Consider the following 50015-nt stretch of genomic DNA (forward strand, 5'->3'; position numbering starts at 1 on the left):
CGACCGCGGCGCGGAAGGTGTCGCGCACGATCGGGCCGGTGACGCGGGCGTGCGCGGTCACCGACAGGGCGTAGCGGGAGTGGTCGTCCAGCCAGGACAGGATCTCGGTGTCGGTGCCGTCGGCGAGCCGGTAGTGCGTGAAGTCGGCCTGCCAGGTCTCGTTCGGCAGCGCTGCTTGGAAGCGGATGTAGGACGAGCGGGGCCGCTTCTTGGGTTCGGGCACCACCAGGCCATGCCGCATCAGGTAGCGGCTGACCGTGGCCCGCGACACCGTCCGCCCATGATGCTGGTGCAGGTGCCAGGCGATGGTGTCCGGGCCGGCGTCCAACCCCTGCTCGGCCAGTTCCTTGCGGAGCCGCACGATCAAGTCGACCGTGTCGGCGTCGACCGCGTTCGGCGAGGTCTTAGGTCGCCGGGATCGGGGCTCGAACGCCGCATCGCCCTCAGCCCGATAACGCGCGACGAGCCTGGACACCCAGCCCTTGGAGACTCCGTAGGCGCGGGCGACCTCTGCCTGGGACCGGCCCTCGACGACAACAGCGGAGATGACAACTCTGGCCTTGGACACACCGCCCACGCTGTTGATCGCGGCAGTTGCTTATGTCCTGAGACACACCCTGTTGAAGTTTCCTATGTCCTGCGACATGGGTTTCCTATGTCCTGAACCAGCACACTGCAGGGGGCACACAGAACAAGGGAACGCCTTCAAGATCGCCGATGCTCCCTCGGGAGGGTCGGCGATTGCGTTTGTGAGGGCCGTCAGAGCGGGCATGTTGTCCTCCTTGATGGTGATCGTGATCAACACCTCATGAGCAACGTGGCGGTAGCGCACCTCCAGATGGAAGGCATCGAACAGCCGCCGCTGCAGATCCTCACCAACGGATGCCAGAGCGGTGCCAAGCGTCGGCAGCCGATCCAGAAGGCTCCGGTCGGCCTCAGGCTCAGATGCGTGCGCGAGGGTCTCGAGGTGTTCGGTCCTGGCTTTGCGGGCGCGGACAAGCTCCGTGTAGCGGCGCTGAAGCCGCTCGCGAAACTCTCGATCGATCCGCCCGAGCAGGTCGCCGACAAGGTCGTCCTGATCGACCCCGACGACCCACACCCGCGCCCCCTCTCTCAACGTGCTGGGCGGTGCCGACATCGGGATCGACCTGGACATGAACACCGAGAATCTCGTCGCCATCTTCCACAAGCTCTACGCCGACCACTGGGGCCCCAGGACCGAGGACATCCTGCGAGGCTGCTGCCTGACCCTGGCCCGGCACGGCGGCACTCTCGCCGACATCCCACAGCTCTTGACCAATGCCGACTATCGCCGCCGGGTCACCGCCGCCGTCGGCGACCCGCTCCTGGCCTCGTTCTGGACCTGGTACAACCCCCTATCTCCACAGCATCAGCCACATGTCACCGGTCCGATCACGAACCAGCTCCGCGCCGTGTTACTGCGCCCCTTCGTCCACAATGTGGTGGGGTCCACGCGCTCTACCTTCAGTCTCCGCTCGATCCTGGACGGCGGGATCCTGCTAATCCGCCTGCCCAAAGGCGTGCTCGGTGACGACACCGCCCGCCTACTCGGCTCCATGGTGCTGGCCCAGGTACGGCAGGCCGCCACCCGACGCGCAAACTCGGCCACGCCCGCTCCCCCAGCGCGCTCTATGTGGACGAAGCCCACAACTTCCTCACACTGCCGCACGCTCTGTCCGACATGCTGGCTGAGGCCCGGGCCTACCGCCGGTCGCTGGTCCTTGCCCACCAGCACCTGGCGCAACTGCCAGCCATGCTCCGGCAAGCGATCTCCGCCGACGCCCGCAACAAACCAGCGGAATCACCACCCCTGTGCTGTTCTGGGTGGCCAACGAACGGCGAGAAGCCAATCTGCGTCACCGCCTCGTCCGTGAGCCCTCTCGCATGATGGTCACAGCCGCCACCGGCTGCCGTTCCTCACTGGGCGGCGCCATCGACGGCGGACCAGCCGGCGAAGTTTGGCTACCCATTGACGCCGACAACCTCGCCATCGCCTCGCAAATCTGGCGCTGGCCTGGCCCGACCTGGAGAAACGCGCCGAGTTCACGCCCGGAAGGCACCGGCGCCCCAGCTCTTCCTAACCCTTATCGACAACAAACGAAACTGTGATGCTCTCGATCTCTGGCACTAGCGCGAACGGCATGCTCACGGGTATCGGTGCCGCCGTCATCGCCGCGGGTGCCGTCCTGGTCACCACCATCGCAAGCATCGGCGCCATCGCCGCCCTGTTCATCGGACCAGCCGCCGCATCGACCGCGAGCCGAGACTTCGGCAATGCCCTGCGCTGCCGCACGCGCCAGCATCAGGGTTGATCAACCAGGTCACGGCTCGTCATAAGGGGTCGGTGCGGCGGCACAACGACTCAGGCGCGACGGCGGGACCGCATGACATGCGTACCGGCTCATGTCTCATCAGGCGAGCGTGTCGAGAGTCGCCCTTTCGCTGTCAGGCGAGCAGTTTGTCGGGAGTGATGGGCAAGGTTCTGATGCGTTTGCCTGTGGCGTTGTAGACGGCGTTGGCGAAGGCAGCCGCAGCTCCGACCGTGCCGAGCTCGCCGATCCCGCGGGCGCCTGTGGGGCTGATCCTGGTGTCGGGGTGGTCGAGGAAGTGCACGTCGATCTCCGTGGTGTCGGCGTTGACCGGTAGCAGGTAGTCGGCGAGGTTGGCGTTGGAGATCCGGCCGGTTGCGCCTTCGACCTTGCCCTCTTCGAACATGGCCGCCGCGAGCCCGAACAGCACTCCCCCGGTGATCTGGTTGCGTGCGGTTTTCGCGTTGAGGATCGCCCCCGCATCCACCACGGTCGTGAAGCGGGCCAGGCGCGGGTCCCCGGTCCACCGGTTGACCCTGACCTCGCAGAAGTGCGCGGCATAGGAGGCATAGGCGTGGCTTTCGTCCAGGGCCGCACTGGTGCCCTGGGCTCCGACCTCGGCGGTCCTGGTCAGGGTGAGCAGCTCACCGAACCCGACTGACGTGCCCGCACCGACGAGACGGCCTCCGTCGTAGCGCACGTCGCCGACTCCGAGCAGCGGTGAGCCCGCGGCCGTGGTGGCGTGCTCGACCAGCTTTCCGATCGCCTCCTTCGCGGCCACCAGGATCGCGGGCGTCACGGTTGAGGTGGCGGCCGAGCCGACCGCGCCGTAGATGTCGTTGTTGCCAGCGACGGGCAGTCCTGAGTCGCCGAGTGCGGGCCTGATGCGGTCGACGGGCACCTCCAGAGCGCGGGCCCCGGTCATGGCCATGATCGTCCACATCCCGGTCCCCGCGTCGGACGTGGCGCAGCCCACGGTGGCGGTGCCGTTCGGGCGGAAGGTCACCCGCACTGTCGTGGACGCTCGGCCCGAGTCCAGGATGGCAGTGGACATGCCGAGTCCAACCTGCCAGTCACCGTCGGTGACCGCGGCCGGCTGGGTGCTGCGGCGCGACCAGCCGAACCGCTCGGCGCCTACCCGGTAACACGCGTCGAGATGCTTGCTGGAGTACGGCTTCGCCTCGATCAGGGTCGACTCCAGGTAGTTCTTCATGCGGAGCTCGATGGGGTCCATGCCGAGCCGCACGGCCAGCTCGTCCATGGCGCTCTCCAGGGCGAAGGATCCGGCCTCGTCGCCGGGGGCGCGCATGATGGTGGCGGTGGGCAGGTTCATGTCGGGGGTGACCATCAGCCTGATGTCGACGTTCGGGGCGAGGTAGTACTTCGGCGTGGTGCGGTAGCCGGGATCCTCCACGATGCTCTGGCTGGTCGTGTGGTGCTTGATCGCGTTGAGCCGCCCGTCCCTGTGCGTGCCGAGTCCGAACGTTTGCGAGGAGGCTGCCCGGTGGCCGGTAACGGTGAAGAGTTGCTCGCGGCTGGTCACGACCTTGACGGGGCGGGCGAGCGCGAGGGCGGCGGCCGCGGCCAGCAGGGCGGGCGCCCAGGTGAACGCCTTGCCGCCGAAGGCGCCGCCCACGTACGGGCTGATGACGTGCACGTCGGCCGGCTGAACGCCGAGCACGGTGGCCAACTCCAGCGCGTGCGCCGCCGGTCCCTGCGTGCCGCTGTAGATCGTCAGTTTCCCGTCCTGCCAGGCGGCCACGGCCGCGTGCGGCTCCATCATGTTGTGGTGCCTGGGCGGGATGTCGTAGGTCTCTTCGACCCTGACCTGGCTGGCGGCCAGCGCGGTCTCGATGTCGACGTCCTGGGGTTTCTTGATCGGTTGCCCGAGCGGCAGCCCGGTGACGGGTGGGTCCGCGGGGTTCTGCTTGGCGTCCTCGAAGGAGGATTTCGGGGGCAGTGCCGTGTACGTCACTTTGATGAGCGCCGCGGCGTCGCGGGCTTGCTCGATGGTCTCGGCCACGACCATCGCGACGATCTGGCCGTAGTAGTGGATCTCGCTGTCTGCGAGCGGGTGGCGGGCCTCCGCGAAGACGGGCGCGAGCGGGGGCGGCAGCGTGCCACGAAAGGCCGGCCGGTTGCCGGGAGTGTAAATCTCGATCACGCCCCCGGCGACGCGGGCCGCGCTCAGGTCCATCGAGACGATCCGGCCGTTGCCGATCGTGCTGGTCACCATGTGCCCGTAGACCATCGCGGGCAGGTTGTGGTCGGAGGCGTACTTGGCCGCGCCGGTGACCTTGGCGCGGGCGTCGATCCGGTCCATCGTGGGTTGTGCCATATCAGCCTGCCAGGTGGACGAGTGCGCGGACGATGGTGCGGCGCAGCAGCGCCGGTTTGAAGGCGTTGCGGGACAGCAGGCGCGAGCCGTCGGCGGCGTGCACCACCGCCGCCTGGAACGTCTCCAGTCGCATCGGCTTGCCCTTCAGCGCCTGCTCGACGGCGGGCAGCCGCCATGGCCTGGTGCCCACGCCGCCGGCCGCGACGCGGGCCTCGCCGATCACGCCACCCCTCACGTTCACCGCGACGGCCGCGGAGCAGAGCGCGAAATCATACGACTGCCGGTCGCGTACCTTCACGTACGTGGACCTGCGCGCCCACGGCAGCGGGGGCACGGCAACGCCGGTGATCAGCTCACCCGGCCGTAACTCGTTCTCCTGATGCGGTGTGCTGCCCGGCAGCCGGTAGAAGTCGGCCAACCGCAGCGAGCGCTCACCGCCGGCGCCGCGCAGCGACAGACGGGCGTCGAGCGCGATGAGCGCGACGGCCAGATCGCTGGGGTGGGTGGCGACGCAGGCGTCGCTGGTGCCCAGGACGGCATGTGAGCGGTTGTGACCGTCGACGGCCGAGCAACCCGAGCCGGGCGAGCGCTTGTTGCACGGGGTGGCCGGATCGCGGAAATACCCGCAGCGGGTGCGCTGCAGCAGGTTGCCGCCGATGGTGGCCATGTTCCTGATCTGCGGTGAGGCGCTCTGCCGCAGCGCCTCGGCCAACATCGGGTACGGGCCCGCGACCAGCTCGTGCCCGGCCACGTCGGCCATGCGCTCCATGGCCCCGATGGACAGGCCCTTGGCGCCGGCCCTGATGCCGCGCAGCGGCACGGCCGTGATGTCCACGACGTGCGCGGGGCTGATGACCTCCAGCTTCATGAGGTCGACCAGCGTCGTCCCGCCCGCCAGATAGGCGGATCCGTCGCGTGCCTGCTCCAACGCCTCGCCCACGCTGCGCGCGGCGGCGAACGTGTAAGGCCGCATCACGCCCCCTCCTTCGCCATCCGCACCGCTTGCACGATCTGCTGGTACGCGCCACAACGACAGATGTTTCCCGACATGTGCTCCCGGATCTCGGCCTCCGATCCCGCGTACCCCTCCTCGATCAGCGCGACGGCGGACATGACCTGCCCCGGCGTGCAGAACCCGCACTGCAATCCGTCGCACTCCACGAACGCCCGCTGGACCGGATGCAGCCGGTCCCCGTCGGCCAGTCCTTCGATGGTGATCACGGCCTTGCCGCTGACGCCGGCCGCGAGCGTGAGACACGACAGCACCCGGCGACCGTCCACGTGCACGGTGCACGCGCCGCACTGGCCGCGGTCGCAGCCCTTCTTGGTGCCGGTGAGGTCCAGTCGCTCGCGCAACGCGTCCAGCAGTGTGACGCGCGGGTCGAGGCTGAGTGTGCGCTCCTTTCCGTTCACCTTCAGCGCGACCTCCACGACCGCGGCCGCGGCGCCCGCGGCGGTGGCGGTGGCGGCGGTGGCGGCCACAGCCGGCCGCGGGTGCTCCGCGATGGCGGTGAGCCCCGCCGCTGCGGCCGAGGTCAGCAGGAATCCGCGGCGCGACACCTCGTCGTCGCGTGACTGCTCTTCCATGTATCAGTCTCCATTTCCTCTGGGCGGCAGCCCGGCCACCCGGTAGATGTCGTCGATCAGGCCCATCGTGACGACGGCGTCCTGGGCGCCGGTGAGCACTGGGGCGCCCCTAGTGACCGCCGCGTGGAAGGCCCGAAGCTGGCTCGTGTCCGGGGGCCGCCCGCCGATCCTCTCGACGCGGATGTCCTCCGGGCCTCGTACCTTCAGCCGGTGATAGACGTGCGGGGCGAGAAAGTTGAGCACGCTCAGTTCGCCGCGCTCGCCCGTCACGCAGGCGGCGATCGACGGGGGCGGCCAGCCCCACAGTGACACGCGCACCTCGGCCCTGCCGTGGAACACCAGCTCCGCACGCATCACCCGGTCGATCAGCGGTCTGGACCGCAAGGTCTGCACCCGCGCCGAGACCACCTGCGGCTGTTCGCCGCCCAGCAGCCGGGCCAGGTGCGGGGTGTAATAGCCGACGTCCATGGTCGCCCCGCTCGCCAGCTCGTAGGAGCACCGGATATCGGACAAGCGCGGCAGCGGCACACGCAGCGAAACCCGGACCCGCCGGACCGCTCCCAGTTCGTCGCGCACCACGGCCCGTAGGTGCTCGGCCAGCGGGTGAACCGGTAGTGCAGGGCATCCATCACCACCAGATCGCCGGCAGCCTCGACGATCTCGCGAGCCTCCGCCTGGTTGGCCGCCATGGGCTTCTCGCACAACACGTGCTTGCCGTGCCGGAGTGCCCGCAGGGTCCATTCGGCGTGCAGCCCGTTGGGCAGCGGGATGTAGACGGCGTCGATGCCGGGGTCGGCGATCAGGTCGGCGTAGGAGTCGTGTACCACGCCGATGCCGTGCCGCCACGGCGTCCACCTGCATGCCCGCCACCTGCATGGCGGGCCGAAGGAGCGCGGCGGGCGCGATGGCTGCGTCCAGCAAGCCGATCCTGAGCACATCTCCTCCCGAACTCGGTACCAGTAGGTACTTAGTACCATAACGTATCAAGTTCCATCGGGATAGACTGAACGCATGTCGGCCGAATCACTCCAGGAACGCAAGCGGCAGAAGGTGCGCAACGCCATCGTCACGGCCGCCTACGAGCTGTTCGGCGAACGCGGGTTCGACGACGTCACGGTGACTCAGATCGCAGAACGGGCCGAGGTCGGGCGCACCACGTTCTTCCGCTACTTCGGCGATAAGCAGGAGGTCGTGTTCGCCGACGACGAGCGGACCATCGCGGCCCTGATCGGCACCCTGCGGCGCGAGGCCGAACGGCGCGCGCCAATCGGCGACTCACTAGCCGACGCGCTCGGCGCGATCAGGGCGGCCACGCGGGAAGGCCTGACCGGGTGGACGGCCACGCCGGAGCGATCCGCGGTGCACGCCCGGCTGCTGCGCCGCCATCCCGAACTGATGGCGCGGCTGCTGCTGAAGCAGCAGCAGGAGGCCACCTTGATAGTCGACGCGCTGACGGAGCACGGCGCAACGCCCATGGCCGCGACCCTGGCCACGCAGGTGTCACTGGCCTGCCTCTACACGGCCATGCAGACCGCCGACGATCCCGCGAGTCTGCCGGAACTGGTCGAGGAGTTCTTCGCCAGACTCGACGGCCTCACCGGGTAATCCGGCTAGATCACCTCAAAGTCGGTCACCATCGCCATGTCCTCGCATGCAAGGTGGCGCGCCAGAACAGCACGCACCAGCCACGATGACCACCGCAAACGGGCAACGCTCGATCAATGAGACCGCGGCGCCGCCAGGTAGGCGCGGCAACAAGGTCCGTCGTCAGCCAAATGGTCACCTTGCCGATCTCGGCGTTCATGCGCGGGCTGAGCACGTTGAAGTCCAGCGACCCGCTCTCCTTGTTCCTGTTGGACAGGGCGGCGTAGGTGAAGCCGCTTCTGGAGCCGGGGGTGTAGGTGTAGGTGACCGGCAAACTCCGCTGTACCGGGTATCGAGGTGCGTGTTCCCGCTGGACCCGGACGCCAACCGCGCCGTCGCCAGGCGGTCTGACAGCTCTACTCGGCCGTCTCTTTGAGGCGCTTGAGGCGGCGTTCGGAACGGCGTACCGCCCACACTGTGGTGAGCAGGGCGAGGGCCAGCAGCGGATAGCCCATGGTGATCTTCGCGACCGCCAGCCAGCCGGTGTAGTCCTCCTCATACAGCCAGCGCTGCACTACGTACCTCGCGGCGAACACCGCGGCCAGCACTGCCGTGGCCACGTCGTAGCCGAAGCGGGACGGCCTGTCCTTCGTCCACTCCATCGGCACCCGGTTCAGCACGCTCCAGGCCACTCCGGCCAGCGGCCTGCGAACCAGCATCGACAACACCAGCACGGCGAAGCAGGCCAGGCTCAACCAGATGCCGAATAGGAAGAACCCGCTCGCAGAACCGGAGCGGTAGGCGATGAACGAGGCGATGGCGATGCCGATGAAGCCGGACACGGCAGGCCGCAGCGGTTGCTTGCGGATCACCCGCAGCACGATGAACGCGATCGCGGTGCCCACCGCGCTCCAGATGCCTGCCTGCAGTCCGAACATCGCGTTGCCGGCGACGAACACCATGACCGGGAAGGAGGAGTAGAACAGCCCGGCCAGACCACCTGTCTGCTCCCACGCCGTGGGCACCCTGCGTTGCCCTTGCTCGGTGGGAGGCGGGCCGGTCACGACAGGTCCCCACTGGGGATCCAGCTTCCGTGGAAGCCCAGCGGCACCCGTACCGGAAGGTGGACGGTGGCGATCGGGGCGCCGGTGAAGTCCTGGGCGGCCAGGATCACCAGGTCGCTGGCGCCCCGGTCCGGGTCGTGCACGAAGGCCATCACGTACCCGTCGTCCTCGGCCGCGCCGGCGGACGACGGCACGAACACCGCCTCGCCGACCGCGGCGTCACGGCCGAACCCGTGCGTCTCCACGGTGCCGCGCACGAGATCGTGCTTGAGCAGCACGCTGCCGAAGGCGTCGTCGTCCAGGTCCTGCAGGTCCTCGACGCCGGCGGGCACGGTCGTGCTCACGGCGGTGTATCCGTAGCGATGCGGCGCGCTCACCACGCGCTCGTCCACCCGCGGGAACTCCTGGGCACGGTCGTGCAGTCGCTGTTCGGCGACCTTGCCGCCGGTGAGGTCCACGGTGAACCGGTCGAGTGTGGGAGTGCCAGTCCCCTCGAATTTGGCCATGTCGAACGCCTGGGGATAGCGGATCACGTCGATCACGACGCGGTCGCCGTCGTCGTAGGCGTTGAGGGTGTGGTAGATCCAGCAGGGCTCGATGTCCAGCCAGCGCACCCCGGAGCCGTCGCGTGGCAGCAGCCCGAGGCGCGCCCCGTGCGTCCCGTCCCAGGCGTAGGGGACCATCGACCCACCCGCGGCATCCGTGCTCGCGATGACCGGCAGGTCGTAGAGGATCACGTACTTTCCGGTGAGCGCGAAGTCGTGCATCATCGGCCCGCCGGTCACTGGCACCTCTCGCGCCGAGGACACCAGAGCGTCCGCACCGACGACGATGTGCTCGACCGCGTCAGGCCGCCCCCAGCGGTAGGTGATCGCGTGGAGTTCTCCCGTGCGCGGGTCGAGCTTGGTGTGCGCCGCGTAGCCCGCCGGCAGCGTGCCGCCGAAGTCGAAGGGGCCGACCGTCTCCAGATCGTCGCTGAGCTCGTACGGCCGGGGCCCCGACTCCACCAGCGCCAACGTCCGGCCGGCGTGGCCGATCACATGGGTGTTGGACGCGAAGTCCATCCCCTCGAAGACCGGCCCCCGCCGCGGCTGCTCGCCGAGCGCCTGAGCCACCATGGCCGAGCGCACCCAGCGGTTGCGGTACCACTCGGCTCGCCCGTCCCGCAGACGAACTCCGTGCACCATCCCGGTGCCGAGAAACAGGGAGCTTGCGCCGGGATCGTCGAGTCCCAGCGCGTTCGGCCCGTTGCGCAGATAACGTCCGTTCAGCTCGGGGGGAAGGGTGCCGCTGACCGGGAGATCGTACGCGGTCACCTCCTCGGTGACCGGGGCCGAGGCGTTCGTGGGAGGCATGCTCGTCCTCTCAGGCGTTCGGCCCGCGTGGGGCGCGCCGATCGATTCAGTTTGCATAACAATGTTGTGTAACAACGTTATGGCATAATGTCAACCATGAGCCCCAAGCCTGCCGATCCCACCGTCCGAACCGGACTCATCGAGGCCGCCGCACGCGTCCTGGCCGAGGAAGGCCCGAAAGCCCTGACCACCCGGCGCCTGGCCCATGAGGCCGGCACCTCCACGATGGCCGTCTACACCTACTTCGGCAGCATGGACGAGGTGTGGCACGCGGTACGCAAAGAAGGCTTCGCCCGGCTCGTCGCGCACCTCGACGCCACTGCCGACCTGACGGACCCGGTGGCCGGCCTCGCCGCCGGCGGCGCCGCCTACCTCGCCAACGGGCTGGCCAACCCGCATCTTTATCGGGCGATGTTCCTCGAACGGCACGAGGGGCCCGACGCCGGGAACGACACCTTCCAGCGGCTGGTCGACGCGGTCCGCCGATGTGTCGAGGCCGGGCGGTTCCGCCAGGTCGAGCCGATCAGGTCGCTCGGGTGGGCCGTGCAGTTGTGGACCATGAGACACGGCATGGTGAGCCTCGCCATCGCCGAACTGCTGCCCGCCGAGCACCTCCCGCTCCACTTCGCGGACATGTCGCAGTGCCTGTTCGTCGGGTACGGCGACGACCCTGAGGCTGCCCGGCGCTCGGTGGACCTGGCGATGCGCGACCACTGGCCCGCCGAGCCGGCGAACGCAAGCTGAGCTCAGGCGCGCCGGGGACTCACCATCCCGCCGGTGGCAAGGGGGACGGGTTTCCAGCGCGAGCCCAACCTTGTTCGCCTCCTTTTTGCGCCTTTCACCATCCGTGGCCTTCTTAAGGCCCGCGATGGATCAGTGAGCGGGCCAGGCGGGCGGCGACGTCGCCGCCCAGAGGGGCGTGGCCGATCAGCAGGCGGTACCACATCAGCCCGAAGAGCTGGTCGACCAGCAGGTCCAGATCGGTACCCGTGCGCAACTCGCCCTGCGCGAGTCCACGGGAGAGCAGGGCGTGCAGTTCGTCTCTGCGGCCGGTGGTGAACTGGCGCAGCCCCTCGGCGGCCACCGGATCACGCTGGGCCTCAGCCATGATGCCGCGCAGCAGCCCGCTCACCTTCTCGACGGTGCGGAAGGTGGCGGCCAGGAAGGTTTCCAGGTCATCGGCGAACACGCCGGTGCCGAGGCCAGGCGTCTGCTGCCTGGCCCGCTCCATCATGGCCTCGAGCAGCACCGCACCTTTGGAGGGCCACCAACGATAGATCGTGTGTTTGCTGACCCCTGCGGCGTGCGCGATCGCATCGATCGAGACGGCCGAGTAGTCGTGGGCGATCAGCAGGTCGGCGGCGTGATCGAGGATGGCCTGCCGGACGGCGGGATTGCGCCGGCGTCCGGTGTGCGGGCGCGGCCGAGGCTCTGAGGTCACGGGCACGAGCCTAACACTTGAGGGAACCCATAGTTTCGGCATCACCTTCTCGGTACTGTCAGTATCGACAAGTGAGGACAACGACTGGACCTGGCGACAATCGCCCTCTGCACGGCTCGGGCATGACGGTTGTCCAAGGGACTTACGGCACATCCTGGAGGGCAGACGAATCGCGAACAACGCTTCGAGCGCGGTTTGAAGGTGCTGCAGCAGATCGATCCTGCGGCCGGACAGAAGATCGTGGATGCTTTGGCCGATGTCTCACCTGAGCTCAGCCATCAGGTGGTCGCCTGGGCCTTCGGGGAGATGCATGCACGTCCCGGCCTCCCTCCTCGAGACCGGCAACTGATCACTCTCGGCGTCCTCACCGCCTCGGCGGCTGCGAGACCGAACTGCACATCCACATCAACGCGGCCCTGAATGTGGGTCTCACGCCAGCCGGGATCACTGAAGCGCTCCTGCATTCGGCCGTCTACTGCGGGATGCCCCGCGCCCTGAACGGCACCTTCGTCGCCGAAAAGGTCTTCGCCGAACGGGGCCTGCTCCCCGTCGTCGACGGGATCGCGCATCTCAGGCTTTCCCTAGGGGAGCCGCCGCCCCTGACTCGGAGAGCACGCTTGGCCGCATGACCCCATGCCCACAAGCCAGCCGCGCGATCAGCAGGAACATCACGCCGATGCCCCGAGTCTTCCATGCGGCGTTGACCTTGTTCGCGGGGCCGTCCAGCGCCGCAGCGGAGCCGGTATAGCAAGACGAAGAGGCCGCCAGGGAGAATCGTCGCGGGCAACGTCCATGCCAGTGCGATGCGCAGCTTGTGTAGCCATCCATTGAGCGTCAGCCCGTCGAGCAGCAACGGAACTCCGAAGCCGGCCCACAGAATCCCCGCACGCCAGCCGCCTTCAGCCCCGACCCGGGCGAGTGTCGTGGTACCGGCGCCCACCGCGAGGATGCCGGCTACGCGCATGGCCGCGCCCGACCGGCGCCTCGAGCGTGACTCGCGTGCTGATCCATGCGGCCGAGTGCAGCACTTGACGGAACCGGGCGTTTCGGTAATTCTTTGTCGAAACCAATGGTTCCTACAGACGAGGATGACATGAATCTGCACTTGAGCGGCAAGCGGGCGCTCATCACCGGAGCATCGCGCGGCATCGGCACCGCGATCGCCGAGGTGCTCGCCGAAGAGGGCTGCGACCTCGACCTGGCCGCACGCAGCGGCCCCGAGCTGGAGAAGCTTGCCGCCCGGCTGGGCGCCGAGCACGGAGTGAACGTCGGCGTCCATGTCGTGGATCTGCGGCAGAGCGACGAACTCGACCGGTTCGCCGCCGCAGTGCCCGTACCGGACATTGTTATCAACAACGCCGGCGACATCCCCGGCGGACCGCTCGCCGCGGTGGACGAGCAGGCCTGGCGGCACGGCTGGGAGCTGAAGGTCTTCGGCTACATCAACCTCACCCGGCACCTGTACACCAGGATGAAGGCCCGCGGGAACGGCGTGATCGTCAACAACATCGGCGCCTCAGGCGAAGGCTACGACGCCAACTACATCGCGGGCAGCACCGGCAACGCCGCGCTGATGACATTCACCAAAGCACTGGGCGGACGCAGCCTCGCCGACGGCATCCGCGTCCTCGGCGTCAACCCCGGCCCCGTCGCCACCGAACGCATCCTCACGCTGATGAAGGCCCAGGCGCGCGCCCGGTTCGGCGACGAGGACCGCTACGGCGAGCTGACCGCGATGTTCCCGCTCGGCCGCGCCGCCTCACCGCGCGAGGTCGCCGACCTGATCGCCTTCCTGGCCTCCGAGCGTTCCGCCTACACCACCGGCGCGGTGTTCACCATCGACGGCGGCGTGTCGGCCGCAGGCCTGTGAATGTGCTCCTGTGGGCGATCCAGGGCACGCTAGCCGCCCTGTTCCTCGTCGCCGGGCTGCGCAAATCCCTCCAGTCCAAGGACTCCCTGGCCGCGAGCATGCCCGCGCTCGCCGGCTTCTCTCACACGACCATCCGCTTCATAGCCATCGCCGAACTGGCCGGAGCGTGGGGCCTCGTGCTGCCCGCCGCCACCGGCATCGCTCCGGTGCTCACCCCGCTGGCCGCCACTGGTCTGGCGGTGATCATGGCGCTGGCGGCTCTCGTCCACCAGCGGCGTCGTGAGTACAGGCCGAACATGCTCAACGTCGTCCTCTCCCTTGGCGCCGCCCTCGTCGCCGGAGCCCGCTTCGGGCCCTGCACCCTCTGAAGGGCGTCAGACCCCTGGTGAAGGCTCAGTTCCTGTGAAGAGTCACCGATGGCATGGATGTACCGCAGCCGCATCCGCGCTGTTCGCGACCATGACCCTGGCTGACCCGATGCAGGCGCCGCTGATGAGCATTTGCTGGAGTTCCTCCGCAGTGAGGCGGCGGCGCGAGATCCTGCCCAATCTCTGTAAGGCCTGGCGTGCCTGGCCCGGGTCGGTCGGTGTCGCGAAGGGCTAGGCCGAGGCGGAGACGAGATGGCTGAGGATATCTTTCTGACCCCCGAGTTTCCTGCCGGATTCCGGGTTCGGAGTCGCGGCTTTGGTTCGCTGGTGGAGGTCGGCAGCGAGAAGGGAGGCGTGGACGAGGGGGACTTGGTCCACGATGTCTCGTGTGTTATCGCGTGCGACGTGTGGCCTCCGGATGGCCGGTTCGCTTCATCTCGATCAGTTACCTGCATCGGGTGTTTCAGGAGGAGGGGCTGAGGGTGACCGCGTGGATCAAGGCGCAACGCCTGGAGCGGGTGCGTCACGATCTGGCCGATCCGGCGTTTGCTCCGATCAGCACTACCCGGCCGTGATCGACGCGTCGGCGGCGCAGGCGAGCGGGCAGGTAGTTCCCGGGAACTAGGCAGGTCAGTGCCCGCGCGTGATGTGCGGGGCGCGGACGGCTTCCTACGCTCTGGCTTGTGCTCAAACCTCTGATCACGACCCTCGTCGCGCTGGTGATTCTCGGCGCTTGGGCGGGGCCCGCGTGGGCGCACGGCCGAAGTGGCGAGGCCGATGTGCGCTTCGCCCAGACGATCGCCGGGATGGAGATCACTGTTGTGGTGCGCGCGAGCCTACAGGTGCCTGCTCCGCTGCAGGTGGACGTGGTTGCGCACGCGCCCGGCCGGGGCGGCCGGATCGATCTGGCGATCAGGCCGGTCGAGGGTGGTCGCTCCTCGTCGGGCATGGTCCGGGTGGAGGCAGGCAGCCCCGGGATGTACCCGGTGGTGCTCTCGGTGGATCGGGTGGGCCCGCACGAGCTGGAAGTTCGCGCTGGCGGGGAACGGTCGGTGCTGCCGTTCGCCGTGCTGGTGCCGCAGGCGCCGCTCTGGGAGGTGGTCGTGTACGCGGCCTTCGCCTGCGCGGCGGTGGCGCTGGTCAGCGCCCTGGTGAGCGCGGCACTGTCCAGGCGGCTGGCCGCCGCGGGGTTCGCAGGCGGGGTCGTGGTGGCGACGGTGGTGGCGTTCACCGCCGGGCTGCTCTCCCCGTGGTTCGCTCCAAGGGTGCCCGAGGGCGCGCCGCCCGCGTCGCGGAATGTGATGCTGGGGCGGCCGAACGCGCAACCGGTGATCGCAGTTCTGCCCGGCGAGCCCAGTCCGGGGTCGGAGTTCCGGTTGCGCGTGGAGTTGTTCGACGGCTCGACGGGCGGCCCGGTGGACGACCTGGTGGAGCACCATGCCGCGTTGTCGCACGTCGTGGTGACCAACCAGGACGGCTCGTACTTCCATCACGTGCATCCGATCCGCACGGCGCCGGGCACGTACGAGGTGCGGCTGCGTGCGCAGGAGCAAGGGCGGCACTGGGTGTATGCCGAGTTCGAGCGTGCCGATGCGGGCGGGCAGCTGGTCACGGGCGAGTTCACGGTGGGCGGCCCGAAGCAGGCATCAGACGGCGTTCCCACCGTAACAGGCGCGGCTTCGGGAGGAGTCCCGGTCACCGAGCCGGCGCAGCCGGAGGCCGGGCGGCCCGTACGTGTCACGCTCGACACCGGCGTCGCCAGCCTGCAGCCGTGGCTCGGCATGGCCGGGCACCTCGTGGTGCGCAGTCAGGACGGCGGCTTCCTCGGCCACGTGCACGAGGTCCGCTCGATGGTTCCCGGTTCGCAGCGCGTGCCGGACGAATCCGTCGCGGCCTATGCGCCCAAGCTGGAGTTCACCTTCAGCTTCCCCCGGCCGGGCCGATACCTGATGTGGATCCAGTACGCAAAGAACTACGAGATCGTCACGGTTCCGCACGTTGTCGAGGTAAGGGGCACGCCGTGACACGGCGCATCGCGTTCATCGCCCTTCCGTTCTTGCTGCTCGCGGCCGGGATCATCTGGATCCTGCGCGGCGGCGACGGGCCGGGCCCCATGGAGCTGCCGGGCAGGGGCGCACATTTCGCGGTCGTCGTCGCCCTCGAACCGAGCACCGGCCCGCTGGAGGCGAGGGTCGAGATCGAGCCCCCCGTCAAGGCGGAGGTATCGCTGTTCGGGGTGATGCCGCACATGGGCCACACGACTCCGGAGGTCCCCGCCCGGGACGACGGCACCGGGCGGTATGTGGCGCGCGGCGAGCTGTTCACCATGCCCGGCGCCTGGGAGATCCACATCCGCGTGCAGGGAGCCGCGGGTACCGAGGTCATCAAGGTCAACACATTGGTCGGAACGTAAGGAGATGCCCCCATGGCGGAACAACCGTCAACGGATCCACCGGCTCGTGAGGTGCCGCGCAGAGAGGTAGCCGGAGCATGGTTCCTGATGTCCGGCTACGCCACACTGCTGGCCGGCATGATCTGGGACGGTCAGTGGCACGGCGACGTCGGGCCCGACAACTTCTGGACTGCGCCTCACCTGCTGCTGTATGCCGGAACCGGCATCATCGGTCTGTCCTGCCTGTCCGTGGTGCTGCTGTCGACCTGGGCCCGAGGGCCGGCGACCGAGACCCCGTCGGTGATGGTGTTCCGCACGTTCCGCGCACCCTGGCCGTTCCTGGTGGGCGGGCTCGGCGCGGCGGCCAACCTGCTGTACGCGGGCTCCGACCTGTGGTGGCACGACCTGTACGGCTTCGACATCGCGGCCGGGACGACACCCTCGCACTTCGGGCTGGGTCTGTCGATCCAGGTGGAGATCTTCGCCATGGTGATGGCGTTTGCAGTGCTGCGGCGCACCAGGTCCGACAAGTGGGGCCTGGCGGTGGCGATCGCTCTGGCGACCCTCGGTTCGACGTCGGCGTTCGGCATGCTGTCCGAGCTGATCTTCAACTGGCTGCCGGGCGTGGCGCCGCGCGTGCTCGGACTCGGCGCGGCGGGCGCGCTCATGCTGAGCCTCATCGTCGGGCTCACCCGGCGCTGGCACTGGCCGGCCGCGGCCGGGCTGGCGTTCGTGGTCGTGCAGGGCGGGCTCGCGTTGTGCGTCCCGGCCGCCACCCGCTGGTACGCCGGGGCGATCGACCAGCCGATGCGCGATTACACCTCCGGCCTGCCACAGGTCCTGATCGGGGTTCCCGTCACGTTCCCGCTGATCGCGCTGCTGGCCGCCGCGGCGGTGACGTGGGCCGCACGACGTAACGTGAGCCCGCTGTGGATCACGCCGTCGATCGGTGCGCTGGCCGGCGTCAACACCGCGCTCTTCTACGGCGCCGTGGGGATGGAGATGAGCCTGCCCGCCACGCTGGTGGCGGTCGCCGCACTCGGGGCGGGCACAGGCTGGCTGGGCTGGCAGTGCGCGTCCCTGCTGCGCCACTTCGGCCTGCGCACGCCTGGGGCGGTGCCCGCATGAGACGCGTCATCGCCGCGGTGCTCGCGGCAGGGGCGGTGGTGCTCGCCGGCGCGGGCCCTGCCATGGCGGCGCCCCTGCAGGGTGAGATCGTCCACAGCGAGGTCGTGCGCATGAGCGACCATTCCGCGATCACCGTATCGTTCACTGAATGGCCGATCCACGCGCTGCAGTCGCTCGACTTCACCTTCGAGCCCACCGGCGGCATCGACGGGCGCGCCGGCTTGGTCACGATCGTCTCACCATCCGGCGACCGGCAGGGGCTCAAGGGCATCGTCCTGCAGCGGCGTGGCGACAGCATCGTGCTGCCACGGCACCCGAGAGCCCCCCAGGTGTGGGGGCTGGACGTCGTCTCGCTGCCGGAGGAGGGCACATGGCAGTTCGAGTTTGCCGTGGAAGGACCGGGCGGGATCTCGACAGGGGTGCTGCCGATCCGGACGATCGAGCAGCCGGGGCCGCCGCTCGCGCTGAGCTGGACGGTCGCGCTGACGCCCTGGGCGCCGGTGGCGCTGCTGGTGGCCATGGGCTGGCGCCGCACCCGGCGGCTGCGGCGCAGCGCCACACACACCTGGAGTGGATGAGCGATGGTGTGCTGGCCGTCCTTCCGCTGCTGGTCTGCTGGCTGATCGGCCGGGGCGAGGATGTCGTCGTGCTGGCGCTGGCCTGCGGGCAATCCCTCGCGCTGATGGGGTCGCGCCGCTACCCGCTGACCGCGCTGGGCATCGTCGTCGCGCTCGAGCTGGCGCTGGCGTTGATGACGATGCCGGTCCTGGTGGCTCCCCTGGTCGCCGCCTCCCGTCTGGGGGCGTGGGGCCGGGGGGACCGGCGCGTGATCGGTGTCGTCTCGGTGCTGGTTCTGCTGCTCGCCGGCCTACCGCTGACGCTGCTGGCCATCGGCGACCCGATCCGGGTGCTTGCGGTCTACTCGGCGCTCGCGCTGCTGTTCGTCGGGTTCTGGGCGGTGGGGCGGCTGGACGCGCGGCAGCGGGATCGCATCCGTGAGCTGCAGGAGCGCTCGCAGCAGCTCGAGGCCGAGCGGACGGATCTCGAGCGGCGGGCGGCCGAACGCGAGCGGGCGCTGCTGGCCAGGGAACTGCACGACATTCTCAATCACTCGGTGACCACGATGGTCCTCGACGCCGAGGCGGGGGCCGACACCCAGGACAGCATGGAGGAGACACTGCGCCGCGTGGCCCACACCGGGCGGGAATCGCTGGCCGAGCTGCGGCGGCTGCTCGGCGTGCTGCGAGAGGCGCCGCCCGGGCACAATCCGCTGGCGCCGCCCCCGAAACTGCAGCAGCTCGACGACCTGGTGGCCGCCTCACCGCCGGGCGGGCCGCGGGCGCTGCTGGAGCGCCGGGGAGCCGTACGCCAGGTGGACGCCAGCATCGAACTGGCGGCCTACCGCGTCGTGCAGGAAGCGCTGACGAACATCGCCAAGCACGCCGGCCCCGTCGACGCGCGGGTGCTGCTGACCTACGAGCCAGCACGCCTGACCATACGCGTCACCAACCCGGTGCGCGGCGGAACCAGAACCATCGGGAACGGGGCCGGCGTGGGACTCATCGGCATGAGGGAACGCGTCGAGCTGCTCGGCGGCTCAGTGAAGGTGACCAGCGGCTCCACCACGTTCGAGGTCCGCGCCACGCTGCCGCTGCGGAGCGCATCATGACCGGCATCCGGGTCCTGATCTGCGACGACGAGCAGCTCCTCCGGGAGGCGCTGGTACGCCTGGTCGGGGCGGCCGACGACCTGACCGTGGTGGGCGCCGTCGGAGACGGCGCTGCCGCGGTGGCCGCCGTGGCCGACCACCGGCCGGACGTAGTGCTGATGGACATCCGGCTACCCGGAATGAACGGAATCGAGGCAACCCGCCGCATCGTCGAGCACAACGCAGGCGGACCCACCCGGGTGCTGATCCTGACGACCTTCGACCTCGACAGCTACGTCTACGCCGGACTGCAGGCCGGGGCCAGCGGGTTCCTGCTCAAGGACGCGCCCGGGGAGCGGATCCGCGACGGCATCAGAATCGTCGCGGCCGGGCAGTCCGTACTGGCGCCGGAAGCCACCACGCGGATGATCGAGGCGCTGCAGCCCCTGCTGCCCACCAACGAGGACCGGGCGCTACTGGCGGCGGCCGACCGGCTCACCGAGCGCGAAAACCAGGTCTGCGAGCTCATCGCACAAGGCATGTCCAACAACGAAATCGCACACCAGCTCTTCATCAGCCACTACACCGTGAAAGTGCATGTCTCGAGCATCCTGACCAAGCTCGACCTGCCGGACCGGGTCCACGTGCTGATCTCGTGGTCCCGGCTACGCGGCCTGCGCCCGTCATGATCGCCGTACCTCCGCGGTTCGCCGAACACCATGTGGTGTTCGGCGAAGCGGTGTAGTTCGAGCGTCTCAAAATGGCCAGGGCATCGGCCCCTTCGCCACCGGGCATCTCCCCTGCCCACTTCGGTGAGCAGGGCGGGGTGAGTCAGGGTCTACGCTGTGGCTCGCGGCCACCGCACGATCTTTGGTTGTCTTCACAACGGCCGACCGGCACTGGCACCGCTACCGCGTCGGTCAGGGCGCCAAAGGCCCGCGCTGGTATGCCTGGGCCCGCATCGACGAAGGCGCCTCTGATCGCTATAGGTGGTTGCTGATCCGGCGCAACCTCACCACCGGCGAGCCGGCCTTCTACCGCTGCTACGCCCCCGACCGGCAGCCGCTGATGACCCTGGTCAAGATCGCCGGTACTCGCTGGGGCAGTGTCGCCGCGTGTGATCGTCCGGCAGAATGGCGGGATGCCTCGACCAGTCCCCGCCGACCTGCTGGACATCGCCGAGGCACTTGTCCCCGACGCTCCCCTTGGCACCGCACGCTCTGCCGAGCATGGGAATATGCACCACGTCGTCCTGTTCCCCGGCGTCGCCGCAGTGCGTATCAGCAAGCGCCCTGATAGCGCCGCCGAGTTGCCGCGCCGGGTCGAGATTCTCCGAGCGGTTGCGGCGGCCGGTCTGCCTTTCGCCGTGCCGGAGCCGCTGACCGCGGTGACCACGTTCGGGGAGCGCGCGGCCGTCGCGCTTTCGTGGATCGACGGCGAGTCGTTGCCGGAAGGCATCGGGCACCCGGCGGCGTTCGGCCTGCTCCTGGAGGCACTGCGCGAGGTCGAGATCTCACCGGAGCTCAGGGCTGTTCTCCACACGCCCCGCCGGTACGCCGATGATCTGGGATGGGCCGACATCCTGAGCGACGAGGTCGTTCCGCGCCTGCCGACGAAGTGGCGTGACGGAGTGCGGCAGCGGCTGGACCTGCTGCTGGCACTCCAGGAGGTCCCGGCCAGGCTCGTCCACGGCGACCTCGGCGCCGGCAATGTCCACTTCGGCGAGGACGGCAAGCTGGCCGGCGTCCTCGACTGGGACATGGCGATCCTGTCCGACCCCGCGATCGACGGGGCACTCGTCGCGACCTGGCACGGCTGGGACGTCCTGCGCGCGGCCACCGACGAGGAGACCTACCGACGGGCCTGGGCCTGGAACGACGCGGTCGGGGTCGGGCACCTCCACGCGGTCTTCGCCGGCAAACCCCTGTCGCACGTCGACGGCTTCGTCCGATCCGTCGTCGCTTGGTTGGAGGAGCGCGGCCCCGAGCCTACCGATCGGCCCGGACTCATGCCCGAGCACAGTGGCTGAGCTGCCGCGTTCTGTCCTTTCTGACCACCGCCCATTTCGACGACGTCGTCACCAGCAAACCCACGATCCCGGCTCCCGGGCGCAAACTGTGTCGGAGCTGGTGGCCGCCGCCTTCGGCGACCTCGACTTCAGAGGAGGGCTACGAGGCGTTCGAGGCCGCTGGCATTGGATGCACGCCCAGATGCCGACTGCAAAATAGTCTTTGCAAGTTTACCGTCAAGGCATGGCAGCGGGCTCAGCCACCACAGCGCCGCTCGTCCCGCTGTCGGTCCCCATGCTGCTGGCCGCGGGGGCCGCCGCCGTGCAGTTCGTCGTCACCCTCGTGGCCATGCCCGAGCCGCGGCGCCGCGCCTCGTTCGCTCACGTGCTGCGCGGCGGCCTGCGTGAACGTGCCATCACCAGGCTGCTGGGCTCGCCGCCCGGGTGGCGCGCGGCTCGCGACGCGAGCGATCACCGGCACCTGCGTCACCGCGGTGTCCCTGTCGGTCCTCGCCGCCTCCACCCGGCTCAGCGGCCCCCTGGCCATCGTGCTCGCCGGGCTCGGCTACGTCACTCTGTACCTCGGTTGCGGCATCAGCGAACTGCTCCGCGGCGAGATGCTGCACCAGCGTGCGACCTCGGCCGAGCGCACCACACTCCTGTCGGTCGACTCGCTGCTCCTCCAGGCCGGCGGCGCCGTGGCGGCGGCCGGCCTGGGCTGGGTCGCCCTACACCTGGGCCTGGCCACCGCCTGGTGGATCACCTCCGCCACGATCCTGGCCACGGTCCTGCTGTTCCCCCGCAGCGCACCCTCCCGCAGGGCCTGCGCCCCCACCGACACACCGCGGCCCGCACCGGAGCCGGTCGGCGCACAGGCTTAGCCCTCGTAAGCCGAAAAGCAGCGAGTCCAAGGCGTCGTCGCGGGACGCCGCCTTCGGCGTGCGTGGGAGCGCCCCTGGGGCTCTACCGCGGGGAAGGGTCGGGGGATGCCTTGGAGGGCTTCCCCAGGAGGAGGATCGCGGCGAGGTTCGCCGCGCAGACCAGGGCACCCCCGGTCAGGGCCAGCGCCGTCACCCCGGCGACCGCGGCCAGGGGTGCGGCCACCGCCAGTCCGAACGGCCGGGCCGCGTACGAGATGAGGTGGTCGAACGACCGCACCCGCCCGAGCGCGTACTCGGGCACCTCGTCGGCCACCACCGTCTCCCACAGCGGGCTGAGCAGGCCCAGCGCGAACATCGCGACGAAGTACGCGCTCGCCATCGCCCAGAGGGGCGCGCCCGCGGCGAGGGCCACCATGGGGAGGAGGTAGCACGCGGCCCCGGCCTGCACCACGGCCAGCGGGCGGCGGATGGGCAGCCGGGGGGCGGCGAACACGCCCAGCACCATGCCGACCGTGCCGCTCTGCACGATCAGGGCCCAGCTCGCCTCCCCGCCCAGCTCGCGGACGGCCATCACCGGCCCGATCGTCAGGAACACCCCGGCCACGAGATGCCACACGCCGTGCCCCAGCACGCAGGCCAGGAACCACGGTCGCGCCCTGATCTCCCGCCACCCCTCGGCCACGTCCCGGCCGAAGGAGGAGGCGGCCTCCTGCTCGCCGCGATCGGGTGCTCGGGTGCGGATCCCGCTCAGTGTCAGCGCCGAGCAGCCGAACACCACCGCTGTGAGCGCGGCCGCCCAGCCGGGACCGGCGGCCACCGTGATCGTTCCGGCCAGCGCGGGAGCGGTGACCGCGGAGAGGCTCGTCGCCACGCCGATGCGCGTGTTCATCCGTAACCTCTCCTCGGGCCGCACCGCCGCGACCACCATCCTGGGCACCGCCGGGCTGCCGAACGAGATGGCCGCTCCCGACACGGCCGACAACACCGCGAGGTCCAGGAGGCGATGCACGCCGAGCAGCAGTTCGAGGGCGATGAGGGCCTGCGCCAGGCAGCGTACGAGGTCGGAGAGCAACGCGACGAGTTCGGGCCGGATCCGGTCGGCCAGCACTCCTCCCACGGGCAGCAGGAGCAGGAGCGGGACCATCTCGCTGGCCAGGACGATGCCGAGCGCTCCGCCGTCGTCGGTGATCCGCAGGACCGCCAGGGTCAGCGTGGTGGGGATGAGAGCGGTGGCAAGCGCCGACAGGCATCGCCCGATCAGGAGCCGCTTGGTCATGAGCTCCGAAGCTATTTCGCTGGCGAAACATTCGTCAAGAGATTATTCGATCCGTATGATTTCCGCATGGAAGACTCCGTCGATCGTCATCTGGCCCGCTGGCGTGGCAGGGCGCCCTTCGACGAGCGGACCGAGGGGATCGTGACGCGGATGCAGGCCCTGGTGAAGCACCTGTCCCACACCAAGGAGGCGGCGCTGCGGGACGTGGGGCTGCAGGACTTCGAGTTCGAGACGCTGCACCGGCTGGCGGCGCGCGACGGCTGGGCGACACCGTCCGAGCTGGCCGACGACCTCCTGCTCTCCCCCGCTGGGATGACGGGCCGGCTCGACACGCTGGAGCGGGCCGGTCTCGTACGGAGAGTGCGCAGCGCGCGGGACCGCCGCCGGGTGGACGTCGAGCTGACAGCCAAGGGAAAGGAGCTGTGGAGGGCTGCGATGTCCATCCGCGCGGAGGTGGAGAACAACCTGGTGCACGCCCTCACGTCCGCCGACCAGGTGCGACTCGACGGCCTGCTCAAGCGGCTCCTGGTGTCGATGGAGTGCGGCCGCTGAAACCGGCGCGAGCCTCACTTTCCTGAGGATGACCTCGGGAGTGCGCGGACGGGCCGAGGTCTCGATGGCGGAGCGTTCGGCCGCGTCGATCAGGTCGAGCTCGTGCAGCAACTCGGCGGACCTCGACCAGCAGGCCCGCGCCTGAGCCTGCCGGCCGAGGTCGTCCAGGGCCGGGCCGAGCCCCCACCAGTGGATGGCCTCGGTGCAACTGCCCAGATCACCGGCCATCCGGTCGGCGTCGAGCGCCTGCCGGAAGTAGTCGACCGCCTCCTTGCTCCGGCCACCGCGCCGGTGTGCCTCGGCGAGATGGCCGAGGGCGATGGCGGTGCCGACCGAGTCGCCGATATCGCGGGTGATGGCCAGTGAGCCCTCGTAGGCGTCGATGGCCTCCTCCAGGCGGCTGGCCCGCCGGTAGGTGACCCAGAGGTTGACCGGCGTGACGCCGCCGCCGCCGGAGATCACCAGCGGGATCGGGCGCTCGCCGGCCACCTCCTTGGTCAGCTGCTCGACCAGTCCGGTACGCCCGGTGAACCGCGGCGGGTCGGCGGGCAGCTCGCACGGGCCGGGCGCCCGGCCGGGAAGGTTGAGATGGGGTTCGTGGCCGAGTATCGCGCGGTGCAGGGGCTCCAGCTCGGGGCCGGGAGCCAGGCCGAGCTCCTCGGCCAGCAGCCGCCTGCCCTCCTTGTAGAGGTTGAGCGCGTCGTTCTGGCGGCCGTCGCCGAAAACGTCGCGGACGTGCCGTTCTTCCCGCTCGGCGGCTTCAGCCCGCTCCACGCCACACCGATCTCCGTCGCGCTGGCGTGGCTGCTGCGGCGGTCGCCGGACATCCTGCTGATCCCGGGGACCTCATCGGTGAGGCATCTACGGGAGAACGTCGCCGGGGGCGGGCTCTCGCTCGGTGACGAGGACGTCGCCGAACTGGAGAAGATCGGCGGCCAGGCCTGAGGCAGGTGGCGGTGCGGGTGTGTCCCGCACCGCCACCCGGTGACCGCCGTGAAACTTTCACCGGTACGAGCGGCGCGACGCACGTACGAAAATCCAGGCTGTCAGGTGTTCCGGCGGCAACGCCCGGGTCGACGAGGAGTGCCCGCTCGTTGACGCCGGGCCGGGGCGTCGGCTGTACTCCGCGGCAACACGCGCAACGGAGAAGGCCACCCAGCCGGAGGTTAATGTTAACGCTAACACAGTGGTTGGCAACCCGTTCGAGCCGGATGAAATCGGAGCACACCGTGAAGATCAGACCCCTGACTGTCCTCGCGACGGCGGCCACCTTACTGGTGAGCCTGTTCGTGGCCCTTCATGCTCAACCCGCCGGCGCGGCCACCGTCGACACGAACGCGTGGTACGTCCTGGTCAACCGCAACAGCGGCAAAGCCCTGGATGTCTACAATATGGCCACCGACGACGGCGCCCGCATCACCCAGTGGACCCGCAACAACGGCAACCAGCAGCAATGGCAGTTCGTCGACTCCGGCGGAGGCTACTACCGCATCAAGTCCCGCCACTCCGGCAAGGTGCTCGACGTCTACGACTTCTCGACCGCCAACGGCGGCGCGATCGTGCAGTGGGCCGACCACAACGGCACCAACCAGCAGTGGCGGCCGGCCGACAGCCCGGACGGCCACGTGCGGCTCATCTCGCGCCACAGCGGCAAGGCCCTGGAGGTCCAGGGCGCCTCCACCGCCGACGGCGCGAACATCGTCCAGTACGACGACTGGGGCGGCGCCAACCAGCAGTGGCGGCTCGTCCGGGTGGACGGCGGCGACCCCGGGGGTACGTGCGATCTTCCGTCGACGTACCGCTGGACCTCGACGGGCCCGCTGGCGACCCCGAGATCGGGCTGGGTCTCGCTCAAGGACTTCACCGTCGCCCCCTACAACGGCAGCCACCTCGTCTACGCGACGACGCACGACACGGGCACGAGGTGGGGTTCGATGAACTTCGGCCTCTTCGGCGACTGGTCCGGCATGGCCTCGGCGAGCCAGAACGCCATGTCCGCCTCCACCGTCGCGCCCACCTTGTTCCACTTCGCCCCGAGGAACACCTGGGTGCTCGCCTACCAGTGGGGCAGGACGGCCTTCTCCTACCGCACGTCGAGCAACCCTGCCGACCCGAACGGCTGGTCGGCCGAACAGCCGCTCTTCACCGGCAGCATCTCGGACTCGGGAACAGGGCCCATCGACCAGACGCTCATCGGTGACGACACGACCATGTACCTGTTCTTCGCCGGCGACAACGGCAGGATCTACCGGGCGACCATGCCCATCGGGAACTTCCCCGGCAACTTCGGCTCCACCTCAACGGTGATCATGAGCGACACGACGAACAACCTGTTCGAAGGCGTACAGGTCTACAAGCTGCAGGGCCAGAACCGCTACCTCATGATCGTCGAGGCGATCGGCTCGCAGGGCCGTTACTTCCGTTCGTTCACGGCCACCAGCCTGGGCGGTTCGTGGACACCCCAGGCCGCGACCGAGAGCAACCCCTTCGCCGGCAAGGCCAACAGCGGCGCCACCTGGACCAACGACATCAGCCACGGCGAGCTGGTCCGCGCCGGCGCCGACCAGACCATGACCGTCGATCCCTGCGACCTGCAACTGCTCTACCAGGGACGCGATCCCGACTCCGGCGGCGACTACGGCCTTCTCCCCTACCGGCCGGGGCTGCTGACGCTGCAGCGCTGACGGGAACCCCGCGTGGCGGGCTCGGCGGTGAGGCCGAGCCCGCCACCACACACTTCTTCGCGAGTCCTTTGACCAGGAGCGCCCGCATTTTCTGGGACGCCGGCGAAACGTTACCGGCGACACCCCCAAAACGGCAGGTCAGACGCTGTGCCGCCCGGCCATGTCCCTGCCGTTACCCATCTGAGATGTTCGCTTCTGTGTCAGTCTCGCCCCACGCCACCCGATGGCTGGGGGCCGCTCACCGCCGGCTGACCACGGCGGGAACACCCCGCCTGCGCGGACCGACCGAGACAAGGAGCACCACCTCGTGCAGCACAGCTTCACCACAGCCACCCTCACCGCCTCCGCCCTCGCCCTCACCGGCGCCCTCGCCTCAGCGTCTCCGGCCGCCGCCGCGCCGGCGGGCAATGCCCCCTCGTGCGTGGCCGTCTGGCAGACCACGGGCACCATCACCAAGACGGGGTACGCCCGCAACGACTGCGGCCGCCGGCTCCGACTGAAGATCAAGTGGGCACGCGGCACCGACGGCGCCTGCCACACCGTCGACCCGGGACGCACCATCTACTCCAAGGTCGCCCGAGGCCCCCGTACCTTCGACGGAGCCGACAGCTGCTGACCCTCACGTACGCAAAAGCCCGCCGCGCGCGCACGCGGGCCTTCGCCTGTCACGGACCGGCGCCGCGGCGGGCCCCTACCAAAGTCGGAGCCGTGCCCCACGAGGGGACAACACGGTGCGACCGCGCGCCCGATGTGGCGGACCGGGCCGGCGGGAGAGGCTGAGGGGCATGAACACCTCCACGAACACCCCCGTGCACGCCTCCCCCGACAGCTCCGCCAAGGCCTCACTCCGCAGGCCGCTCGCCGTCATCGGCGCGTGCGCCGCAGCCCTGGCCGGCTGGGTCCTCGCGGTGCCGGTGGCCGGGACCGCGCTGACCGTGCGGATGGGCGGCGGCGTCCAGCAGGTCGGGCCGGCAGCGGTCGTGGTGGCGAGCCTGCTGGCCGGGCTCGCGGGCTGGGCGCTGCTGGCCGTTCTCGAACGGTTCACCGCCCGGGGCGGCCGGATCTGGACGATCGTCGCCCTGGTCGTGCTCGCCCTGTCCCTGCTCGGCCCGCTCGGCAGCGCCGCCGGCACCGCCGCGACGGTGGTGCTGCTCCTGCTGCACCTGGTCGTCGGCGCCGTGCTCGTTCCCGGGCTGGCCAGGCGATGATCGCTCCTTCGCCGACGCCACGACACGGAGGACCCGACATGACAGTCCTGGCCAGAGCGATCGACGCCACCCGCCGCTACGGCGACGTGCTCGCACTCGACCACGTCTCGCTCGACATCAGAGCGGGCGAGCTGGTCGGCCTGCTCGGCCCGAACGGCGCCGGCAAGTCCACCCTCATCAACCTCTTCGTGGGGCTGCGCAGGCCCACGTCCGGCACGGTGGAGCTGTTCGGCGGCTCGCCGCTGGACCCGGCCACGCGGCGCGGCATCGGCATGACCCCCCAGGAGACCGGGCTGCCCGAGTCGCTGCGCGTCGGCGAGATCGCCGAGTTCGTCTGCGCGCACTTCCCCGACCGCGTCGCCACGGCCGAACTGCTGGCCCGCTTCGGGCTGGAGGATCTGGTCAGGCGGCAGGTCGGCGGGCTGTCCGGCGGGCAGCGGCGGCGGCTGGCCGTGGCGCTGGCGTTCGCGGGCAGGCCACGGCTGGTGTTCCTCGACGAGCCGACGACCGGCCTGGACGTTGCGGCCAGGCGGGCGTTGTGGGAGGGCATCAGGTCCTTCCACGAGGAAGGCGGCACCGTGCTGCTCACCAGCCACTACCTGGAGGAGATCGAGGCCCTGGCCGAACGGGTGCTCGTGGTCGACCAGGGCCGCGTGCTGGCCGACGACAGCGTACGGACCGTACGCGGCATGGTGGGCACCCGGCGCGTCTCCCTCGTCGCCGAACACCTGCCGCGGCTGCCCGGCGTGCTCGGCGCCGAACGCTCGGGCGACCGGATCGACCTGGTCGTCAACGACCCCGACCGGCTCGTCGTGGAGCTGGTACGCAGCGGGACGCCCTTCTCCGGCTTGGAGATCAGGCCGGCCACGCTGGAGGAGGCCTTCCTCGCCCTCACCTCGAAGGAGCCCGCACATGTCTAGCCTGGTCCTCGCGCACACCCGCTACCTCGTGATCGAGCAGATCCGGGTGCCGATCGGCATCCTGGCCAGCGCCTTCTTCCCCGCGGTCTCGATGGTGGCGTTCGTGGTGCCGTTCGCGGGCCGGGACCCGGTGGCGGCGACGACGGCGACGGGCTCGCTGATGTTCTTCGGCGCGATGTCGGCCGCGCTCATGGGGCTCAGCAGCTCGGTCGCGCAAGATCGCGACCTGCCGTGGAACCCCTACCTGCGTACGCTGCCCGCCGGCCCGCTGCCGCGCTTCGCGGGCCGGATCCTGTCGACGCTCGCCGTCATGCTCCTCTCGGTGATCCCCGTACTGCTGGTGGCGGCGCTGTTCACGGAGGCGACGATCACGCCGGTCCGGCTGCTGCTGGGTGTCGGCGCGCTGGTCCTCGGCGTGGTGCCGTTCATGTTGATGGGGTTGTGCGTCGGCTTCCTGCTGGCCTCGAAGGCCGCGATGGCGGTGTCACAACTGCTGTTCTTCCCCATGGCCATCCTCGGAGGGCTGCTGCTGCCGCCGCAGGTCCTGCCGCAGTTCGTACAGGCCGTCTCGCCGTACGTGCCCACCCGGGGCGCGGCCGAGCTGATCTGGGCGGCCGTCGTCGGCGCCCGGCCGGGCGTGGTGCCGCTGGTCATGCTGGCCGTCTGGACCGTCGCCACGGCGACCGCCGCCTTCTGGGCCTACCGCCGCGACGAGGGCCGACGTTTCACCTGACCCGCCGGCGTTTAGGAGCAGATTCGCGAGGTTCCGGTACCCGTGCAGTTGTTGCTCGGGGCCGCCGGCTCCCAGGCGGCGCAGTTCGCGGGCGAGCGCCTGGGCGATCTGCTGCTCGGCCTGCCGGAAGCGGGTGACCAGGTCGGGGGTGCGGGGCGCCTGGTCGAACAGCAGCCGGTGCAGCCGGGGCCGGTCGGTGTGCAGGACGGCCACGCATTCCACCAGGTCGGCGAGCAGGACGGGCAGGGGCGGGCGGTGTTCGCCGGCGCGGGCGAAGACCTGGGCGACCTGCTGGGCGCTCTCGGCCAGGTAGTGCTCGGCCAGCGCGACCAGAAGCGCGTCCTTGTTCGGGAAGTACTGGTACAGCGAGCCGATGGACACTCCGGCGCGTTCGGCGATCTTGTTGGTGGTGGTGCCGGTGTAGCCGTGACGCTGGAAAAGCTGAGCGGCCGCCTCCAGGATCGCCGCCACGGTCTCGCGGGAGCGCTGCTGGCGGGGCTGTTTACGGGGCGTGAGCACGGACCTCCAATGCGAGTACCGAAAACTGAGAATAGCTCGCATCATTGAACGGCGGGCTCGTCGCCCCGCCCTTCCCTCCAGAACCTTCTGTGCGAACGGAGGCGTCTTCGTGCTGTCCGGCCTCCTGGCCTACGGCGTCCGGATCCTGCCCGGCCTGCTGCTGATCGGCGCCTGTTACGTGGTGGCGCGTCGTGAACGCGACCCGCTGCTCCGCGTCATGGTGCTCATCCTCGGCTTCGTCCAGGTCAGGGATGCGATGACACCGCTGGAATTCTGGCGGCTGGGCGCCGCGGGCGCGGTTCCGTGGCTGCGCTTCACCGACCAGGCGGGGACCCTGCTGCTGTTCGGCCTCGGCACGCTGGCGCTGACCGCGGGAGTGCTGCGCCTGGACAGCGAACTCCGCGCGCTGGTGCGCTGGGGCCGGTTCGCGCCGGTCACACTCGGCTGGGGCGTCGGCGGAGGCGTGCTGGCCGCCGCCCCGGTCCTGCTGCTGTCGCTCCCGACCCCCCTGGCGGCGAGGGGCGGCGCGGTCGCCGTCACGCTGCTGCCGGTGCTGCTGGTGTTCAGCCTGGCCGGCAACCTCGCCGAGGAGGTGTTGTTCCGCGGCTTCCTTCAGGGCCGGCTGGAGCAACACGCCTCCGCCGGACGCGCGGCTGTGCTGTCGGCTCTGCTGTTCGCGGCCTGCCACGTCTTCCTGGCCTCGACGGTCACCGACGTCGGCTGGCCGCTGCCGGCCTTCGCCCTGTACGAGGGGCTGATCTGCGCCTTCCTGCGGCTGCGCGACGGCGTGATCGCCGCCGCCCTCGCACACGGACTCGCCATCTTCCTGCTGGCGGGCGCTGGTCTGACGCGCCGGCCTCGGTCAGCCGGCCTCGGTCAGCCGGCCTCGGTCAAGGCGTCGTACGTGCGCAGGGCCGTCCGAGCGAGAGCCCGGCCGTTCACCGGCTTGCCGGACGAGCTTGTGCCGTATCGGGGCCCGCCTTTGACGTGCCCCGGTTCCGTCCCCGGAGGCGTCAAAGCCCAGCCCTGGAGTCTGTTTTGCGTAGATTGCCCTATTTGTATCGAGGGTAGCTCCCCAAGGCGAGGCTGCACCCCGCAGCCGCACCGATCGCTCCATCACGTTAGGAGCAGACCATGACAACGCCGAGCCGCCTGACCGCAGCCAGGCTTCTGTCCTTGCCCCGCCTCAGCGTGCCGACACCGGACCCCGACGACGACAGTTCCTCGAGCCACCGGCGTCGCCGTCGCCACCGGCGCTGATCGACGACACGCCCCACGCGGCTGAAGGGCGCCTCCCAGCGCCCTTCAGCCGCGCCCCCCGTCGGCGCCTGCCTGACCGGTCGCCGGAAGACCCGTCAGACGCCTATGCGCACTGCTTCCTGTGGTAGACCGAGCAGTCGGTTCTCCAGCACTTGAAGACGGAGCAACAGATGCTTCCCGTGCAGGTCGTGTGGTCGAGAATGCACCGTGCGGTGCAGGCGGCCTGCGCGTCGCCGGTCGGTACGACGAAAGCGACGATCCGGTCTGCCAAATCGGTGAAAAGTTTCATCTGGTCCCACCTTTCTTCCAGTGACCTACTCGCACAGGCGAATCTGGCGGTAGGTGCAGTTCGTCTCGTAGCACCGCATCGTGTAGCAGCCGGTGTTCGGGTCGTAGCTGATCTGCACGCACCTCTTGACGCACGCCGCGTCGGCCTTGACCGAGGGGATCAACCGGTCAAGGAGCTTGTCCAGCATTCCGTTCTCACCTCCCTTCCCTGTCCCGGGCTTTCCTGGGCGCGGCACCACGAAGAGTCGTCCCGTGACGGCCGCGGGCTTGTGGACAAGGGGCCGTGCCGCGCGTCCAGCCGCCTGATGGTGACGGCGTGGAGGTCGTCGGCGCGGAAGAAGCCGTGCTCGCGGGAGTCGAAGCTGACCTCGGTGTTGTCACCGATCAGCACGAACCTGCCGACCGGGACGACGTCCACGTCGACGGCCTTGCGTACGTCCTCAGGAACCGGATCGCCGGGCAGGGCGGCGACGCGTTTGATCAGGAACTTGCCGCCGGCCGGGAGCGGGTTCCGGACGATGGCGATCTGACCGTGGCCCAGCGCCCTCAGGCGCGTGCGCCGGGACAGCAGCCGGTCCCCGTCGGTCAACGTCGGAGCCATGCTCTCGCCGTGGACCCGGGCCACCATGTACGTCGCGCGCAGCCGTACGACCAGCAGGGCCAGCCCTCCGAGCGCGCACGCCCCCGCCAGGAACGCCCGCCTCATGACGCCGTGACCTCGGCCGGCATGGCGTGGCCGCCGCTGACGACCGTGCCCCCTTGACCGATCGTGATGACGGTCGGGTACGCGTTGACCTTGAACGCCGTCTGTACGGGCCCCTGCGGCGCCTCCGTGATGACACGCGCCACCTCCGCGAGGCGTTCGACGTCGGCCGCGCAGTCCTCGCCGGTGTCCGCGACCACGGCGAGCACGGCGTCCGACGTGCCGCGCGCCCGCTCCACGAAGAGCGGGAGCAGTTCCTCGCACGGCCCGCAGCCCGGGGAGAAGAAGCCGACCAGCGCGGGCGCGCCCAGCAGTTCGTCGGAGATCGGCTCACCGCTCGTGGTCATGGTGGCGAACCGCGGGACCCTCTCACCGGGCGAGAGCCCTTCGCTCATCGCCGGCGCGCTCTCGCCCTGCCTGCGCAGCCGGCGGATCACGCCGACGGTCAGCAGCAAGTTGACCATGCACAGCAGGCCGACCAGCACGACCGCGGCGACCACGTACTGCATCGCACCCTCCCCGCCTGTCCGTGAGCAAATGCGGGATCACCTTGAGCGCACGCGGTCCCGACGGCACGCGACGAGCTCGTGATCCTCGACGTGAATGCTTCACGACCCCGCTAGCCCGCCCCTCGCGCGCCGCTAGCCCGGAAAAGGTTGCCTGGCCGACTGGATATCTGTTATACAGATAGACATGTCGATTCACGTCGTCACTGTGGCGGACGCCGTCGCCGACCAGCTGCGCCGCCGGCTGCTGTCAGGCCACTACTCAGGCGGAGACCAGCTGCGTGACACCGAGCTGTCACAGGAGTTCGGTGTGGCCCGGCCCACGGTGCGCGCGGCCGTGCAGACGCTCGTGGCCGAAGGGCTGCTCGACCGCGGGCGCGGGCGCAGTGCGCAGGTCCGGTCGTTCACCGCCGACGACGCGATCGACCTGGGCCGGCTGCGGCGGCCCGTCGAGCTCGTCGCGGTCGAGGTGGTCGTGACGCAGGACCGGCCTCTCACCGGCATCGCGTCGGCGGCGCAGGCGTTCTCCGCGTTGGGGGACGACGTCTCGTGGGACGTGGTCGCCGACCATGACGTGGCGTTCCACCGGGCCGTGTTCGAAGCCGCGGGCTCGGCGCGTCTGCTGCGCACCTTCGACGAGCTCAGCGCCGAGTTGCGCCTGCTCATCGCCCAGCTCCGCCCGACCTACGAGAGCGTCGCCGACCTGGCGCACGAGCACGAGCTGCTGCTCGCCGCGCTGCGCTCCGGCGACCTCCAGCGGGTCAGGGCCGCCTGGAACGGGCACTGCGACGACTCGGAACGTTTCTACCTCGACCTCATCCAGGAGCACACACGGTGAACTTCAGCGACTTCGACGCCCTCAGCTTCGACTGCTACGGCACCCTCATCGACTGGGAGAGCGGCATCGCGACCGTGCTGCGCGCGTGGGCCGACGCACACGACCTGCGGATGACGGACGAGCAGTTGCTGACGGCGTACTCGACGCACGAGGCGCAGGCCGAGGCCGACCACCCCGGCGACCTCTACCCGCGCATCCTGGCGCGTGCCATGCGCGGCCTCGGCGCGCAGCTCGGCGTGCCGGTCAGCGATGACGAGGCCGAGTCACTGGCGGTCTCGGTGCCCGGCTGGCCGGCGTTCCCCGACTCGGCGGAGGCGCTGCAGCGGCTGTCGCGGCGGTACGACCTCATCATCGTCTCCAACGTCGACCGCGCCGGCTTCGCCGGCTCCAACCAGCACCTCGGCGCCACCTTCACCAGCGTCCTCACCGCCGAGGACATCGGCTGCTACAAGCCGGATCCCCGTGCCTTCGAGGCGCTGCTCCACGAGGCCGAGCGGCTCGGGGTGGCCGAGGGCAGGCTGCTGCACGTGGCGCAGAGCCTGTTCCACGACCACGTGCCCGCCAAGGCCGCCGGCCTGCCGACCGTGTGGATCAACCGCCGGCACGACGACGCCGGCTGGGGCGCGACACCGCAACCGTCGGCCGGCGTGACCCCCAACTGGACCTTCACCTCCATGCGGGCGTTCGCGGACGCGGTCGACGCCGAACCCGCCTGACGACCGGCACGACGACCGGCACGACGACCGGGGCGAGCGGGCCGGTCGCTGCTCCGCACGTCTCACCTCGTACGATGATCGACGCCCCGGCGCCGACATTGGAGGCTTGGAACGTTGCTGGATCGAGAACGCGTGCGCGCCCTCCTCGCCCACCCTCGCTTCGAGCGGGCGATCACGGCGGTCATCTTGCTCAACGCGATCACGATCGGCTGTGAGACCTCCTCCTTCGTGATGGGGTGGATCGGCGAGCCGCTCCACGTCGTGGACCGCGTCGTGGTGGGCGTGTTCGTCCTGGAGCTCGCCGCCCGCCTCTACGCCCACCGGGGCGCGTTCTTCAAGGACCCGTGGAACTGGTTCGACACCGCCATCGTGGCGATCGCGCTGGTGCCCGCCTCGGGGCCGGCCTCGGTGCTGCGTACTCTGCGGATCATGCGGGCGCTGCGGCTCGTCACCGCGGTGCCCAGCATGCGCCGGGTCATCTCCGCGCTGTTGGCCGCCATCCCCGGCATGGCCTCCATCCTCGGTCTGCTGATCATCATCATGTACGTGGCGGCGGTGATGGCCACCCAGTGGTTCGGGCGCACCGCGCCGGCCTACTTCGGCGAGATCCCGACCTCCCTGTTCACCCTGTTCCAGGTGTTGACCGGGGAGGGCTGGCCGGACATCGCCGACCAGATCATGGACGTGCACCCCTGGGCGTGGATCTTCTTCGTGGCCTACATTCTGGTGTCGTCGTTCGTGGTGCTGAACCTCTTCATCGCGGTCGTCGTCAACGCCATGGACGACGAGAGCACCTCCGCGGAGGAGCAGCGTACCGACGACCGGCTCAAGGCGATCACGGAGGAGCTCGCGCGCCTGCACGCCAAGCTGGACGCCCTGCAACCTCCCGCGCGGGCCGGCGATCCGGCGGACGGCTCCGAGGCCTCCGCCAGCCTGTCGAACGCGAGCTGACCGGCCCGCCTCAGCGGAGCGTGAGGGCGTCCAGGCTGGGATAGTCGGTGTACCCGGCGGCGTCGTGGGTGTACAGATGGGCCGTGTCGATCGGCTGGAGCGGGGCGTCGCGGGCGAAGCGGGCGGGCAGGTCGGGGTTCGCGATGAAGGCCCTGCCGTACGAGACCAGGTCGGCGCGGCCCGAGGCGAGCGCGGCTTCGCCGGCGGCCTTACCGGTGGCGGGGCCGTTCTCGCCGACGTTGGCGATGAGGGGCCCGTGCCAGCGCGGTCGCAGGTCGGCCAGCGCGGGATAGCGATCGTTGTCGGTGAGGTGCAGATAGGCCAGGCCGAGGCCGTCGATGCGCTCGACGAGCTCGCGATAGACGGGGCCGGGGTCGGTCTCGACCATGCCCGCCTGCGGGTTGCCCGGCGACAGGCGCAGCCCTGTGCGGTGAACGCCGATCGCGTCGGCCACGGCGGCGACGACCTCGACCGGGAAGCGGATGCGGCCGCCTGGTGTGCCGGGGCCGTACTCGTCGTCACGGAGATTGGTGTTGTCGGCCAGGAATTGGTGGATCAGGTAGCTGTTGGCGCCGTGCAGTTCCACCCCGTCGAAGCCGGCCGCCATGGCGTTGCGGGCGGCGGTGACGTGGTCCTGGACGGCCTGCCTGATGTCCGCCCTGGTCATGGCGCGGGGGGTGACGGGATCGGCCTTGCCGCCGTCCCGTACGTGAACCGGACCGGGCACGGGCACCGCGGACGGGCCGGACGGGACGTCGGCGGCCAGGCGGGACAAGGGGTGACCGTGCCGGCCGCCGTGCATGAGCTGGGCGAAGACGCGGCCGCCGGCCGCGTGCACGGCGTCGGTGACAGTGCGCCAGCCTCGTACGTGCTCGGGGGTCTCAAGGCCCGGCATGCGCCATCCCGCCTGCCCTCGGGCGCTGGGCCAGATGCCTTCGGTGACGATGAGACCGGCGCCGGCGCGTTGCGCGTAGTAGTCGGCGACGATCGGCTGTGGCGTGCCGTCCTCGTGTGCGCGGAAACGGGTCATCGGGGCCATCACCATACGGTTGGGCAACGCCAGCCGGCCGAGAAGGTAGGGCTTGAGCAGCAAGAGTTCATTCATGCAGGTACGGTAGGAGTTGACACTGATGTCAGGTTCAACCCGAGGTGCGGCATGCGGATCGGTGAGCTGGCGCGGCGGACGGCCGTGAGCGAGCGCTCGCTGCGTTACTACGAGAAGCAGGGGCTGCTCCAGTCGCGGCGCACCCCTGGCGGCCACCGCGAATATGGCGAGAGCGCCGTGCGGCGGGTCATCCGCATCCAGGAGTTGTTCGCCGCCGGGTTGTGCAGCTCCAAGATCGTTCAGCTGCTTCCCTGCCTGGGCGACGGCGAGGGCGGGCCGGCCGAGGTGGCCTCCCCGTGGCTGGCCGAGCAGCTCATGAGGGAACGTGAGCGCATCGACCGCATGATCGGCGACCTGGTGCGTTCCCGCGACGTGCTCGACGACATCATCCGCGAAGCCGTCAAACACTGAGCGCTCCTCCGCTCCGGCACCCGCGTCCGCCGTTGCGCGAGATGACAAAGAAAGCCTCGCCCTGGCGCGGCGATTTGACATCTGTCACGAGGACGGCTCCTCCGCCGCCGGACAAGCTGTTGCTGCCGGCGAACACGCCGGTAGGCGCAGGTGCCCACAGGCCGCCTGCACGACTCGATGGAGGAGCACCCATGCGAGGACGGATCATGAGGAAGGCCGCCGTGCTGATCGCGTTGGCGACGGCCGCGGCCATCGGCGTCGGGCCGGCGGGCACCAGCCTGGCGGCCGACTCCAGTTCGACCGCGGCCCCGCCGCTGCGGGCGTACGGCATCACCGACAACGGCAGGGTGATGGCCACCTTCACCACCGAGGAGCCGGAAGAGCTCAACTGGGTCAGGCGCATCTCCGGGCTGGTCACCGACACCTTCGTGATCGGCATCGACTTCCGCGTGCAGGACGGCAAGTTCTACGCCGTCGGCAACCACGGCGGGATCTACACGATCTCGATCCCGACCGGCGACGAGGACGTCGTGGTCTCGAAGGTCTCCCAGCTCAAGGTGGGTCTCAAGGGCACGGCGTTCGGAGTCGACTTCAATCCCGCCGCCGACCGGCTGCGCGTGATCAGCGACAACGGTCAGAACCTGCGGCACAACCTCAACGACGGCACCACGGTGTCGGACGGCACGCTGAGCAACGGCCCCGGTTCGCCGGCCTCCGGGGTCACCGCCGCCGCCTACACCAACAACGACCTCAACGGCGACACGGCGACCACGCTGTTCGACGTCAACACCACGACCGCGCAGGTCGTCGTCCAGTCGCCGGCCAACAACGGCCTGCTGGCCCCGACCGGTGCGCTCGGCCGGCCCGTCGCATTGAACGCGGGCCTCGACGTCTACAGCGACCTGAAGGGCGGCAAGACCGTCTCGAACTCGGCATTCGCCACTTTCGTCGACTCGGACGGCCTCGCGACGCTCAACTCCGTCGACCTGCTCACCGGCGCCGCCACCCAGATCAGCGAGCCGTTCCCGCTGACCATCACCGACATCGCCGTCGCGCTCGACACCACCTGACCGTCCTCGCCCACCCACGACGTGAGCCCGTGCAGCCGTCCGCGCGGGCTCACCAGCGTTGCGCCCACGCCGGTCACGACGACACGGCTCGGCCGTCCATCGGGGCGCGGTTCGACCCACGCCCCGCTATCGACGTCGATCCCACCGGAGCAGTCGTTTCCCCGCCGGACGGAACGTAAGGTCCGGTTGCCTCCTGCCGGGCCCGGCGACGGCGGTGGCGGTCGCCGCGAGGGCGGTCTTCAGGAGGAGCCTGCCTTTCATGGCCCTCTCCTGCCCTCGGGCGGCGCCACCGCAGCCGTCGGCCACGAGGGGTCAGGCGGGGCACACGTGGCCCGGTGCGGGACGGGCGCCCGTGCGCAGGTAGCGGTGCACGAGGTCGCGCACGCAGCGGTTGCCTGACAGGTAGACCGAGTGGCCGGAGTCGGCGCGGACCCAGGCCGAGCCCGGCAGTTGCCCTGCCAGCAGCCGGCCGCCGGAGGGCGGCGTGGCGGTGTCGCGGAGGCCGCTCACGAGCAGCACCGGAGGCAGCCCCTCGGGGGCGATGGCGTGCGGCGGGAAGGAACCCTGGTGGCGCTGCCCGACGCAACGGCCGTATTCCATTTTCGCCATCAGCCAGCCGGCCCGCGGCTCGATCTTGCGGAGCCGGCGCTCGATCGCGGTCATCCCCTTCCGGTCCTGGGTGAACGGGAAGTCGGCGCACCACGCCAGGCCGTCGACGCGGATGCCGGTCGGAACGTCGGAGGGCGTGAGGTGGAGGTCGCTCGCGTTGCCCGCGCGGGCCTTGGCCAGCGCCTGGGCGAAGCGCGGCCACCGGGACTCCTGGGGCACGGAGAGGAACGCGTTGAGGCGCAGCTGCACCGGGTCGACGGTCTTGCCCTGGCCGGCGTCGGGAGCCGGCAGCGGTTCGCGGCTCGCCTGCGCCGTCAGCCCGTCCCACACGTCGCGGGCGTTGTCGGGGTGCAGCGCGCACTCGGCGTCGCTCTCGCACCACTTACCGAACTTCTCGAACGCGTCGCCCACCGCCTCGGCCTTCGCCGCGACGGCCTCCAGGGGCGAACGCCGGGTGTGGTCGGCCACGCTGTCGAGATACATCCGGCGCACCTGGGCGGGGAAGAGCTCGGCGTAGGCCTTGCCGAACACCGTGCCGTAGGAGTTGCCGTAGTAGCTGAGCCCGCCCTCGCCGAGCGCCCGCCGGATCGCCTCCATGTCGTGGGCGGCCTGCCAGGAGTCCAGGTTGCCGGCCAGCGGGCCCGCCGCCTTCCTGCAGGAGGCCTCCCACGCGCGGTTGTCGCGCACGAAGCGGTCCCACGTGCGTCTGCCGGAGGAGAACATCAGGGCGGTATAGGCCGGCCCGGTCTCGCAGGCGACCCCACTGCTGCCGCCTCGCCCGCGCGCGTCGAAGGCGATGACGTCGAACCACCGGGTCAGCTCCGCCAGGTCCTTCCGCATCCCCGGCAGATGCTCGGCCGTCGAGCCGTCGGCTCCCAGGTTGACCAGCAGCGAGCCGGCTCGCTGCGCAGGGTCCTGGGCCGGGAGCCTGGCCAGCCGGACGGTGGTGCGGTCGTCGCCCGGACGGTGCCAGTCCACGGGCACCGAGAGGTCGGCACACCGGATCTCCGTGCCCCGGGCGGCCTCGCCAGGGCAGTTCTTCCAGGAAATCTTCTCCGCGGACGTGGCGGCTGCCGGAACGGCGGAGCCCGTCGCCATGAGACACGCGGCGGCCACCAGCACGATCGATCTCGTCAACATGCCGCCACCCTCGCACGGCCGGCCGCACGGTCGCGTCGGCCCCAGGTCGAGTTTTCCGCGTAGGTCTCAGGGCGAACAGGCGGCCGCTCTTACGACCTGGGTCTGACCTCGATTAGACCGGTCTCGTACGCGAGCACCACCGCCTGCACCCGATCCCGCAGGCCGAGCTTGGCCAGCAACCGCCCCACGTGGGCTTTGACCGTCGCCTCGGCCACGTGCAGCCCTCCGGCGATCTCCGCGTTCGACAGGCCGCGAGCCACCAGCACGAGCACCTCGCGCTCGCGTGCGGTCAGCACGTCGAGCGCCTCCGGCGTGCGCGGGTCGTCGTCGGTGAGCTGACCCGCGAAGCGGTCGAGCAGCCGCCGTGTCGTGCTGGGCGCCACGACCGCGTTGCCCAAGTGCACGGCGCGGATCGCCGACAGCAGGTCGGACGGTGAGACCTCCTTGAGCATGAAGCCGCCGGCGCCGGCCTTGAGCGCCGCGTAGGCATATTCGTCGAGGTCGAAGGTCGTCAGGATCAGCACGCGCGGCCCGCCGGGCTCCGCGCGGATGCGGCGGGTCGTCTCCACGCCGTCCATGCGCGGCATGCGGACGTCCACCAGGACGACGTCGGCCTCGACCGTCCGCAGCAGCTCGAGGGCGCTGGCGCCGTCGCCCGCCTCGCCGACGACCTCGATGTCCGGCTCCACGTCGAGGACCATGCGAAAGCCCGCCCGGACCAGCTCCTGGTCGTCGACCAGAATGACGCGGATCATCGTACGTGCTCCAATCCTCGGGGCGGTGGGGGCGGGACCGGCTTCCTACACTGCGAGTGTGTCTAACGTATTGGTGACGTGGGCGCGGGCGCATCCCCGGGTGATCGACGGCGCCGTGGCGGCGGCGGTGTTCGTCGTCAACGTGCCTGTGCAGGCCGCGTACGTTCCCGAGCACCTGCCGCGCTATCCGGTCGCGCTGCTGGTGTCCGCGGGCCTGTGCCTGCCGTACGTCGCCCGCAGGAACCACCCGGTCGCGAGTTTCGCGGCGATGGCGCTGGTGTCCCTCGCCCAGGTGGTGCTCGGCGTGTTGCCGACCTGGGCCAACGCCATGCTGCTCGCCGGGCTCTACACCGTCGCCACGGGTCGCGACCGGCGCGTGTCGATCACGGCGGCGGCGGTCGTCGAGCTCGGCGCCGTCCTCGCCGCGCTGCGGTGGGGAGGCCGCCCGCTGGAGGTGGCCTTCCAGCTGTCCGCAGCCACGGTCTTCATCGTGTCGGTGTGGATGTGGGGTCACACCATCGGCACCCGCCGCGCCTACGTGGCGGGCCTGCGGGAACGCGCCGAGCACCTGGAGCGGGACCGCGACAACCAGGCGCGGATCGCCGCCGCCGCGGAGCGCGCCAGGATCGCGCGGGAGATGCACGACATCGTCTCCCACAGCCTGAGCCTCATCGTCGTGCAGGCCAACGGGGCGGCGCACTGCCTGCACAGCCGGCCGGACTCCGCGCACCAGGCGCTGACGGCGATCAGCGACATCGGCCAGAACGCGCTGACCGAGATGCGGCACATGCTGGAGGTGTTGCGCGACGGCCCGCCGGAACGCGGCCCCTACGCGCCGCGGCCGGGCCTGGCACAGCTGGAACGGCTGGTCGAGGACGTACGGAGCGCGGGCCTGCCCGTCGAGCTGACCGTGCACGGCGAGCCGCGCGAGCTGCCGGACGGCGTCGACCTCGCGGCGTACCGCATCGTTCAGGAAGCCCTGACCAACACCCGCAAACACGCGGGACCGCAGGTGAGCACGGCGCGAGTGTCGTTGCGCTATGGGGAGGACGCGCTCGACCTGCGCGTCTCCGACGACGGCCGCGGCGCGGGCGCGCAGGCCGGGCGGTCGGGCGGGCACGGGCTCGTGGGCATCAGGGAGCGCGTCGCCGCCTACGGCGGATCCGTCCGCTGCGGCCCGGCGGACGGCGGCGGGTTCGAGGTCGTGGCGGCGCTTCCCGTCCGGAGCTGACCACCGTACGCCCGCGTGACGCGGTCCGGCCCCTCCCAAGGTGCGGCCTTCTCGCGCTCCCGGGAAGGCCGCACAACCGGACACGGTCAGCGCACGTGGACCCGGGGCTGGGGCGGGGTGCTCATGCCGTCGCCGATGAAGAAGCTCGGGTGCGGCGGCTGGTTGTAGGCGGTGTTCTGCCAGGCGAGGGCCACCCGGTACTGCGGGTCGTGCAGCAGGGTGTGGATCTTGGTGGTGGTCACGTGGGGGGTGGCGTAGATGCGCAGGGCGCGGTTGTCGGTGGTGGGCCAGATGACCTCCTCTCGCCAGTCGCCGAGAATGTCGCCCGACAGTGACGGATTGGCCTTGGTGCCGTTGTTGCTGTGCACGCCGGAGGCGGTCAGCAGGCGGGTCTCGCCGCCGGTGCCGTACTTGTCGATCCTGGTCTGGTCCAGCAGCTCGCGCACCGGGTCACCGTCCCACCAGGACAGGAAGTTCGCCGAGGACGGCTGGCGGCCGACGACCGTGCCGGAGGTGTTGCGCAGGCCGTTCTGCCCGGCCCCTGAGGCCCAGGACTCGGCGCCGGGGCTGCCGGCGTGGATGTCGGCGGCCACGCCCCGGCCGGGCCCCTCGCCGTCGGAGCCGGAGCCGGAGCCGGTACGCCACAGCACCTGGCCGGTACGGGCGTCGACCATGTACAGGCCGGGCCGGTTGCCCGATTCGGAGATCTTCACGTACTCCTGGCCCGGGCGGCCGGGGTCGAGGTCGCCCAGGTGGGCGGCGTCACCGTGGCCCCAGCCGACGTTCCACAGTCGGCCGCCGTCGTCGTCGATGGCGGCCGCGCCGTAGACGATCTCGTCGCGGCCGTCGGCGTCCACGTCGCCGACGGTGAGGCTGTGGTTGCCCTGGCCGGCGTACGAGCCGTTGCCGGAGGCGTTGCTGTCGAACGTCCAGCGTTTGACGAGCCGGCCGTCGCGGAAGTCCCAGGCGGCGATCACGGAGCGGGTGTAGTAGCCGCGCGCCATGATGAGGCTTGGCCGCTGCCCGTCCAGGTACGCGGTGCCGGCGAGGAACCTGTCCACCCGGTTGCCGTAGGAGTCGCCCCAGGAGGAGACGTTGCCGCGCGGCGGGTCGTAGTTCACCGTGGACAGCGCCGCCCCGGTCCGGCCGTCGAACATCGTCAGGAACTCGGGGCCGGACAGGACGTAGCCGGAGGAGTTTCGGTGGTCGGCGTTCGCGTTGCCGATGACGGTGCCTCGGCCGTCGACGGTGCCGTCAGCGGTTTTCATGGCGACCTCGGCCCTGCCGTCGCCGTCGTAGTCGTAGACCTGGAACTGCGTGTAGTGGGCGCCCGCGCGGATGTTGCGGCCCAGGTTGATGCGCCACAGGCGGGTGCCGTCCAGCTTGATCCCGTCGATGTAGACCACGTCGGTGGTGCCGGACTGGGAGTTGTCCTTGGAGTTGTCGGCCTCCCACTTCAGCACCAGGTCGAGCCGGCCGTCGCCGTCCAGGTCGCCGACGCTGGCGTCGTTGGCGTGGTGGCCGCCGGGCGGGGAGACGGGCACGTCGAGATAGCCGTCGCCGAACCTGAGCGAGGGTTCGGAGGCCGGGCCCTCGGCGCCGCCGGTGAGCGGGCGCACCGTGTAGGAGGCGTCCGAGGGCGCCCCCGCGTCCAGGTGGTTGGTGGAGTCGGTGACGGTCGCGATGCGTGTGCCGCCTCGGTAGACGTTGAAGGACGTGTCACGGGGCTCGGTGCCGAGCAGCCGCCACGAGACCAGGTTGCCGTTGCCGGAGCGGACGCTGATCAGGCCGCGGTCGAGGTCTTCCGCCTGTTTGGCGTCCGCGGGGGCGGTGGGGGTGACCGTGGGAGTGACCGTCGGGGTCGGCTCGCCGGGGTCGCCGGTGCAGGTGACGCCGTTGAGGGTGAACGTGGCGGGCGCCGGGTTGCCGGATCCGTCCCAGGAGGCGTTGAAGCCGAACGTGGTGCTGCCGCCCCGGGGGATCGCGGCGTTGTGGCCCGCGTCCTCGGCGGTGACGGCGGCGCCGTTCTGCGTGGCGGTGGCGTTCCACGCCTGGGTGATCCGCTGGCCGGAGGTGAACGACCAGTCCAGGCGCCAGCCGTCGACGGCGTCGCCCAGGTTCCTGACGGTCACGTTGCCGGTGAACCCGCCGGACCACTGGGTGGCGACGTCGTAGTCGACCTCGCAGGCCACCGCCGCGGCGGCGGGCGACTGCAGGCCGACGGCGGTCGCGGCGACCAGGCACACGCTGCCGGCGAGCGCCGTGACGAGCAGTGCTGGACGGGATAAACATTTCATTGAACGTCCAATCGGTGTATTGAGGGTCACGAGGAGGTGCCGAGCGCCCACACGGTAAGAAGGTGCTGACCAGAGTGTCAACGGGCCACCGGTGCCCACCTCACCCGAGATTGTTACCTTTCAGGTCAGCAGCGGGAGGAGTCCACACGGCTCTGAAACTTTCGGAGCCGCAACCGGTCAGCGGCAGGGCGGCGCGGTGGACTCGCGGACGACAAGCCGGGGCCGGTAGACGAGCTTCTGGTGACGGTGACCCGCGCGGGCCTCGTCGAGCAGCAGCTCGGCCGCGACCCGGCCCAGCTCGCGCTTCGGCTGCCAGACGGTGGTCAGCGCCGGGGCAAGCTGCGCGGCGAACGCCACGTCGTCATAGCCCACGACCGACATCTCCTCCGGCACCGCGATGCCCCGCTCCTTCAGGCCCCCGATCACGCCGAGCGCCGCCGTGTCGTTGAGGCACACGATCGCGGTGGGCGGATCGGCCGCGGCCAGCACGTCCTCGAGGGCCGCGGCGGCGGTCACGGTGATGTCGGGCGACGGCACCCGTACGTCCAGCACGCCGCGGTCCGGGTCGAGGCCGGCCTTGGTGAACGCCGTACGGACCCCGGCGTGGCGCTCGGCGGTCTGCTGCACCTCGATCGACGCGCTGAGCAGGGCGATCCGCCGGTGCCCCAGCGTGAGCAGGTGTGCCGCGACCTGCTCACCGCCCCACCGGTTGTCCATCGACACCGAGCACAACCGCCCGTCGGACCTGTGGTCGAGCAGCACCACCGCGACCCCGCGACCGGCCAGGGTGACCAGCGGGTCCAGGTCGGCCTCGACCGGGGTGATGAGCACGCCGCGCACCCGCTGCTTCTCCAGCTCCTGCAGGTAGTGCCGCTCCCGGCCGGGTTGCAGGTCGGTGCTGCAGGTCATGAGCATGCAGCCGTCCTGGAGCAGCCGGTCCTCCACCCCACGGCACACCTCGGTGAAGAACGGGCCCGCGATGTCGAGCGTCACCGCGCCGACCAGCGGGCTGGGCACGCCGCGTAACCGCCTGGCGGCGTTGTCCGGCAGATAGCCCACGCGGGCCATCGCCGCGTGCACGCGGCGGCGCGTCTCCTCGGCGACGAGCTCGGGACTGTTGAGGACGTTGCTCACGGTCGTCAGCGAGACTCCGGCCTCCCGCGCGACCTGGCGCATGCCGGGTCGGCGCGGCTCGGTCGAAGCGTCCACCGCAGCACCATATCCGCCCCGCGACGATCACGCGGAACACACCGATGCGGTCTTTCGGGGCGTCTCTCACACGAAGCCGTCCGGGTCGATGAAGGACCCGGTGCCGCCGCCGACGGCGAGCCGGTGCGACCGGTGCCGTCGGGGGAGACCCCGGCGACCTTGGCGAGGGCGCCGCCGCGCCGCGCGAGCGCACCTGCTCGCCCAGGCCGGAGGCCGCGTCGTAGAAGCGGCCGCCACACGCCCGGCCCTGACGATGTTTCAGCTTTTGCTGAACTGACGCGGGCGTACGCATGGCCCTGGTTACGGTCGGAAGATGCGCGAGGGCATAGAGGCGGATCCGACGCGGCTGGATGACGCCGCCCAGAGAATGGGCGAACACGGCACGGACCTGAGTGCGGCGATCCAGCGGCTCACGGAGCGGGGTTCGGCCGCGGCGGCCTGGCGTGACGACGGCCTCATCGCGCCGTTCGTCGACATCTATTCCGGCTGCGTTCACGAAGCGGCACGGGCTCTTTCCGCCGTCTCGCGAACGGTGCGCTCCACCGGCCACGGCATGCACGACACGGCCGCCTCGCTCGTCGAGGCGGACGCGGCCGCGCGCCGCGTGCTCGGGCCGGATGAGGTGGCCCCATGACGGTGCCGTCCGGCCTCACGTTCCTGTTCGAGCTGGCCGGGATCGACGCGATCCCCGTCGACGAGGAGGAGATGCGCGCCGACGCGGAGGCGTGGCGGGTCGTGGCCAGTCACGTCGAACAGAGCGGGCTCCACGCGGGCGCCACCGTGGCCCGGGGCCTGGACGCGTACGAAGGCATGTCCGCCACCGAGCTCGCGAGCCACTGGCAGGACGTGAGCGGCAACGGCGGCGACCTGCGGCGGGTGACCAGCGCGGCGGCGAACATGCCGCCGGTGCTCGACACCGCCGCCACGATCGTCACCGCCGGCAAGGCCGCCACGATGTCCCAGCTGGTGCACTTCGGGCAGCAGGTGGCGCCGTTGTTGCTCGCCGGCGGCGCGGCGGGCGCGTACGCCTTCGTCGCCAGACGCCAGGCGCTGCGCCGGATGGACCGGCAGATCAAGGAGGTGCTGGGCCGCGGCATCGGCACCCGCCTGGCGTCGATGCTCGACGGGCGCGTCCGGGCGCCCCTCCAAGGTGTACGCGGCTGGCAGGGCAATGCGCTGGGCCGCGAACTGGCCGGGGCCGGCGGGCATGGTGGACTCAGGATCAGCCCGTACGACGCGCCCCGCGTCGGCCCGACCACCTTCAACATCTCGGAACGAGAGATCCGGAAAGCGGCGAAAGATTACGAGAAGCGCTACGGCCGGTCCCTGACGAGCAAGGAACTGGAGCAGGTACGGAGAGCCACCCAGGAGAAGCCGGCGTCCAGACCGTACCTACGCAAGAGCACCAGGGACCAGATCCAAGGGCAGTACAACAGCAAGGGCGAGCTCATCGACCCGAACACCAAGAAGCCCATCCAGGGGAAGCCCGACATCGGGCACAAGCCCGGGTACGAAGCGCACAAGCTGAAGGACCTCGACAAACGCCTGAGGAAGGAAGGGCTCAGCTCGCGCGACCGCCGCAAGCTGATCAATGAGGTGGCGAACGACCCGAAGAAGTACCAGTTCGAGGACCGCAGCTCGAACCGCAGCCACCGGTACGAGGGCAAGAAGGGCGTCAACAAGTGGGTCGAGGAGTACGTCGACGAGAAAGGCAACCTGCGGAACAAACCCAAGAAGAAGGGGTTCTTCTGGTAGGGAGGGGAGATGGAAGCCGGAAGCGTCGACGCGTACCTCGCCCGGCTCGGCGAGTGGGCCGGAGCCGAGCCTGAGAGCATGCTCATCACGCCCGACGAGGTCTCCCCGCCGGTCCGGGCGTTCGCCTACCGCGGCCAGTTCGGAGAGGACACGATCTCGGGGTTCACCTTCGGCCTGTCGTCCGTGGCGCACCCCGACTGGGAGTTCGGCCGCCCGGAGCTCTTCATCAGCATGAACTCGCCCCGGCCGGACTGGGTGTTCGCCGCCGGCTTCGTGGCCGCCCACTACCGGGGCGAGAAGCGGTTCGCCGCGGGGGACGCCTTCGTGCTCGACGCGCCGATAAGTCCGGAGGAGTCGGACATGTCGGCGTTGCTGGCCTTCCTGGTCACCGACCTCGATCCGGAGTTCACCCACCTGGAGCTCCCGGACCGGACGATCAACCTCATCCAGCTCTATCCGCTGCACGCGTCGGAGATCCCGCTTCTTGAGGCGGAGGGCGGCGCGGCGCTGTTGTCCGCGACCGACGTGGACTTCCACGACCCGGCGCGGCCTCCGCTCAGCGGTCCAGCTCGCCGATGAGCTGGTCGATCCGCTCCCGCACGAAGCCGGCGTCGAGTGGAGGCGAGGTCGACGCCGTACGGGCCTCGACCTCCTCCATGACCTGCGCGGCCTGCCGCTCGGCGTCGCGTTGAGCCGCCTGCACCGCCTGGACGATCTGCCGGGCCAGCTCCTGAGGGCCGAGCCGCATGGCGCGCGGGTTCAGCGTCAGCCCGACGATGCGCAGATGGGCGTCGGAGGTGGCCTCGGCCAGCTCTTCCGATCCCGTACCGCGGATCGTGGCCAGCCGGGTCCGGGCGGACCGCAACGTGGCGGCGGTCTGCTCGGCCTGGGCGGCGAGCCGGTCGTACAGTTCCTGAAGCTCGGCCGAAGGGCGCATCTCGCCTCCACTCGCTTGCCCACCGGAGTTCCTACGGTGCAACTCCGCGACGCCGCCGTCCCCGGTTTTCACGATTGTCGAAGGGTTGCGCGGGCGGGACTCCCTCAAGCGGCGGCGAGGACGGCCTGAGCCTGCTCGCGGGCCTGGCCGATGGCGTCCGGGAAGATGCTCAGGCCCTCGGCGACGAGCGCTCCTTCGTGGAGCAGCATGAGCGCCCTGCCCAGGCGACCGGCCTCCTCGGGAGCGATCTCGCCGGCGAGGTCGGTGAACAGGGTGAGCATCCACCGCTTCTGCCCCGTGATGATCGGGTAGGCCGGATGGGCGGGATCGCTGATCTCGGCATGGGCGTTGACCATGCTGCACCCCTTGTGGCCGTGCTGCGCGGCCCACGCGCGTGCCGCGTCGAAGACGGCCAGGACGCGCGCCGCCGGCGTCGGACCGGCGGCGTTCATGTGGTCGGCGAGGAAGACGCGCCAGCGTTCGTCGCGATCGGCGAGATATTCCACGACGATCTGCTCCTTGCAGCCGAACCGGTCGTAGAGCGTCTTCTTCGTCACCCCGGCCTCGGCGGCGATCAGGTCCACGCCGACGGCGTGGATGCCGCGCTCGTAGAAGAGCCTCGCGGCGGCCTCGAGGACACGCCGTGCGGCCGGCGTCATCGTGATCCGCTGCGTGGTCTCGTTGCTGCCCATGACACACAGTATACCGATCTGTATAGTGAGAGGGTAGTGTATACAGATCGGTATAGTTAGGACAGGATCGTGCACCTTCTGCTCTCGATCGCCTTCGTGCTCTGCTGGAGCTCCGGGTTCATCGGAGCCAAGCTCGGCGTGGGCACGGCGCCCGCGGTCACGATCCTCATGTGGCGGTTCCTGCCCCTCGCCGTCATCCTGGTGGTCGTCGCCGCCCTCTCCGGTTCGTCGTGGAGGGGCCTCACACCTCGCGACGTGACCCGGCAGGCCGTGATCGGCGTGCTCTCGCAGAGCGGCTACCTGCTCACCGTCTATTACGCGATCCAGCTCGGGGTCTCCAGCGGCACCACGGCCCTGATCGACGGCGTGCAGCCGCTGGTCGCCGGAGCACTCGCAGGACCGCTGCTGCACCAGCAGGTCTCACGCCACCAGTGGATCGGCCTCGCCCTGGGCCTGAGCGGCGTCACCGTCGTCACCATGGCCGACGCCACGGCCGGCACCGGCGCCGCCTGGTGGGCCTACCTCATCCCGCTCATCGGCATGTTCTCGCTGGTGGCGGCCACGCTCCTGCAAGGCCGCGCCCGTACGCCGGTCGCTCCCGCGACCTCGATGACCGTGCACTGCGCCACGAGCGCCGTCATCTTCACGGCGCTGGCGGTCGGCGCCGGAGCCGCGCAGCCGCCCGCCGAGCTCTCGTTCTGGGTCGCGATCACCTGGCTGGTGGCTCTGTCCACCTTCGGCGGGTACGGGCTGTACTGGATGATCATGAGGCGCTCGGGAGTCACCAAGGTCAACACGCTGATGTTCCTCATGGCCCCGGTCACGGCCGTCTGGGGAGCCCTCATGTTCCGTGAGCCCTTCCACGTGCAGACCGCCCTCGGCCTGGCCGTCTGCCTCGCGGCGGTCGTCATCGTGCACCGCGGCGGCCTCTCGTCCGCCGCCGAGCGCTCACCGGATGAGCCGGCCCGCGCCCGGCGCTGACCTCGCGCCGCGACCGGGCCGGACGTGCGGCCCCGGTGACCTGTGGCAGGTCAGGGGTTCTTGCCCATCGTCTGGCGGATGACGTCGCGGACCCGGTCCATCATCGCCATCGGCGTGCCCACCAGAACGTTCTTCGTGGCCGACTCCGTGCCCGGATGCGGATGCGTGGGAGCCATCGCCTCGGCCGCCTTGACCCCCGCGGCCATACTGCGCCGCTCGGCCTCCGTGGTATGCGCCCGCAACTGCAGGAACTCATACCGCTCCTCACTACGCGCGTGCGCCTCCACCGCCCCACGCAACACCAGCAACCGCTCCAGGAAATCGGCAGCGTCCGGCCCGTCCTCATCCAGCCGCGACAACAACTCCTTGGCCTCGTTCTCCTCAGCCAACCGATCATCGACCACCGCATCACCCCCATCGATACGGCCCCGCGCATACGGATGCACGATCTCCTCCTCAGCGGTCTCATGCACCGCCAGCAACCGCACCAACCGGCCGAACGCCTCCCCCCGACGCTCCGCCGGCGCCCGCTCCACCTCATCGAACAGATCCCGGATCATCCCATGCTGCGCCTGCAGCAACACGATGACATCGCTCTGCTCCATCGTCTCCGGCGCCGTCCTGGTCATCGACACCCCACCCCCTTGTCCGTCCTGGTACGCGCCAGCCCTACCC

The 50015-nt window shown here is 70.1% G+C and carries 56 protein-coding genes and 4 pseudogenes; 35 read left to right on the top strand and 25 right to left on the bottom strand.

What is annotated here, in order from left to right; genetic code table 11:
- Both GUY59_RS19010 and GUY59_RS19015 read right to left on the bottom strand, forming a co-directional pair.
- On the bottom strand, window positions 1-568 hold a 568-nt coding region (locus GUY59_RS19010; protein WP_138201282.1), incomplete at its 3' end, for a helix-turn-helix domain-containing protein.
- 30 nt (window positions 569-598) lie between these two features.
- Window positions 599-1180, bottom strand: a complete 582-nt coding sequence (locus GUY59_RS19015) for a hypothetical protein (RefSeq protein WP_138201283.1) — start codon at window positions 1178-1180, stop codon at window positions 599-601.
- Window positions 1181-2162: 982 nt separating this feature from the next.
- On the opposite strand from GUY59_RS19015, the gene GUY59_RS19020 reads away from it, so the two are divergent.
- Window positions 2163-2333 (top strand): hypothetical protein, encoded by a 171-nt coding sequence (locus GUY59_RS19020; RefSeq protein ID WP_161714607.1) that lies wholly within the window; start codon window positions 2163-2165, stop codon window positions 2331-2333.
- A gap of 133 nt (window positions 2334-2466) precedes the next feature.
- On the opposite strand, the gene GUY59_RS19025 is transcribed toward GUY59_RS19020, so the two are convergent.
- The 5 genes and pseudogenes from GUY59_RS19025 to GUY59_RS48810 form a co-directional block, all read right to left on the bottom strand.
- On the bottom strand, window positions 2467-4668 hold the full coding sequence (locus GUY59_RS19025) for a xanthine dehydrogenase family protein molybdopterin-binding subunit (protein WP_138201284.1): 2202 nt from the start codon (window positions 4666-4668) through the stop codon (window positions 2467-2469).
- Window position 4669: 1 nt separating this feature from the next.
- On the bottom strand, window positions 4670-5641 hold the full coding sequence (locus GUY59_RS19030) for an FAD binding domain-containing protein (RefSeq protein WP_138201327.1): 972 nt from the start codon (window positions 5639-5641) through the stop codon (window positions 4670-4672).
- A complete protein-coding gene (locus GUY59_RS19035) occupies window positions 5641-6255 on the bottom strand; it encodes a (2Fe-2S)-binding protein (RefSeq protein WP_138201285.1) in 615 nt (204 codons plus the stop codon). Before GUY59_RS19035 ends, GUY59_RS19030 begins: the two co-directional genes overlap by 1 nt.
- 3 nt (window positions 6256-6258) lie before the next feature.
- Window positions 6259-6996 carry a Gfo/Idh/MocA family protein gene (locus GUY59_RS47535; protein WP_442938992.1) on the bottom strand — a complete coding sequence of 246 codons (738 nt, stop codon included), beginning with the start codon at window positions 6994-6996 and terminating at the stop codon, window positions 6259-6261.
- A pseudogene (locus GUY59_RS48810) lies at window positions 6912-7232 on the bottom strand (Gfo/Idh/MocA family protein); the annotation flags it as partial. The pseudogene GUY59_RS48810 and the gene GUY59_RS47535, both read right to left, overlap by 85 nt.
- 34 nt (window positions 7233-7266) lie before the next feature.
- Here GUY59_RS48810 and GUY59_RS19045 point away from each other — a divergent pair.
- Window positions 7267-7860: a TetR/AcrR family transcriptional regulator gene (locus GUY59_RS19045; protein WP_138201286.1), complete on the top strand. Its 594-nt coding sequence runs from the start codon at window positions 7267-7269 to the stop codon at window positions 7858-7860.
- 25 nt (window positions 7861-7885) lie between these two features.
- Here the strand turns inward: GUY59_RS19045 and GUY59_RS19050 are convergent, their stop codons facing one another.
- The 3 genes from GUY59_RS19050 to GUY59_RS19060 all read right to left on the bottom strand — a co-directional run bounded on the left by GUY59_RS19050 (window position 7886) and on the right by GUY59_RS19060 (window position 10258).
- Window positions 7886-8173 (bottom strand): hypothetical protein, encoded by a 288-nt coding sequence (locus tag GUY59_RS19050; protein ID WP_138201287.1) that lies wholly within the window; start codon window positions 8171-8173, stop codon window positions 7886-7888.
- Between the two features lie 82 nt (window positions 8174-8255).
- Window positions 8256-8903, bottom strand: coding sequence for a DUF3159 domain-containing protein (locus GUY59_RS19055; RefSeq protein ID WP_138201288.1), 648 nt, complete (start codon window positions 8901-8903; stop codon window positions 8256-8258).
- Window positions 8900-10258 (bottom strand): carotenoid oxygenase family protein, encoded by a 1359-nt coding sequence (locus tag GUY59_RS19060; protein ID WP_138201289.1) that lies wholly within the window; start codon window positions 10256-10258, stop codon window positions 8900-8902. Before GUY59_RS19060 ends, GUY59_RS19055 begins: the two co-directional genes overlap by 4 nt.
- Before the next feature lie 96 nt (window positions 10259-10354).
- On the opposite strand from GUY59_RS19060, the gene GUY59_RS19065 reads away from it, so the two are divergent.
- Window positions 10355-11002 (top strand): TetR/AcrR family transcriptional regulator, encoded by a 648-nt coding sequence (locus GUY59_RS19065; protein ID WP_161714608.1) that lies wholly within the window; start codon window positions 10355-10357, stop codon window positions 11000-11002.
- Window positions 11003-11114: 112 nt separating this feature from the next.
- Here the strand turns inward: GUY59_RS19065 and GUY59_RS19070 are convergent, their stop codons facing one another.
- A complete protein-coding gene (locus GUY59_RS19070) occupies window positions 11115-11699 on the bottom strand; it encodes a TetR/AcrR family transcriptional regulator (protein ID WP_246063545.1) in 585 nt (194 codons plus the stop codon).
- Between the two features lie 306 nt (window positions 11700-12005).
- Between GUY59_RS19070 and GUY59_RS51385 the strand changes: the two genes are divergently transcribed.
- The 14 genes and pseudogenes from GUY59_RS51385 to GUY59_RS19130 all read left to right on the top strand — a co-directional run bounded on the left by GUY59_RS51385 (window position 12006) and on the right by GUY59_RS19130 (window position 21994).
- A complete protein-coding gene (locus GUY59_RS51385) occupies window positions 12006-12119 on the top strand; it encodes a hypothetical protein (protein ID WP_354533273.1) in 114 nt (37 codons plus the stop codon).
- A 2-nt stretch (window positions 12120-12121) separates the two neighbouring features.
- Entirely contained in the window at window positions 12122-12328 is a 207-nt protein-coding gene (locus tag GUY59_RS51390) for a carboxymuconolactone decarboxylase family protein (RefSeq protein ID WP_354533262.1), read from the top strand.
- A 464-nt stretch (window positions 12329-12792) separates the two neighbouring features.
- Window positions 12793-13569, top strand: coding sequence for an SDR family oxidoreductase (locus GUY59_RS19080; protein WP_138201291.1), 777 nt, complete (start codon window positions 12793-12795; stop codon window positions 13567-13569).
- 2 nt (window positions 13570-13571) lie between these two features.
- Window positions 13572-13937 carry a DoxX family protein gene (locus tag GUY59_RS19085; protein ID WP_252374954.1) on the top strand — a complete coding sequence of 122 codons (366 nt, stop codon included), beginning with the start codon at window positions 13572-13574 and terminating at the stop codon, window positions 13935-13937.
- 407 nt (window positions 13938-14344) lie between these two features.
- On the top strand, window positions 14345-14512 hold the full coding sequence (locus tag GUY59_RS47545) for a hypothetical protein (protein WP_201761055.1): 168 nt from the start codon (window positions 14345-14347) through the stop codon (window positions 14510-14512).
- A gap of 108 nt (window positions 14513-14620) precedes the next feature.
- On the top strand, window positions 14621-15961 hold the full coding sequence (locus tag GUY59_RS19095; protein WP_138201293.1) for a hypothetical protein: 1341 nt from the start codon (window positions 14621-14623) through the stop codon (window positions 15959-15961).
- Entirely contained in the window at window positions 15958-16350 is a 393-nt protein-coding gene (locus GUY59_RS19100) for a FixH family protein (protein ID WP_138201294.1), read from the top strand. The genes GUY59_RS19095 and GUY59_RS19100 overlap by 4 nt, the downstream gene beginning before the upstream one ends.
- A gap of 87 nt (window positions 16351-16437) precedes the next feature.
- Entirely contained in the window at window positions 16438-17457 is a 1020-nt protein-coding gene (locus GUY59_RS19105) for a hypothetical protein (protein ID WP_138201295.1), read from the top strand.
- Entirely contained in the window at window positions 17454-18035 is a 582-nt protein-coding gene (locus tag GUY59_RS19110) for a hypothetical protein (protein WP_138201296.1), read from the top strand. Before GUY59_RS19105 ends, GUY59_RS19110 begins: the two co-directional genes overlap by 4 nt.
- Window positions 18032-19126, top strand: a complete 1095-nt coding sequence (locus GUY59_RS19115) for a sensor histidine kinase (RefSeq protein WP_138201297.1) — start codon at window positions 18032-18034, stop codon at window positions 19124-19126. The genes GUY59_RS19110 and GUY59_RS19115 overlap by 4 nt, the downstream gene beginning before the upstream one ends.
- Window positions 19123-19794, top strand: coding sequence for a response regulator (locus GUY59_RS19120; protein ID WP_138201298.1), 672 nt, complete (start codon window positions 19123-19125; stop codon window positions 19792-19794). The genes GUY59_RS19115 and GUY59_RS19120 overlap by 4 nt, the downstream gene beginning before the upstream one ends.
- 196 nt (window positions 19795-19990) lie before the next feature.
- Window positions 19991-20206, top strand: a pseudogene (locus GUY59_RS51395) (IS701 family transposase); the annotation flags it as partial.
- Between the two features lie 40 nt (window positions 20207-20246).
- Window positions 20247-21134 carry an aminoglycoside phosphotransferase family protein gene (locus tag GUY59_RS19125; RefSeq protein WP_138201299.1) on the top strand — a complete coding sequence of 296 codons (888 nt, stop codon included), beginning with the start codon at window positions 20247-20249 and terminating at the stop codon, window positions 21132-21134.
- A 473-nt stretch (window positions 21135-21607) separates the two neighbouring features.
- On the top strand, window positions 21608-21994 hold the full coding sequence (locus GUY59_RS19130; RefSeq protein WP_138201300.1) for a hypothetical protein: 387 nt from the start codon (window positions 21608-21610) through the stop codon (window positions 21992-21994).
- Window positions 21995-22076: 82 nt separating this feature from the next.
- Here the strand turns inward: GUY59_RS19130 and GUY59_RS19135 are convergent, their stop codons facing one another.
- Window positions 22077-23270 (bottom strand): MFS transporter, encoded by a 1194-nt coding sequence (locus GUY59_RS19135; RefSeq protein WP_138201301.1) that lies wholly within the window; start codon window positions 23268-23270, stop codon window positions 22077-22079.
- Between the two features lie 150 nt (window positions 23271-23420).
- On the opposite strand from GUY59_RS19135, the gene GUY59_RS51400 reads away from it, so the two are divergent.
- Entirely contained in the window at window positions 23421-23822 is a 402-nt protein-coding gene (locus GUY59_RS51400; protein WP_354533275.1) for a MarR family winged helix-turn-helix transcriptional regulator, read from the top strand.
- Between the two features lie 240 nt (window positions 23823-24062).
- Here the strand turns inward: GUY59_RS51400 and GUY59_RS51405 are convergent.
- Window positions 24063-24596 (bottom strand): annotated as a pseudogene (locus GUY59_RS51405) (tetratricopeptide repeat protein); the annotation flags it as partial.
- Here GUY59_RS51405 and GUY59_RS47555 point away from each other — a divergent pair.
- The 6 genes from GUY59_RS47555 to GUY59_RS19180 all read left to right on the top strand — a co-directional run bounded on the left by GUY59_RS47555 (window position 24558) and on the right by GUY59_RS19180 (window position 29367).
- Complete coding sequence (locus GUY59_RS47555) at window positions 24558-24767, top strand: aldo/keto reductase (RefSeq protein ID WP_442938993.1); 210 nt, start codon at window positions 24558-24560, stop codon at window positions 24765-24767. The pseudogene GUY59_RS51405 and the gene GUY59_RS47555 sit on opposite strands and share 39 nt — an antisense overlap.
- A 284-nt stretch (window positions 24768-25051) precedes the next feature.
- Window positions 25052-26506, top strand: a complete 1455-nt coding sequence (locus tag GUY59_RS19160; RefSeq protein ID WP_442938994.1) for a non-reducing end alpha-L-arabinofuranosidase family hydrolase — start codon at window positions 25052-25054, stop codon at window positions 26504-26506.
- 307 nt (window positions 26507-26813) lie between these two features.
- Window positions 26814-27122: a hypothetical protein gene (locus tag GUY59_RS19165; RefSeq protein ID WP_138201304.1), complete on the top strand. Its 309-nt coding sequence runs from the start codon at window positions 26814-26816 to the stop codon at window positions 27120-27122.
- A gap of 169 nt (window positions 27123-27291) precedes the next feature.
- A complete protein-coding gene (locus GUY59_RS19170) occupies window positions 27292-27714 on the top strand; it encodes a DUF6069 family protein (RefSeq protein WP_138201305.1) in 423 nt (140 codons plus the stop codon).
- A gap of 38 nt (window positions 27715-27752) precedes the next feature.
- Window positions 27753-28634 carry an ABC transporter ATP-binding protein gene (locus GUY59_RS19175; protein WP_138201306.1) on the top strand — a complete coding sequence of 294 codons (882 nt, stop codon included), beginning with the start codon at window positions 27753-27755 and terminating at the stop codon, window positions 28632-28634.
- Complete coding sequence (locus tag GUY59_RS19180; protein WP_138201307.1) at window positions 28627-29367, top strand: ABC transporter permease; 741 nt, start codon at window positions 28627-28629, stop codon at window positions 29365-29367. Before GUY59_RS19175 ends, GUY59_RS19180 begins: the two co-directional genes overlap by 8 nt.
- A gap of 381 nt (window positions 29368-29748) precedes the next feature.
- Here GUY59_RS19180 and GUY59_RS47560 read toward each other — a convergent pair.
- Window positions 29749-29931, bottom strand: a pseudogene (locus tag GUY59_RS47560) (TetR family transcriptional regulator); the annotation flags it as partial.
- Window positions 29932-29995: 64 nt separating this feature from the next.
- Here GUY59_RS47560 and GUY59_RS19190 point away from each other — a divergent pair.
- A complete protein-coding gene (locus tag GUY59_RS19190) occupies window positions 29996-31024 on the top strand; it encodes a CPBP family intramembrane glutamic endopeptidase (protein WP_138201308.1) in 1029 nt (342 codons plus the stop codon).
- Window positions 31025-31460: 436 nt separating this feature from the next.
- Here the strand turns inward: GUY59_RS19190 and GUY59_RS19195 are convergent, their stop codons facing one another.
- From GUY59_RS19195 to GUY59_RS19205, 3 genes are read right to left on the bottom strand one after another with little or no spacing between them, the layout of a single operon-like run.
- Entirely contained in the window at window positions 31461-31622 is a 162-nt protein-coding gene (locus tag GUY59_RS19195) for a hypothetical protein (protein ID WP_161714611.1), read from the bottom strand.
- Window positions 31595-32140 carry a S26 family signal peptidase gene (locus GUY59_RS19200; protein ID WP_138201309.1) on the bottom strand — a complete coding sequence of 182 codons (546 nt, stop codon included), beginning with the start codon at window positions 32138-32140 and terminating at the stop codon, window positions 31595-31597. The genes GUY59_RS19195 and GUY59_RS19200 overlap by 28 nt, the downstream gene beginning before the upstream one ends.
- Window positions 32137-32646 (bottom strand): TlpA family protein disulfide reductase, encoded by a 510-nt coding sequence (locus tag GUY59_RS19205; protein ID WP_138201310.1) that lies wholly within the window; start codon window positions 32644-32646, stop codon window positions 32137-32139. Before GUY59_RS19205 ends, GUY59_RS19200 begins: the two co-directional genes overlap by 4 nt.
- 184 nt (window positions 32647-32830) lie before the next feature.
- Between GUY59_RS19205 and GUY59_RS19210 the strand changes: the two genes are divergently transcribed.
- The 3 genes from GUY59_RS19210 (at window position 32831) to GUY59_RS19220 (ending at window position 35148) form a co-directional block, all read left to right on the top strand.
- On the top strand, window positions 32831-33481 hold the full coding sequence (locus tag GUY59_RS19210) for a GntR family transcriptional regulator (RefSeq protein WP_138201311.1): 651 nt from the start codon (window positions 32831-32833) through the stop codon (window positions 33479-33481).
- On the top strand, window positions 33478-34197 hold the full coding sequence (locus tag GUY59_RS19215; protein ID WP_138201312.1) for a haloacid dehalogenase type II: 720 nt from the start codon (window positions 33478-33480) through the stop codon (window positions 34195-34197). The genes GUY59_RS19210 and GUY59_RS19215 overlap by 4 nt, the downstream gene beginning before the upstream one ends.
- 132 nt (window positions 34198-34329) lie before the next feature.
- Window positions 34330-35148, top strand: a complete 819-nt coding sequence (locus GUY59_RS19220; RefSeq protein ID WP_330849179.1) for an ion transporter — start codon at window positions 34330-34332, stop codon at window positions 35146-35148.
- Window positions 35149-35158: 10 nt separating this feature from the next.
- On the opposite strand, the gene GUY59_RS19225 is transcribed toward GUY59_RS19220, so the two are convergent.
- Window positions 35159-36253 (bottom strand): alkene reductase, encoded by a 1095-nt coding sequence (locus tag GUY59_RS19225; RefSeq protein ID WP_138201314.1) that lies wholly within the window; start codon window positions 36251-36253, stop codon window positions 35159-35161.
- A gap of 51 nt (window positions 36254-36304) precedes the next feature.
- Here GUY59_RS19225 and GUY59_RS19230 point away from each other — a divergent pair, with 51 nt between their 5' ends.
- The gene (locus GUY59_RS19230) at window positions 36305-36664 is read left to right on the top strand and encodes a MerR family transcriptional regulator (RefSeq protein WP_138201315.1); all 360 of its coding nucleotides are present in this window, start codon (window positions 36305-36307) and stop codon (window positions 36662-36664) included.
- 191 nt (window positions 36665-36855) lie between these two features.
- Window positions 36856-37734, top strand: a complete 879-nt coding sequence (locus GUY59_RS19235; RefSeq protein WP_138201316.1) for a DUF4394 domain-containing protein — start codon at window positions 36856-36858, stop codon at window positions 37732-37734.
- A gap of 312 nt (window positions 37735-38046) precedes the next feature.
- Here the strand turns inward: GUY59_RS19235 and GUY59_RS19240 are convergent, their stop codons facing one another.
- Both GUY59_RS19240 and GUY59_RS19245 read right to left on the bottom strand, forming a co-directional pair.
- On the bottom strand, window positions 38047-39483 hold the full coding sequence (locus GUY59_RS19240; protein WP_138201317.1) for an alpha/beta hydrolase: 1437 nt from the start codon (window positions 39481-39483) through the stop codon (window positions 38047-38049).
- 89 nt (window positions 39484-39572) lie between these two features.
- Window positions 39573-40238 carry a response regulator gene (locus GUY59_RS19245; protein WP_138201318.1) on the bottom strand — a complete coding sequence of 222 codons (666 nt, stop codon included), beginning with the start codon at window positions 40236-40238 and terminating at the stop codon, window positions 39573-39575.
- Between the two features lie 58 nt (window positions 40239-40296).
- Between GUY59_RS19245 and GUY59_RS50760 the strand changes: the two genes are divergently transcribed.
- Window positions 40297-41469, top strand: coding sequence for a sensor histidine kinase (locus GUY59_RS50760; RefSeq protein ID WP_161714612.1), 1173 nt, complete (start codon window positions 40297-40299; stop codon window positions 41467-41469).
- 86 nt (window positions 41470-41555) lie between these two features.
- On the opposite strand, the gene GUY59_RS19255 is transcribed toward GUY59_RS50760, so the two are convergent.
- Window positions 41556-43766: a rhamnogalacturonan lyase family protein gene (locus GUY59_RS19255; protein ID WP_138201320.1), complete on the bottom strand. Its 2211-nt coding sequence runs from the start codon at window positions 43764-43766 to the stop codon at window positions 41556-41558.
- Between the two features lie 177 nt (window positions 43767-43943).
- Window positions 43944-44975, bottom strand: coding sequence for a LacI family DNA-binding transcriptional regulator (locus tag GUY59_RS19260; RefSeq protein WP_138201321.1), 1032 nt, complete (start codon window positions 44973-44975; stop codon window positions 43944-43946).
- Between the two features lie 313 nt (window positions 44976-45288).
- Here GUY59_RS19260 and GUY59_RS19265 point away from each other — a divergent pair, with 313 nt between their 5' ends.
- From GUY59_RS19265 to GUY59_RS19275, 3 genes are read left to right on the top strand one after another with little or no spacing between them, the layout of a single operon-like run.
- Window positions 45289-45609 carry a hypothetical protein gene (locus GUY59_RS19265; protein ID WP_138201322.1) on the top strand — a complete coding sequence of 107 codons (321 nt, stop codon included), beginning with the start codon at window positions 45289-45291 and terminating at the stop codon, window positions 45607-45609.
- Window positions 45606-46730, top strand: a complete 1125-nt coding sequence (locus GUY59_RS19270) for a GH-E family nuclease (RefSeq protein ID WP_138201323.1) — start codon at window positions 45606-45608, stop codon at window positions 46728-46730. The genes GUY59_RS19265 and GUY59_RS19270 overlap by 4 nt, the downstream gene beginning before the upstream one ends.
- A 9-nt stretch (window positions 46731-46739) precedes the next feature.
- On the top strand, window positions 46740-47309 hold the full coding sequence (locus GUY59_RS19275) for a suppressor of fused domain protein (RefSeq protein ID WP_132334075.1): 570 nt from the start codon (window positions 46740-46742) through the stop codon (window positions 47307-47309).
- Here GUY59_RS19275 and GUY59_RS19280 read toward each other — a convergent pair.
- Both GUY59_RS19280 and GUY59_RS19285 read right to left on the bottom strand, forming a co-directional pair.
- Window positions 47287-47667 carry a YbaB/EbfC family nucleoid-associated protein gene (locus GUY59_RS19280; RefSeq protein ID WP_138201324.1) on the bottom strand — a complete coding sequence of 127 codons (381 nt, stop codon included), beginning with the start codon at window positions 47665-47667 and terminating at the stop codon, window positions 47287-47289. The genes GUY59_RS19275 and GUY59_RS19280 overlap by 23 nt on opposite strands.
- Window positions 47668-47771: 104 nt before the next feature.
- The gene (locus GUY59_RS19285; RefSeq protein ID WP_138201325.1) at window positions 47772-48359 is read right to left on the bottom strand and encodes a TetR/AcrR family transcriptional regulator; all 588 of its coding nucleotides are present in this window, start codon (window positions 48357-48359) and stop codon (window positions 47772-47774) included.
- A gap of 69 nt (window positions 48360-48428) precedes the next feature.
- On the opposite strand from GUY59_RS19285, the gene GUY59_RS19290 reads away from it, so the two are divergent.
- Complete coding sequence (locus tag GUY59_RS19290) at window positions 48429-49340, top strand: DMT family transporter (RefSeq protein ID WP_138201326.1); 912 nt, start codon at window positions 48429-48431, stop codon at window positions 49338-49340.
- Between the two features lie 50 nt (window positions 49341-49390).
- On the opposite strand, the gene GUY59_RS19295 is transcribed toward GUY59_RS19290, so the two are convergent.
- Window positions 49391-50015 (bottom strand): hemerythrin domain-containing protein (locus tag GUY59_RS19295; protein ID WP_330849180.1); only part of this gene is annotated, 625 nt, incomplete at its 5' end.

The sequence above is a fragment of the Nonomuraea sp. K271 genome (genome assembly GCF_009908215.1).
Taxonomy (GTDB): Bacteria; Actinomycetota; Actinomycetes; order Streptosporangiales; family Streptosporangiaceae; genus Nonomuraea; species Nonomuraea longispora.

Excerpts from the sequence above, each read along its gene's own strand:
- GUY59_RS19015 (WP_138201283.1), bottom strand. The coding sequence starts at position 1,180 with ATGGCGACGAGATTCTCGGTGTTCATGTCCAGGTCGATCCCGATGTCG.
- GUY59_RS19020 (WP_161714607.1), top strand. The coding sequence starts at position 2,163 with ATGCTCACGGGTATCGGTGCCGCCGTCATCGCCGCGGGTGCCGTCCTG.
- GUY59_RS19025 (WP_138201284.1), bottom strand. The coding sequence starts at position 4,668 with ATGGCACAACCCACGATGGACCGGATCGACGCCCGCGCCAAGGTCACC.
- GUY59_RS19030 (WP_138201327.1), bottom strand. The coding sequence starts at position 5,641 with ATGCGGCCTTACACGTTCGCCGCCGCGCGCAGCGTGGGCGAGGCGTTG.
- GUY59_RS19035 (WP_138201285.1), bottom strand. The coding sequence starts at position 6,255 with ATGGAAGAGCAGTCACGCGACGACGAGGTGTCGCGCCGCGGATTCCTG.
- GUY59_RS47535 (WP_442938992.1), bottom strand. The coding sequence starts at position 6,996 with ATGGACCCTGCGGGCACTCCGGCACGGCAAGCACGTGTTGTGCGAGAA.
- GUY59_RS19045 (WP_138201286.1), top strand. The coding sequence starts at position 7,267 with ATGTCGGCCGAATCACTCCAGGAACGCAAGCGGCAGAAGGTGCGCAAC.
- GUY59_RS19060 (WP_138201289.1), bottom strand. The coding sequence starts at position 10,258 with ATGCCTCCCACGAACGCCTCGGCCCCGGTCACCGAGGAGGTGACCGCG.
- GUY59_RS19065 (WP_161714608.1), top strand. The coding sequence starts at position 10,355 with ATGAGCCCCAAGCCTGCCGATCCCACCGTCCGAACCGGACTCATCGAG.
- GUY59_RS51385 (WP_354533273.1), top strand. The coding sequence starts at position 12,006 with ATGCATGCACGTCCCGGCCTCCCTCCTCGAGACCGGCAACTGATCACT.
- GUY59_RS19080 (WP_138201291.1), top strand. The coding sequence starts at position 12,793 with ATGAATCTGCACTTGAGCGGCAAGCGGGCGCTCATCACCGGAGCATCG.
- GUY59_RS19105 (WP_138201295.1), top strand. The coding sequence starts at position 16,438 with ATGTCCGGCTACGCCACACTGCTGGCCGGCATGATCTGGGACGGTCAG.
- GUY59_RS19110 (WP_138201296.1), top strand. The coding sequence starts at position 17,454 with ATGAGACGCGTCATCGCCGCGGTGCTCGCGGCAGGGGCGGTGGTGCTC.
- GUY59_RS19115 (WP_138201297.1), top strand. The coding sequence starts at position 18,032 with ATGAGCGATGGTGTGCTGGCCGTCCTTCCGCTGCTGGTCTGCTGGCTG.
- GUY59_RS19120 (WP_138201298.1), top strand. The coding sequence starts at position 19,123 with ATGACCGGCATCCGGGTCCTGATCTGCGACGACGAGCAGCTCCTCCGG.
- GUY59_RS19125 (WP_138201299.1), top strand. The coding sequence starts at position 20,247 with ATGCCTCGACCAGTCCCCGCCGACCTGCTGGACATCGCCGAGGCACTT.
- GUY59_RS19135 (WP_138201301.1), bottom strand. The coding sequence starts at position 23,270 with ATGACCAAGCGGCTCCTGATCGGGCGATGCCTGTCGGCGCTTGCCACC.
- GUY59_RS51400 (WP_354533275.1), top strand. The coding sequence starts at position 23,421 with ATGCAGGCCCTGGTGAAGCACCTGTCCCACACCAAGGAGGCGGCGCTG.
- GUY59_RS19170 (WP_138201305.1), top strand. The coding sequence starts at position 27,292 with ATGAACACCTCCACGAACACCCCCGTGCACGCCTCCCCCGACAGCTCC.
- GUY59_RS19175 (WP_138201306.1), top strand. The coding sequence starts at position 27,753 with ATGACAGTCCTGGCCAGAGCGATCGACGCCACCCGCCGCTACGGCGAC.
- GUY59_RS19180 (WP_138201307.1), top strand. The coding sequence starts at position 28,627 with ATGTCTAGCCTGGTCCTCGCGCACACCCGCTACCTCGTGATCGAGCAG.
- GUY59_RS19195 (WP_161714611.1), bottom strand. The coding sequence starts at position 31,622 with ATGCTGGACAAGCTCCTTGACCGGTTGATCCCCTCGGTCAAGGCCGAC.
- GUY59_RS19200 (WP_138201309.1), bottom strand. The coding sequence starts at position 32,140 with ATGAGGCGGGCGTTCCTGGCGGGGGCGTGCGCGCTCGGAGGGCTGGCC.
- GUY59_RS19205 (WP_138201310.1), bottom strand. The coding sequence starts at position 32,646 with ATGCAGTACGTGGTCGCCGCGGTCGTGCTGGTCGGCCTGCTGTGCATG.
- GUY59_RS19210 (WP_138201311.1), top strand. The coding sequence starts at position 32,831 with ATGTCGATTCACGTCGTCACTGTGGCGGACGCCGTCGCCGACCAGCTG.
- GUY59_RS19225 (WP_138201314.1), bottom strand. The coding sequence starts at position 36,253 with ATGAATGAACTCTTGCTGCTCAAGCCCTACCTTCTCGGCCGGCTGGCG.
- GUY59_RS19230 (WP_138201315.1), top strand. The coding sequence starts at position 36,305 with ATGCGGATCGGTGAGCTGGCGCGGCGGACGGCCGTGAGCGAGCGCTCG.
- GUY59_RS19235 (WP_138201316.1), top strand. The coding sequence starts at position 36,856 with ATGCGAGGACGGATCATGAGGAAGGCCGCCGTGCTGATCGCGTTGGCG.
- GUY59_RS19240 (WP_138201317.1), bottom strand. The coding sequence starts at position 39,483 with ATGTTGACGAGATCGATCGTGCTGGTGGCCGCCGCGTGTCTCATGGCG.
- GUY59_RS19245 (WP_138201318.1), bottom strand. The coding sequence starts at position 40,238 with ATGATCCGCGTCATTCTGGTCGACGACCAGGAGCTGGTCCGGGCGGGC.
- GUY59_RS19255 (WP_138201320.1), bottom strand. The coding sequence starts at position 43,766 with ATGAAATGTTTATCCCGTCCAGCACTGCTCGTCACGGCGCTCGCCGGC.
- GUY59_RS19265 (WP_138201322.1), top strand. The coding sequence starts at position 45,289 with ATGCGCGAGGGCATAGAGGCGGATCCGACGCGGCTGGATGACGCCGCC.
- GUY59_RS19270 (WP_138201323.1), top strand. The coding sequence starts at position 45,606 with ATGACGGTGCCGTCCGGCCTCACGTTCCTGTTCGAGCTGGCCGGGATC.
- GUY59_RS19275 (WP_132334075.1), top strand. The coding sequence starts at position 46,740 with ATGGAAGCCGGAAGCGTCGACGCGTACCTCGCCCGGCTCGGCGAGTGG.
- GUY59_RS19280 (WP_138201324.1), bottom strand. The coding sequence starts at position 47,667 with ATGCGCCCTTCGGCCGAGCTTCAGGAACTGTACGACCGGCTCGCCGCC.
- GUY59_RS19285 (WP_138201325.1), bottom strand. The coding sequence starts at position 48,359 with ATGGGCAGCAACGAGACCACGCAGCGGATCACGATGACGCCGGCCGCA.